Annotated in this window: 54 protein-coding genes and 1 other annotated feature (2 of these 55 cut by a window edge); of the genes, 25 read left to right on the top strand and 29 right to left on the bottom strand. The window is 55.5% G+C overall.

Annotated elements, in window-relative coordinates:
* Both acrB and acrA read right to left on the bottom strand, forming a co-directional pair.
* Positions 1-564: the beginning of a multidrug efflux RND transporter permease subunit AcrB gene (gene acrB / locus AOY23_RS16945; protein ID WP_054180430.1), read on the bottom strand. 2,586 nt of this gene lie to the left of the window's left edge; only the first 564 of its 3,150 coding nucleotides appear in the window; its start codon is at positions 562-564; its stop codon lies beyond the left edge, outside the window.
* 22 nt (positions 565-586) lie between these two features.
* Positions 587-1,780 (bottom strand): multidrug efflux RND transporter periplasmic adaptor subunit AcrA, encoded by a 1,194-nt coding sequence (acrA, locus tag AOY23_RS16950; RefSeq protein WP_054180429.1) that lies wholly within the window; start codon positions 1,778-1,780, stop codon positions 587-589.
* A gap of 142 nt (positions 1,781-1,922) precedes the next feature.
* Between acrA and acrR the strand changes: the two genes are divergently transcribed.
* Together acrR and mscK are read left to right on the top strand one after the other, a co-directional pair.
* On the top strand, positions 1,923-2,567 hold the full coding sequence (gene acrR / locus AOY23_RS16955) for a multidrug efflux transporter transcriptional repressor AcrR (RefSeq protein ID WP_054180428.1): 645 nt from the start codon (positions 1,923-1,925) through the stop codon (positions 2,565-2,567).
* Positions 2,568-2,693: 126 nt separating this feature from the next.
* On the top strand, positions 2,694-6,047 hold the full coding sequence (gene mscK, locus AOY23_RS16960; protein WP_054180427.1) for a mechanosensitive channel MscK: 3,354 nt from the start codon (positions 2,694-2,696) through the stop codon (positions 6,045-6,047).
* 35 nt (positions 6,048-6,082) lie between these two features.
* Here the strand turns inward: mscK and AOY23_RS16965 are convergent, their stop codons facing one another.
* The 3 genes from AOY23_RS16965 to priC are packed head-to-tail and all read right to left on the bottom strand — an operon-like array spanning position 6,083 to position 7,828.
* Entirely contained in the window at positions 6,083-7,054 is a 972-nt protein-coding gene (locus tag AOY23_RS16965) for an Rpn family recombination-promoting nuclease/putative transposase (protein ID WP_054180426.1), read from the bottom strand.
* Positions 7,055-7,100: 46 nt separating this feature from the next.
* Positions 7,101-7,289: a pleiotropic regulatory protein RsmS gene (gene rsmS / locus AOY23_RS16970; protein ID WP_054180425.1), complete on the bottom strand. Its 189-nt coding sequence runs from the start codon at positions 7,287-7,289 to the stop codon at positions 7,101-7,103.
* An 11-nt stretch (positions 7,290-7,300) separates the two neighbouring features.
* Positions 7,301-7,828 (bottom strand): primosomal replication protein N'', encoded by a 528-nt coding sequence (gene priC, locus AOY23_RS16975; protein ID WP_054180424.1) that lies wholly within the window; start codon positions 7,826-7,828, stop codon positions 7,301-7,303.
* 67 nt (positions 7,829-7,895) lie between these two features.
* Here priC and AOY23_RS16980 point away from each other — a divergent pair, with 67 nt between their 5' ends.
* The 9 genes from AOY23_RS16980 to AOY23_RS17020 all read left to right on the top strand — a co-directional run bounded on the left by AOY23_RS16980 (position 7,896) and on the right by AOY23_RS17020 (position 17,299).
* A complete protein-coding gene (locus AOY23_RS16980) occupies positions 7,896-8,273 on the top strand; it encodes a DUF454 family protein (RefSeq protein ID WP_054180423.1) in 378 nt (125 codons plus the stop codon).
* Between the two features lie 150 nt (positions 8,274-8,423).
* Positions 8,424-8,975 carry an adenine phosphoribosyltransferase gene (gene apt / locus AOY23_RS16985; protein WP_054180422.1) on the top strand — a complete coding sequence of 184 codons (552 nt, stop codon included), beginning with the start codon at positions 8,424-8,426 and terminating at the stop codon, positions 8,973-8,975.
* Between the two features lie 93 nt (positions 8,976-9,068).
* Entirely contained in the window at positions 9,069-11,003 is a 1,935-nt protein-coding gene (dnaX, locus tag AOY23_RS16990) for a DNA polymerase III subunit gamma/tau (protein ID WP_054180421.1), read from the top strand.
* Positions 10,333-10,397, top strand: a sequence feature (DnaX frameshifting element). It overlaps the preceding gene by 65 nt.
* 46 nt (positions 11,004-11,049) lie before the next feature.
* Complete coding sequence (locus tag AOY23_RS16995) at positions 11,050-11,379, top strand: YbaB/EbfC family nucleoid-associated protein (protein ID WP_038155020.1); 330 nt, start codon at positions 11,050-11,052, stop codon at positions 11,377-11,379.
* A complete protein-coding gene (gene recR, locus AOY23_RS17000; protein ID WP_038155018.1) occupies positions 11,379-11,984 on the top strand; it encodes a recombination mediator RecR in 606 nt (201 codons plus the stop codon). The genes AOY23_RS16995 and recR overlap by 1 nt, the downstream gene beginning before the upstream one ends.
* Before the next feature lie 111 nt (positions 11,985-12,095).
* Positions 12,096-13,970 carry a molecular chaperone HtpG gene (gene htpG, locus AOY23_RS17005; protein ID WP_054180420.1) on the top strand — a complete coding sequence of 625 codons (1,875 nt, stop codon included), beginning with the start codon at positions 12,096-12,098 and terminating at the stop codon, positions 13,968-13,970.
* Positions 13,971-14,148: 178 nt separating this feature from the next.
* Positions 14,149-14,793 (top strand): adenylate kinase, encoded by a 645-nt coding sequence (gene adk / locus AOY23_RS17010; RefSeq protein ID WP_054180419.1) that lies wholly within the window; start codon positions 14,149-14,151, stop codon positions 14,791-14,793.
* A gap of 131 nt (positions 14,794-14,924) precedes the next feature.
* Positions 14,925-15,887, top strand: coding sequence for a ferrochelatase (hemH, locus tag AOY23_RS17015; RefSeq protein WP_054180418.1), 963 nt, complete (start codon positions 14,925-14,927; stop codon positions 15,885-15,887).
* 107 nt (positions 15,888-15,994) lie between these two features.
* Positions 15,995-17,299 (top strand): inosine/guanosine kinase, encoded by a 1,305-nt coding sequence (locus AOY23_RS17020; RefSeq protein ID WP_054180417.1) that lies wholly within the window; start codon positions 15,995-15,997, stop codon positions 17,297-17,299.
* Here the strand turns inward: AOY23_RS17020 and ybaL are convergent.
* Complete coding sequence (gene ybaL / locus AOY23_RS17025) at positions 17,296-18,972, bottom strand: YbaL family putative K(+) efflux transporter (RefSeq protein ID WP_054180416.1); 1,677 nt, start codon at positions 18,970-18,972, stop codon at positions 17,296-17,298. The genes AOY23_RS17020 and ybaL overlap by 4 nt on opposite strands.
* A 234-nt stretch (positions 18,973-19,206) precedes the next feature.
* A complete protein-coding gene (locus AOY23_RS17030) occupies positions 19,207-20,409 on the bottom strand; it encodes an MFS transporter (RefSeq protein WP_054180415.1) in 1,203 nt (400 codons plus the stop codon).
* Positions 20,410-20,574: 165 nt separating this feature from the next.
* On the opposite strand from AOY23_RS17030, the gene ushA reads away from it, so the two are divergent.
* A complete protein-coding gene (ushA, locus tag AOY23_RS17035; protein WP_054180414.1) occupies positions 20,575-22,227 on the top strand; it encodes a bifunctional UDP-sugar hydrolase/5'-nucleotidase UshA in 1,653 nt (550 codons plus the stop codon).
* An 83-nt stretch (positions 22,228-22,310) separates the two neighbouring features.
* Here ushA and ybaK read toward each other — a convergent pair whose 3' ends face one another.
* The 3 genes from ybaK to copA form a co-directional block, all read right to left on the bottom strand.
* Positions 22,311-22,790 (bottom strand): Cys-tRNA(Pro)/Cys-tRNA(Cys) deacylase YbaK, encoded by a 480-nt coding sequence (ybaK, locus tag AOY23_RS17040; protein WP_054180413.1) that lies wholly within the window; start codon positions 22,788-22,790, stop codon positions 22,311-22,313.
* A 199-nt stretch (positions 22,791-22,989) separates the two neighbouring features.
* Positions 22,990-23,784, bottom strand: coding sequence for a TraB/GumN family protein (locus AOY23_RS17045; RefSeq protein ID WP_054180412.1), 795 nt, complete (start codon positions 23,782-23,784; stop codon positions 22,990-22,992).
* Between the two features lie 89 nt (positions 23,785-23,873).
* On the bottom strand, positions 23,874-26,375 hold the full coding sequence (gene copA / locus AOY23_RS17050) for a copper-exporting P-type ATPase CopA (RefSeq protein WP_054180411.1): 2,502 nt from the start codon (positions 26,373-26,375) through the stop codon (positions 23,874-23,876).
* Positions 26,376-26,490: 115 nt separating this feature from the next.
* Here copA and cueR point away from each other — a divergent pair, with 115 nt between their 5' ends.
* Positions 26,491-26,901 carry a Cu(I)-responsive transcriptional regulator gene (cueR, locus tag AOY23_RS17055; RefSeq protein ID WP_054180410.1) on the top strand — a complete coding sequence of 137 codons (411 nt, stop codon included), beginning with the start codon at positions 26,491-26,493 and terminating at the stop codon, positions 26,899-26,901.
* Here the strand turns inward: cueR and AOY23_RS17060 are convergent, their stop codons facing one another.
* Both AOY23_RS17060 and AOY23_RS17065 read right to left on the bottom strand, forming a co-directional pair.
* The gene (locus AOY23_RS17060; protein WP_054180409.1) at positions 26,902-27,363 is read right to left on the bottom strand and encodes an NfeD family protein; all 462 of its coding nucleotides are present in this window, start codon (positions 27,361-27,363) and stop codon (positions 26,902-26,904) included.
* A complete protein-coding gene (locus AOY23_RS17065; protein WP_038155000.1) occupies positions 27,360-28,277 on the bottom strand; it encodes an SPFH domain-containing protein in 918 nt (305 codons plus the stop codon). Before AOY23_RS17065 ends, AOY23_RS17060 begins: the two co-directional genes overlap by 4 nt.
* A gap of 150 nt (positions 28,278-28,427) precedes the next feature.
* Here AOY23_RS17065 and fetA point away from each other — a divergent pair, with 150 nt between their 5' ends.
* Together fetA and fetB are read left to right on the top strand one after the other, a co-directional pair.
* Positions 28,428-29,108: an iron efflux ABC transporter ATP-binding subunit FetA gene (fetA, locus tag AOY23_RS17070; RefSeq protein WP_054180408.1), complete on the top strand. Its 681-nt coding sequence runs from the start codon at positions 28,428-28,430 to the stop codon at positions 29,106-29,108.
* Complete coding sequence (gene fetB / locus AOY23_RS17075; protein WP_054180407.1) at positions 29,095-29,874, top strand: iron efflux ABC transporter permease subunit FetB; 780 nt, start codon at positions 29,095-29,097, stop codon at positions 29,872-29,874. The genes fetA and fetB overlap by 14 nt, the downstream gene beginning before the upstream one ends.
* Before the next feature lie 15 nt (positions 29,875-29,889).
* Here fetB and AOY23_RS17080 read toward each other — a convergent pair whose 3' ends face one another.
* Genes AOY23_RS17080 through tesA form a run of 3 tightly spaced genes read right to left on the bottom strand, consistent with a single transcriptional unit; the run spans position 29,890 to position 32,227 of the window.
* Positions 29,890-30,744, bottom strand: a complete 855-nt coding sequence (locus AOY23_RS17080; protein ID WP_054180406.1) for a co-chaperone YbbN — start codon at positions 30,742-30,744, stop codon at positions 29,890-29,892.
* Between the two features lie 57 nt (positions 30,745-30,801).
* A complete protein-coding gene (locus AOY23_RS17085) occupies positions 30,802-31,572 on the bottom strand; it encodes an SDR family oxidoreductase (RefSeq protein ID WP_054180405.1) in 771 nt (256 codons plus the stop codon).
* A 28-nt stretch (positions 31,573-31,600) separates the two neighbouring features.
* Positions 31,601-32,227, bottom strand: coding sequence for a multifunctional acyl-CoA thioesterase I/protease I/lysophospholipase L1 (tesA, locus tag AOY23_RS17090; RefSeq protein ID WP_152958600.1), 627 nt, complete (start codon positions 32,225-32,227; stop codon positions 31,601-31,603).
* On the opposite strand from tesA, the gene ybbA reads away from it, so the two are divergent.
* On the top strand, positions 32,195-32,881 hold the full coding sequence (ybbA, locus tag AOY23_RS17095) for a putative ABC transporter ATP-binding protein YbbA (protein WP_054180404.1): 687 nt from the start codon (positions 32,195-32,197) through the stop codon (positions 32,879-32,881). The genes tesA and ybbA overlap by 33 nt on opposite strands.
* The gene (gene ybbP, locus AOY23_RS17100) at positions 32,878-35,292 is read left to right on the top strand and encodes a putative ABC transporter permease subunit YbbP (protein WP_054180403.1); all 2,415 of its coding nucleotides are present in this window, start codon (positions 32,878-32,880) and stop codon (positions 35,290-35,292) included. The genes ybbA and ybbP overlap by 4 nt, the downstream gene beginning before the upstream one ends.
* 39 nt (positions 35,293-35,331) lie before the next feature.
* Here ybbP and mnmH read toward each other — a convergent pair whose 3' ends face one another.
* The 7 genes from mnmH to ppiB all read right to left on the bottom strand — a co-directional run bounded on the left by mnmH (position 35,332) and on the right by ppiB (position 41,307).
* The gene (mnmH, locus tag AOY23_RS17105) at positions 35,332-36,414 is read right to left on the bottom strand and encodes a tRNA 2-selenouridine(34) synthase MnmH (RefSeq protein ID WP_054180402.1); all 1,083 of its coding nucleotides are present in this window, start codon (positions 36,412-36,414) and stop codon (positions 35,332-35,334) included.
* Between the two features lie 107 nt (positions 36,415-36,521).
* Positions 36,522-37,589 carry a 5-(carboxyamino)imidazole ribonucleotide synthase gene (gene purK / locus AOY23_RS17110; RefSeq protein ID WP_054180401.1) on the bottom strand — a complete coding sequence of 356 codons (1,068 nt, stop codon included), beginning with the start codon at positions 37,587-37,589 and terminating at the stop codon, positions 36,522-36,524.
* Entirely contained in the window at positions 37,586-38,095 is a 510-nt protein-coding gene (gene purE, locus AOY23_RS17115; RefSeq protein WP_054180400.1) for a 5-(carboxyamino)imidazole ribonucleotide mutase, read from the bottom strand. The genes purK and purE overlap by 4 nt, the downstream gene beginning before the upstream one ends.
* Positions 38,096-38,212: 117 nt before the next feature.
* Complete coding sequence (locus AOY23_RS17120; RefSeq protein WP_054180399.1) at positions 38,213-39,154, bottom strand: DUF1848 domain-containing protein; 942 nt, start codon at positions 39,152-39,154, stop codon at positions 38,213-38,215.
* On the bottom strand, positions 39,151-40,026 hold the full coding sequence (locus AOY23_RS17125; RefSeq protein ID WP_054180398.1) for a hypothetical protein: 876 nt from the start codon (positions 40,024-40,026) through the stop codon (positions 39,151-39,153). Before AOY23_RS17125 ends, AOY23_RS17120 begins: the two co-directional genes overlap by 4 nt.
* Before the next feature lie 60 nt (positions 40,027-40,086).
* Positions 40,087-40,809: a UDP-2,3-diacylglucosamine diphosphatase gene (lpxH, locus tag AOY23_RS17130; protein ID WP_054180397.1), complete on the bottom strand. Its 723-nt coding sequence runs from the start codon at positions 40,807-40,809 to the stop codon at positions 40,087-40,089.
* A 3-nt stretch (positions 40,810-40,812) separates the two neighbouring features.
* The gene (gene ppiB, locus AOY23_RS17135; protein ID WP_049847239.1) at positions 40,813-41,307 is read right to left on the bottom strand and encodes a peptidylprolyl isomerase B; all 495 of its coding nucleotides are present in this window, start codon (positions 41,305-41,307) and stop codon (positions 40,813-40,815) included.
* Positions 41,308-41,479: 172 nt separating this feature from the next.
* Here ppiB and cysS point away from each other — a divergent pair, with 172 nt between their 5' ends.
* Entirely contained in the window at positions 41,480-42,865 is a 1,386-nt protein-coding gene (gene cysS, locus AOY23_RS17140) for a cysteine--tRNA ligase (protein WP_054180396.1), read from the top strand.
* Positions 42,866-42,905: 40 nt separating this feature from the next.
* Here cysS and AOY23_RS17145 read toward each other — a convergent pair whose 3' ends face one another.
* The 5 genes from AOY23_RS17145 to folD form a co-directional block, all read right to left on the bottom strand.
* On the bottom strand, positions 42,906-43,427 hold the full coding sequence (locus tag AOY23_RS17145; protein ID WP_054180395.1) for a metal-dependent hydrolase: 522 nt from the start codon (positions 43,425-43,427) through the stop codon (positions 42,906-42,908).
* A 74-nt stretch (positions 43,428-43,501) separates the two neighbouring features.
* Complete coding sequence (malI, locus tag AOY23_RS17150; protein ID WP_054180394.1) at positions 43,502-44,518, bottom strand: Mal regulon transcriptional regulator MalI; 1,017 nt, start codon at positions 44,516-44,518, stop codon at positions 43,502-43,504.
* An 87-nt stretch (positions 44,519-44,605) separates the two neighbouring features.
* Positions 44,606-46,105, bottom strand: a complete 1,500-nt coding sequence (locus tag AOY23_RS17155) for a PTS transporter subunit EIIC (RefSeq protein WP_054180393.1) — start codon at positions 46,103-46,105, stop codon at positions 44,606-44,608.
* 228 nt (positions 46,106-46,333) lie between these two features.
* Positions 46,334-46,546 (bottom strand): ribosome-associated protein YbcJ, encoded by a 213-nt coding sequence (gene ybcJ, locus AOY23_RS17160; RefSeq protein WP_054180392.1) that lies wholly within the window; start codon positions 46,544-46,546, stop codon positions 46,334-46,336.
* Between the two features lies 1 nt (position 46,547).
* Entirely contained in the window at positions 46,548-47,414 is an 867-nt protein-coding gene (folD, locus tag AOY23_RS17165; protein ID WP_054180391.1) for a bifunctional methylenetetrahydrofolate dehydrogenase/methenyltetrahydrofolate cyclohydrolase FolD, read from the bottom strand.
* Positions 47,415-47,845: 431 nt separating this feature from the next.
* On the opposite strand from folD, the gene fimA reads away from it, so the two are divergent.
* The 5 genes from fimA (at position 47,846) to sfmF (ending at position 53,310) form a co-directional block, all read left to right on the top strand.
* Positions 47,846-48,397, top strand: a complete 552-nt coding sequence (fimA, locus tag AOY23_RS17170; protein ID WP_054180390.1) for a type 1 fimbrial major subunit FimA — start codon at positions 47,846-47,848, stop codon at positions 48,395-48,397.
* A 133-nt stretch (positions 48,398-48,530) separates the two neighbouring features.
* Positions 48,531-49,199 carry a type 1 fimbria chaperone FimC gene (fimC, locus tag AOY23_RS17175; protein WP_407830033.1) on the top strand — a complete coding sequence of 223 codons (669 nt, stop codon included), beginning with the start codon at positions 48,531-48,533 and terminating at the stop codon, positions 49,197-49,199.
* A gap of 23 nt (positions 49,200-49,222) precedes the next feature.
* The gene (locus AOY23_RS17180) at positions 49,223-51,790 is read left to right on the top strand and encodes a fimbrial biogenesis usher protein (RefSeq protein WP_054180566.1); all 2,568 of its coding nucleotides are present in this window, start codon (positions 49,223-49,225) and stop codon (positions 51,788-51,790) included.
* A gap of 4 nt (positions 51,791-51,794) precedes the next feature.
* Positions 51,795-52,799: a type 1 fimbria D-mannose specific adhesin FimH gene (gene fimH, locus AOY23_RS17185; RefSeq protein WP_054180565.1), complete on the top strand. Its 1,005-nt coding sequence runs from the start codon at positions 51,795-51,797 to the stop codon at positions 52,797-52,799.
* Positions 52,792-53,310, top strand: a complete 519-nt coding sequence (gene sfmF, locus AOY23_RS17190) for a fimbria assembly protein (RefSeq protein WP_054180388.1) — start codon at positions 52,792-52,794, stop codon at positions 53,308-53,310. The genes fimH and sfmF overlap by 8 nt, the downstream gene beginning before the upstream one ends.
* A gap of 50 nt (positions 53,311-53,360) precedes the next feature.
* On the opposite strand, the gene fimZ is transcribed toward sfmF, so the two are convergent.
* Together fimZ and AOY23_RS17200 are read right to left on the bottom strand one after the other, a co-directional pair.
* Complete coding sequence (fimZ, locus tag AOY23_RS17195; protein ID WP_054180387.1) at positions 53,361-53,987, bottom strand: fimbria biosynthesis transcriptional regulator FimZ; 627 nt, start codon at positions 53,985-53,987, stop codon at positions 53,361-53,363.
* Positions 53,988-54,758: 771 nt separating this feature from the next.
* Positions 54,759-55,481: a helix-turn-helix transcriptional regulator gene (locus AOY23_RS17200; RefSeq protein ID WP_152958602.1), complete on the bottom strand. Its 723-nt coding sequence runs from the start codon at positions 55,479-55,481 to the stop codon at positions 54,759-54,761.
* 366 nt (positions 55,482-55,847) lie between these two features.
* Here AOY23_RS17200 and glaH point away from each other — a divergent pair, with 366 nt between their 5' ends.
* Together glaH and lhgO are read left to right on the top strand one after the other, a co-directional pair.
* Positions 55,848-56,810 (top strand): glutarate dioxygenase GlaH, encoded by a 963-nt coding sequence (gene glaH / locus AOY23_RS17205; protein WP_054180385.1) that lies wholly within the window; start codon positions 55,848-55,850, stop codon positions 56,808-56,810.
* Positions 56,811-56,837: 27 nt separating this feature from the next.
* Positions 56,838-57,671, top strand: partial view of an L-2-hydroxyglutarate oxidase gene (lhgO, locus tag AOY23_RS17210; RefSeq protein WP_054180384.1) — the 5' portion only. It continues 432 nt past the right edge of the window; only the first 834 of its 1,266 coding nucleotides appear in the window; it begins with the start codon at positions 56,838-56,840; its stop codon lies beyond the right edge, outside the window.

Here is a 57,671-nt window from a genome sequence, read left to right on the forward strand (position 1 = left end):
CATCCAGATACGCATCGCGTACTGGGCACCAAACAGCTGAACGTCACCGACACCACTGGTACGGCTGACCGGATCTTTAATGGTCGCACCGACGTAGTCCGCGATGTCTTCCTGGGTCATGGAGCCATCGGTACTGATCATACCGAGAACCATCAGGAAGCTACTGGATGATTTCTCTACGCTGACACCCTGTTGTTGAACTTCCTGCGGCAGCAACGGCATCGCCAACTGCAGTTTGTTCTGCACCTGAACCTGCGCGATGTCCGCGTCCGTCCCGGAATCAAAGGTGATCGTAATCTGTACCGTACCAGAGGAATCACTGGCCGAGGACATGTACAACAGGTTATCGATACCGTTCATGTTCTGTTCGATAACCTGCGTAACGGTATCCTGGACCGTTTTCGCATCTGCGCCAGGGTAGGTTGCCGTGATCTGAATCGCCGGTGGCGCAATAGTTGGATATTGCGCGACTGGCAGCTTCAAAATAGCAAGCGCCCCTGCCAACATGATGATGATCGCGATAACCCATGCAAAAATGGGGCGATCGATAAAAAACTTAGCCATGTCTTAACGGCTCCTGTTTAAGTTAAGACTTAGGTTGTTCAGGCTGGTTGCCCGCTGCGGCTTGTTGGTTATTTTCCGCCGCGGCTTCCTGTGCTTTTACCTGAACACCAGGACGCACTTTTTGCAGTCCTGTAACAATGACGCGATCGCCAGATTTCAGACCCTCGGTCACCAGCCACTTGTCGCCAATGGCCTGCGTTGCCGTAATCTGACGCACTTCGACTTTGTCACCTTCGCCAACCACCATGGCTGTCGCATCACCACGCGGTGTGCGGGTCACGCCCTGTTGCGGAACCAGCAATGCGTCCGGGTTGGTGCCTTCCTGTAAGCGGGCACGCACAAACATGCCTGGCAGCAGGTAGCCATCCGGGTTCGGGAACACAGCGCGCAGCGTGATAGAACCGGTCGTCTGATCAACGGTCACGTCAGAGAATTCCAGCGTACCGGACTGCGGCAGCGTTTTGCCTTCGCTGGTGACCAGCTCGACTTTCGCCTTACCGTTCTCCTGCTGCAGCTTGCCGCTCGCCAGCTCTTCTTTCAGACGCAGGAAATCGTTGCTTGATTGCGTCACGTCCACATAGATAGGATCGAGTTGCTGCACGGTCGCCAGCGCCGTTGACTGCCCGTTCTGCACCAGCGCGCCTTCCGTCACAGCGGATTTACCAATACGGCCGCTGATCGGTGAGGTGACTTTGGTGTAGGCGAGGTTAATACGTGCGGTTTCTACTGCGGCTTTGGCGGCGACCACAGCGGCGTTTGCCTGCTGAGAATCAGCGAGCGCGCTGTCGTAATCCTGTTGACTGATGTACTTCGTACCCAACAGTTTCTGATAACGCTTGACCGTCAGCGACGCGATGTTGGCGGCAGCCTGCGCTTTTGCCAGATCGCCTTTCGCACTTTCATAAGTGGCCTGATAGGTTGCTGGATCAATCTGATACAGAGAGACACCGGCTTCGATATCACTACCTTCTACAAAGTTACGTTTCAGGATGATACCGCTGACCTGGGGACGAACTTCCGCAATACGATATGCATTGGTACGGCCAGGGAGTTCAGTGGTGATCTGTAGAGGTTCCGATTTAAGCGTTACGACGCCAACGGCTGGCATCTGTTGCGCTCCTTGTTGATCCGATTTTTCGTCACATCCTGTTAGCGCTAAGCTGCCTGAGAGCATCAGAACGATCGCCAGAGGCGTCAACCCTCTGTTTTTGTTCATATGTAAACCTCTAGTATCCGATTTCAAATTGATCAATGGATCAAAAGTCCGCAAACCCATTGCTGCGTTTATATTATCGTCGTGCTATGGTACAAACATTCACAAATGTATGTAAATCTAACCTCTGTAAATTCACTGACATATGGCACGAAAAACCAAACAGCAAGCGCTCGAGACACGACAACACATTCTGGATGTCGCGCTGCGTTTGTTTTCGCAGCAGGGGGTATCATCCACCTCACTGGGGGAGATTGCAAAAGCTGCTGGCGTCACGCGTGGCGCTATTTATTGGCATTTCAAAAACAAATCTGACGTATTCAGTGAGATCTGGGAGCTTTCCGAGTCCAGTATCAGCGATCTCGAAACTGAGTATCGGGCAAAATTCCCAGGGAATCCACTCTCAGTTTTAAGGGAAATACTAGTCTATATTCTTGAAGCTACAGTGATCGATGAGCGCCGACGCCTGATGATGGAAATTATCTTCCACAAATGCGAGTTCGTGGGCGAGATGGCGGCGGTGCAGGAGGCACAGCGCAGCCTGTGTCTCCAGAGTTACGATCGCATCGAACAGGCGCTGGAAGAGTGCATTAACGCTCAACTCCTGCCCGCTAATTTACTGACCCGCCGCTCGGCTATCCTGATGCGCAGCTACATTTCCGGCATCATGGAAAACTGGCTTTTTTCCCCTCAGTTGTTTGATCTCAAAAAAGAAGCGCGGGATTACGTCGCCATTCTGCTGGAAATGTTTCAGTTTTGCCCGACGTTGCGCGCGTCGCCAGCCGGATAACGTTGTGTCTTCACACCAGGAATTTTCTTATCGTCTTTGGCTATTCGGCTGATGGCATAAGTGCTATTCTTCGCCGGGCAATTATCCCCGGTCACCCCGGTTTCCGTAATCATTCTTGATAACACTATGCTGCACTCAATTCGCTGGCGGAATAATTTCACCGCACTGGTTGTCGTATTCATCTGTTTTTTTAGCGTCGTCTCCATGAGTCAGGCCCGCGCCGGGGCGAATGACCTGCCCGACCGCGCCGATGTTCAGAGCCAACTGAACACGCTGAATAAACAAAAAGAACTCTCTGCGCAGGATAAGCTTATCCAGCAGGATCTTACTGAAACATTACAGACGCTCGATAAAATCGATCGCGTCAAAGATGAAACCGCACAACTCAAGCAGCAGGTGGCGCAGGCACCGGCCAAAATGCGCCAGGCGACAGACAGCCTCAATGCGCTGAGCGATGTGGATAACGACGACGAAACCCGTAAAACGCTGAGCACGCTGTCGTTGCGACAACTGGAAGCGCGGGTGTCGCAAATCCTCGATGAATTACAGACTTCGCAAAACGATCTCGCCACCTATAACAGCCAGCTGGTATCGCTGCAGACCCAACCTGAGCGGGTACAGAACGCCATGTACACGGCGTCACAGCAACTGCAGCAGATCCGCAATCGCCTGAACGGCACGATCGTTGGCGAAGGGGCGCTGCGCCCCAGCGAGCAGGGGCTGTTACTGACGCAGCAGGCGTTGCTGAATGCGCAAATCGACCAGCAGCGTAAAAGCCTCGAAGGTAATACGATTTTGCAGGATACGTTGCAGAAACAGCGTGACTATGTGACCGCCAACAGCAACCGTCTCGAGCATCAGCTCCAGTTGCTACAGGAAGCGGTAAACAGCAAGCGGCTGACGCTCACCGAGAAAACCGCACAGGAAGCGGTCACGCCGGATGAAACGGCGCGTATTCAGGCCAATCCGCTGGTGAAACAGGAACTGGATATCAACCATCAACTGAGTCAGCGGCTGATCAACGCCACCGAAAACGGCAACCAGCTGGTTCAGCAAAATATTAAAGTCAAAAACTGGCTGGATCGCGCGCTGCAGTCCGAACGCAATATTAAAGAACAGATTGCGGTGTTGAAGGGCAGTCTGCTGCTGTCGCGCATTCTTTATCAGCAGCAACAGACGTTGCCGTCCGCTGATGAACTGGAAGACATGACCAACCGTATCGCCGATTTGCGTCTGGAACAGTTCGAGGTGAACCAGCAGCGCGATGCCCTTTTCCAGAGCGACGCGTATGTCGCAAAACTGGAAGAAGGGCACAGCAGTGAGGTGAATGGCGAGGTTCATGACGCGCTGCTGGAAGTGGTCGATATGCGTCGCGAGCTGCTCGATCAGCTCAATAAACAGCTGGGCAATCAGCTGATGATGGCCATTAACCTGCAAGTTAACCAACAGCAACTGGTGAGCGTCTCGAAAAGTTTGAAAGAGATCCTCACCCAGCAGATCTTTTGGGTCAACAGCAACAAACCGATGGACTGGGACTGGGTTAAATCCTTCCCGAAAGCGCTGAAAGATCAGTTCAAAGCGATGAAAATCACCGTGAACTGGGAAAAAGCGTGGCCTGCGGTGTTTATCGCGTTTCTTGCCGGATTACCGTTACTGCTCATCGCGGCGCTGATCCGCTGGCGGCTGAAATGGCTGCGGGATTATCAGCAAAAACTGGCGTCTCAGGTCGGGCAACTGCGTAACGACAGCCAGTTGCATACGCCAAAAGCGATTCTTATCGACCTGATCCGCGCCTTACCCGTGGTGATGATTATTCTCGCCGTCGGGCTTATTTTGCTGACCATGCAGCTCAACATTAGTGATCTGCTGTGGGCATTCAGTAAAAAGCTGGCAATGTTCTGGCTGGTATTCGGCCTGTGCTGGAAAGTGCTGGAAAAAAATGGCGTGGCGGTCACGCATTTCAATATGCCCGCCGAGCTGACCAGCCACTGGCGTCGCCAGATTGTCCGCGTCAGCCTGGCGCTGCTGCCGCTGCATTTCTGGTCGGTGGTGTCTGAGCTGTCGCCACTGCATTTGATGGACGATGTGTTGGGGCAGTTTGTCATTCTGCTCAATCTGTTGCTCATCACTGTTCTGATCTGGCCGATGTGCCGTGACAGCTGGCGGGATAAAGAGTCCCACAGTTTGCGTCTGGTGACCGTTACGGTACTGGCGATTGTCCCGATAGCGCTGATGGTTCTGACCGCCACCGGCTATTTTTACACCACATTGCGACTGGCCGGGCGCTGGATCGAAACCGTTTATCTGGTCATCCTCTGGAATCTGTTGTACCAGACCGTATTGCGCGGGTTGAGCGTTGCCGCACGCCGCATCGCTTATCGCCGGGCGCTGGCGCGTCGCCAGCATATGGTGAAAGAGGGTGCCGAGGGTGCGGAGCCGCAGGAAGAACCGACCATCGCCCTGGAGCAGGTCAACCAGCAAACGCTGCGCATCACCATGCTGGTGATGGTGGCGCTGTTTGCTGTAATGTTCTGGGCTATTTGGTCCGATCTCATCACCGTGTTTGCTTATCTGGATAGCATCACGTTGTGGCACTACACCGGTTCCGAAGCGGGCGCCAGCGTCATGAAGAGCGTCACGCTGGGCAGTCTGCTGTTTGCAGTGATCGCGTCAATGGTCGCCTGGGCGTTGATCCGCAACCTGCCAGGTCTGCTTGAAGTGCTGGTGCTTTCCCGGCTGAACATGCGCCAGGGGGCATCCTATGCCATTACCACCATCCTCAATTACGTGATTATCGCCGCGGGCGCGATGACTGTGTTTGGCTCGCTTGGCGTCTCGTGGGATAAATTACAGTGGCTGGCGGCGGCGTTATCGGTCGGTCTCGGTTTTGGTTTACAGGAGATTTTCGGTAACTTTGTCTCCGGTCTGATCATCCTGTTTGAACGCCCGGTGCGTATTGGCGATACCGTCACCATCGGTACGTTCTCAGGGACGGTCAGCAAAATCCGTATTCGCGCCACCACCATCACCGATTTCGACCGTAAAGAGGTGATCATTCCGAATAAGGCTTTCGTGACCGAGCGACTGATCAACTGGTCGCTGTCCGACACCATCACCCGCGTGGTGATCCGTCTCGGGGTGGCTTACGGATCTGATCTCGATAAGGTGAAAGAGGTGTTGCTGCAGGCGGCAAATGAACATCCTACAGTGATGCAGGATCCGGCACCGGCCGTGTTCTTTACCACCTTTGGCGCCAGCACGCTGGATCACGAGCTTCGTCTGTACGTTCGTGAACTGCGCGATCGCAGTTACACCGTTGATGAACTCAACCGGGCTATCGATCGCCTGTGCCGTGAAAATGGCATCGACATTGCCTTTAACCAGCTGGAAGTTCATCTGCGTAATGAAAAGGGTGATGAAGTCAGGGAAGTGAAGCGAGAGATCAAAGGGGATGACGCCGCAGGGGCGGTCAGCGAATAACAACGCGGGGCGGGTTATGCTCGCCCCGTTGACTTTTAGTGCGTCAGCGTCGCCAGTGTTTCAGGTGTTAATCCGGTGACTGCCATTACGGTAGTGGTGTCGATACCGCAGGCCAGCATTTTCCGGGCGATGTTGCGTGTTTCCTCCTCGCGGCCTTTTTGCATACCTTCTTTTATCCCTTCTTTGATTCCTTCTTTGATTCCTTCTTCCATGCCCTGTCGGATACCTTCTTTCTGTCCTTTTTGTCGGCCTTTCTCTTCCAGCCATTGCGCGATAGTCATCAGTAAGTCCTTATGTTGCGGTGCGCGTTGCGCCAGTCTGCGAAGTAACGCTTCCGGTTTTGCGGTATTTCCCGCCTGAAGCATATAACTCACCAGCGTCCCGATCTGTTTTTCTGTAAGGTGACCTGCCATCAACAAACTGGCGAACTGTTCCTGCCATTCTGCCAGATCGCGCTGCCGGATATGCTTTTGCAGAAGCTCAAGCATCGCCATCCGGCGGTGAGTCACAATGTGATTATCCGGGATAACCGTCAGGTCGACCAGCGGAAAATCGGAACTGTATAAGGTGTGCGCCAGGTGCGGATCACTGAACAACTGTTGCCAGCTCATACTGTGAGGCCAGGGGCTGACGGCGCCGTGATAAAAAAGCATGGGGATCACCAGCGGAAGCGCGTCATACCCCGCATCGATATGCCGTTGCATGGCGGCAATAGCGTACCGCATCAGGCGAAACGCCATCAGTTTGTCGGGTGTGCTCTGGTGTTCAATAAGGGCGTAAAGATAGCCGGGACCGTGCTGCGTTTGTACCGAATAGAGAATATCCGAATAGCTGGCACGCAGATCTTCTTCAATAAAGCTGCCGGATACCAGCCGTAAGGTGCTCATATCACACAGGGCCAGATATTTTTCCGGCAAGTGGATTTGCAAAAAATCCTGCGCCACCTCTTTCTGTGCCAGCATCTGTTTGAACACCGCATCGTGCGGCGTTGCTGAAAGTTTTTCCATGTCACTCCATCATCGTTGTCACAAAGGACCACGATGACAGCATTATTCACCCGGCGTCAGAGGGATGATTCGTTTCTTGCGAGGCGGCTTCAGCACTTTTTTGTTTGCTTTCATAATCGCGCTTCACGATGTCGAGCGCGCGCAACACCGTCTGCGGCGGGATCGCATGTTGCTCCAGCAGCATAATCAGATCGACCGCCAGCTTGACCTCATCGGGGGCATTTTCGAGTGACATAGTGTCTCCTGTTAACGGGTCATTCGCGCCAGAACGGCGTCAATATCCTGCAATGCTTTACGGCAGCGCTGGAGTCTGCCTGCACAGGCTTCCACCTCACGGGACAACCGCTGCTGTTCCTCAAAACCGGTAGCCTGCGCCAGCAACTGCTCGCGTTCACGCCACAGTGCCAGCAGGCGGCGCTCGTATTCCTGATGCTGCAACCGCTTACGCTGCCAGCGCGTCAACGCGGGAGAACCGGTATCCCATGAACGTAGCGACCAGGCGTCGGTTTCGCGCGAGATGGCTTCCATTTGTGCGGCCAGATGCTCAGCAAGCCAGGTGATTTGCGGCAGTTGCTGATGTTCAACGGCCTGCTTCAGGGCGCTGAGGTTGTGCCGCGCTTCCGTCAGACAGGCCTCCAGGCGTGTGCTGCGTGTCTGAAACAACTGCCGGTCGAAGCGCGGGCCGAGCGTCGCGAACTTCGCCAGCGGGGCGGTACGGGCTTCCAGCATAGCCAGCTGTTTTTCCAGCGTTTGTAAAAGCGAGTCAGTTTTCACGTTGCGCTTCCAGTAATGGCGAGTGTTTATGCTACATTAGCGATCAGGGTTGATAACGATTCGCATTATGCAACGTACTATTTTAATCATCATTGGCTGGCTGGCGGTAGTCTTAGGGACGCTCGGGGTGTTTTTACCCGTTTTACCGACCACCCCTTTTATTCTGCTCGCCGCCTGGTGTTTCTCTCGCTCATCGCCACGCTTTCACCACTGGCTGCTTTATCGCTCGTGGTTCGGCGGCTATTTGCGTTTCTGGCAGAAACATAAGGCGATGCCAGCAGGAGCGAAGCCGCGTGCCATTGTAGTGATTTTAATCACATTCGGCCTCTCGCTGTGGGTGGTAAAAATGATGTGGGTACGAATCTTGCTTCTCATTATCCTTTTCTGTCTGCTCATTTTTATGTGGCGACTGCCGGTGGTTGATGCAAAGCAACAAAAACCGTAAAGCACAATAATGGCTGTTGCAATTATTGCCTTCTGCCAGTAAATTCGAGCGTTTTCGAGTACAGGTGCGCCCGGTCAAAGGTTAGACAATCGTCTTCCTGGCCCGGAACGCTGCGCGCCTTAAGTAACAGTATTTATCAGGCACAAACCTATGACCGCGACTGCACAGCAGCTTGAATATCTGAAAAACAGCATCAAAAGTATCCAGGACTATCCGAAGCCTGGCATTCTGTTCCGTGATGTCACCAGTTTGCTTGAAGACCCGAAAGCGTACGCGCTGAGTATTAAATTGCTTACCGAACGCTACAAGAACGCGGGCATCACCAAAGTGGTGGGCACCGAAGCGCGTGGTTTTCTTTTTGGTGCGCCGGTCGCGCTGGCGCTGGGCGTAGGGTTTGTCCCGGTGCGTAAACCGCGTAAACTGCCGCGTGAAACGATCGCCGAAAGCTACGAGCTGGAGTACGGCACCGATCAGCTGGAAATTCACCAGGATGCCATCCAGCCGGGTGATAAAGTGCTGGTGGTGGATGATCTGCTGGCGACCGGCGGCACCATCGAAGCGACCGTAAAACTGATCCGCCGTCTGGGTGGTGAAGTCACTGATGCGGCGTTTATCATTAACCTGTTCGATCTGGGCGGCGAACAGCGCCTGGAGAATCAGGGCATTCATAGCTACAGCCTGGTTCCATTCCCGGGACATTGATCCCGACTCGAAGACACAGTCTCGCGGTCACTGCGAGGCTGTGTTAGCATTACTCCCCTGACAATCCACCTTCCAGCGTTGCAGAGCCTGCCCATGAGTTATCAGGTGTTAGCCCGAAAATGGCGCCCACAAACCTTTGCTGACGTCGTTGGCCAGGAACATGTGCTGACAGCCCTGGCGAATGGCTTATCGTTAGGACGCATTCATCACGCTTATCTTTTCTCCGGCACCCGTGGCGTCGGGAAAACTTCTATCGCCCGACTGCTGGCGAAAGGCCTCAACTGCGAAACGGGCATTACCGCGACCCCATGCGGCGTGTGCGATAACTGCCGTGAAATCGAGCAGGGCCGTTTTGTCGATCTGATTGAGATCGATGCCGCGTCGCGCACCAAGGTGGAAGATACTCGTGATCTGCTGGATAACGTCCAGTACGCCCCGGCGCGTGGCCGCTTTAAGGTCTATCTGATCGATGAAGTGCACATGCTGTCGCGCCACAGCTTTAACGCGCTGTTGAAAACGCTGGAAGAGCCGCCGTCGCATGTAAAATTCCTGCTGGCGACCACCGATCCGCAAAAGCTGCCGGTGACCATTCTTTCCCGCTGCCTGCAATTCCATCTCAAAGCGCTGGATGTCGAACAAATTCGCCATCAGCTTGAACATATTCTCGGTGAAGAGAAAATCAGTTTCGAACCGCGCGCGCTGCAACTGTTATCCCGCGCTGCTGACGGTAGCCTGCGCGATGCGCTCAGCCTCACCGATCAGGCGATTGCCAGCGGGGAAGGGCAACTGACGACCGACGCCGTGAGCACCATGCTCGGCACGCTGGACGACGATCAGGCGTTGTCGCTGATCGAAGCGCTGGTTGCCGCAGATGGTGAACGCGTGATGACGCTCGTCAATGAGGCAGCCCAGCGTGGTGTTGAGTGGGAAGCGCTGCTGGTGGAGATGCAAAGCCTGTTGCACCGCATCGCCATGGTGCAACTGTCGCCGTCGGCGCTGGGCGCTGACATGGCCATGGTGGAACAGAGAATGCGCGACTTGGCGCGTACCGTACCGCCAGCGGATATCCAGCTCTATTACCAGACGATGCTCATCGGCCGCAAAGAGCTGCCGTATGCACCGGACAGGCGTATGGGCATCGAAATGACACTGCTGCGCGCGCTGGCGTTCCATCCGCGCCAGCCATTACCGGAGCCGGAAGTGCAGACGCCTTCCTTTGCGCCCGTCGCGCCGACGGCGGTGATGACCCCGACGCAGGTGCCGCCGCAGCAACAACCCGCTGCGCCCGCGCACCAGAACGAAGCCTTGCCCGAATCCACCAGCCAGGTACTGGCCGCGCGCAGTCAACTTCAGCGCACTCAGGGAGCGCCCAAACCAAAAAAGAGTGAACCGGCAGCCGCCCCCCGCGCGCAGCCGGTGAATAACGCTGCGCTGGAAAGACTGGCATCGATGAGCGAACGCGCGCAGTCGCGTCCGTCGCCTTCCGCGCTGGAAGCGCAACAAGCGGTTAAAAAAGAGGCGTATCGCTGGAAAGCGACCACCATCATCGATGAGGTGAAGGAAGCGGTCGCCACGCCTAAGGCGCTGAAGAAAGCGCTGGAACATGAAAAAACGCCAGAGCTGGCGGCAAAACTGGCGGAAGAGTCCATTGCCCGCGACAGCTGGGCGGCGGAAGTCAGCCAGCTCAAATTGCCTAAACTGGTAGAGCAGGTCGCGCTCAACGCGTGGAAAGAACAAAACGGTACAGCGATTTGCCTGCATTTACGCCCGTCGCAGCGCCATCTGAATAATGCGGGTGCGCTACAGACGCTGACGGAGGCGTTGCGTGCTTTCACTGGCGAAGCGGTTGAACTGACCATCGTTGAAGATGATAATCCGGCAGTGCGAACGCCGCTGGAGTGGCGACAGGCCATTTATGAAGAGAAGCTCGCGCAGGCGCGCGAGTCGATGATCGCGGATAACAATATTCAGACCCTGCGCCGCTTCTTTGATGCGGAGCTGGATGAAGAGAGTATTCGTCCCATTTGACTGTAAGCCTGGCTTGCGGTCGCAACCCTCAATGAGAGAGAAGCCTATGTTTGGAAAAGGCGGTCTGGGCAACCTGATGAAACAGGCCCAGCAGATGCAAGACAAAATGCAGAAGATGCAGGAAGAGATCGCTCAACTGGAAGTGACCGGTGAATCGGGTGCTGGCCTGGTGAAAGTGACCATCAACGGCGCGCACAACTGCCGTCGCGTGGAGATCGACCCGAGCCTGCTCGAAGACGACAAAGAAATGCTGGAAGATCTGGTCGCCGCTGCCTTTAACGATGCTGCGCGCCGTATCGAAGAAACGCAAAAAGAGAAAATGGCCTCTGTCTCTTCCGGTATGCAGTTGCCGCCGGGCTTTAAGATGCCGTTCTGATGCAAACCAGCCCGCTGTTAACCCAGCTAATGGAAGCGCTGCGTTGCTTGCCGGGCGTTGGCCCCAAGTCCGCGCAGCGTATGGCGTTTACGCTATTGCAGCGTGACCGCAGCGGCGGCATGCGCCTGGCGCAGGCGCTGACCCGTGCGATGTCCGAAATCGGCCATTGCGCGGATTGCCGGACCTTTACCGAGCAGGAGGTCTGCAACATCTGTGCGAACCCGCGTCGCCAGGAAAACGGTCAGATTTGCGTGGTGGAGAGTCCGGCAGACATCTACGCCATTGAGCAAACCGGGCAGTTTTCGGGGCGCTATTTCGTGCTGATGGGGCATCTTTCCCCGCTTGACGGCATTGGCCCGGACGACATCGGTCTCGACCGCCTCGAACAGCGTCTGCAGGAAGAAACTCTCAGTGAGGTGATCCTGGCGACTAACCCGACGGTTGAAGGTGAAGCCACCGCGAACTACATTGCCGAGCTCTGCGCGCAGTATGGCGTCGACGCCAGCCGTATCGCCCACGGCGTGCCGGTGGGTGGCGAACTGGAAATGGTGGATGGCACCACGCTGTCTCACTCCCTCGCCGGTCGTCACAAGATTAAATTCTGAACAAACGGAGGCTGAACCACTGGCCTCCGCTTGAAATTTCCGCCTCGTATCCCCATCTCATCCTCAACGTTTTATTTCTACTGTTACCTGTTTTTGTTGAGGTATTCCCAAATGAAAGGACAAGAGACCCGTGGCTTTCAGTCTGAAGTGAAGCAGCTTCTGCACCTGATGATCCATTCTCTGTATTCTAATAAAGAAATTTTCCTGCGTGAGCTCATCTCCAACGCCTCCGATGCCGCAGACAAACTGCGCTTCCGCGCGCTCTCCAACCCGGAACTGTATGAAGGTGACGGCGAGTTGCGTGTCCGCGTGTCGTTCGATCAGGAAAAACGCACGCTGACCATCGCTGATAACGGTATCGGCATGAACCGTGACGAGGTGATTGACCACCTGGGGACCATCGCCAAATCCGGGACGAAATCCTTCCTCGAATCAATGGGTTCCGATCAGGCGAAAGACAGCCAGTTGATTGGCCAGTTCGGTGTGGGTTTCTACTCGGCCTTTATCGTCGCCGACAAAGTGACCGTACGTACCCGTGCGGCAGGCGACAGCGCGGACCATGGCGTGTTCTGGGAATCCGAAGGGGAAGGCGAATACACCGTTGCCGATATCAATAAAGCGGATCGCGGTACCGAAATTACCCTGCATCTGCGCGAAGGCGAAGATGATTTCCTGAATGACTGGCGCGTCCGCTCCATCATCAGCAAATATTCCGACCACATCGCACTGCCGGTTGAGATTGAAAAACAGGAAGAAAAAGACGGTGAAACCGTTGTCTCCTGGGAGAAAATCAACAAGGCGCAGGCGCTGTGGACGCGCAACAAGTCGGAAATCAAAGACGACGAATACAACGAATTCTACAAGCACATCGCTCATGACTTTACTGATCCGCTGACCTGGAGCCACAACCGTGTGGAAGGGAAGCAGGAGTACACCAGCCTGCTGTATATCCCGTCTCAGGCGCCGTGGGACATGTGGAATCGCGATCACAAGCACGGTCTGAAGCTGTACGTGCAGCGCGTGTTCATCATGGATGACGCCGAGCAGTTCATGCCTAACTACCTGCGTTTTGTGCGTGGTCTGATTGATTCCAGTGATCTGCCGCTCAACGTCTCGCGTGAAATCCTGCAGGACAGCACCGTGACCCGCAATCTGCGCAATGCCCTGAGCAAACGTGCGCTGCAGATGCTGGAAAAACTGGCGAAAGACGACGCTGAAAAATACCAGACATTCTGGAAACAGTTTGGTCTGGTGATGAAAGAAGGCCCGGCAGAAGACAGCGCGAATGCGCAGACCATCGCGAAGCTGCTGCGTTTTGCCTCCACGCACACCGACTCTTCCGAACAGACCGTGTCGCTGGACGACTACGTTTCGCGCATGAAAGAAGGGCAGGAGAAGATCTACTACATCACCGCTGACAGCTATGCGGCAGCGAAGAGCAGCCCGCATCTGGAGTTACTGCGTAAGAAAGGCATTGAAGTCCTGCTGCTCTCTGACCGCATCGATGAGTGGATGATGAGCTATCTGACCGAGTTCGACGGCAAAGCCTTCCAGTCGGTAGCAAAAGCGGATGAATCGCTGGATAAACTGGCTGACGAGCTGGACGACAACAGCAAAGAGGCGGAAAAAGCGCTGGAGCCGTTTGTCGATCGCGTGAAAACGCTGCTCGGTGAGCGAGTGAAAGAGGTGCGTCTGACCCATCGTCTGACCGACACTCCGGCCATTGTCACCACAGATGCGGACGAAATGAGCACCCAGATGGCAAAACTGTTTGCCGCGGCGGGCCAGAGCGTGCCGGATGTGAAATACATCTTTGAACTGAACCCGGATCACGCGCTGGTGAAACGTGCGGCTGATACTCAGGACGACGCACAGTTCAGCGAATGGGTTGAGCTGCTGCTCGATCAGGCGCTGTTCGCCGAGCGCGGCACGCTGGAAGATCCGAACCAGTTTATTCGCCGTATGAATCAGTTGCTGGTGTCGTAATTTCCACACCTTGTGATATCCACCCTCTCCCGACGGGAGAGGGTCTTTACGTCCTCTCCTCCTAAATATTTCTTATTAACCGTTTCAGCAACCCCGCCTTCCTTGAGACATCCGCGTTCTGGTGGTATCGTTTAGCGCTTTTTGAAAAATTAAATCGACATTTGAGGGGATTTTCGCAATGCGTATTATTCTGCTTGGCGCTCCGGGCGCGGGTAAAGGAACTCAGGCTCAGTTCATCATGGAGAAATACGGTATTCCGCAGATTTCCACCGGTGATATGCTGCGCGCCGCGGTAAAATCTGGCTCCGAGCTGGGTAAAAAAGCGAAAGATATCATGGATGCCGGCAAGCTGGTTACCGATGAACTGGTGATCGCGCTGGTCAAAGAACGCATTGCACAGGAAGACTGCCGTAACGGTTTCCTGCTGGACGGTTTCCCGCGCACCATCCCTCAGGCTGACGCGATGAAAGAAGCCGGTATCACGGTGGATTACGTGCTGGAGTTCGACGTACCGGACGATCTGATCGTTGAACGCATCGTGGGTCGCCGTGTTCACGCTGCGTCCGGTCGTGTTTATCACATCAAATTCAATCCGCCGAAAGTGGAAGGCAAAGACGATGTGACCGGCGAAGCGCTGACTACCCGTAAAGATGATCAGGAAGAGACCGTACGCAAACGTCTGGTGGAATACCATCAGCTGACTGCGCCGCTGATCGGCTACTACCAGAAAGAAGCGCAGGCGGGCAACACCCGATACGCCAAAGTTGACGGCACCCAGGCCGTAACAGCTGTTCGCGCTGAACTGGAAAAAATCCTCGGCTAATCTGCCCGATTGCCGGACGGCGATACGCATGTCGTCGCCCTCCGGCAAAACAACACCTTTCACACCAATTGGTTCTTCTTACGCCCTTTTCAGCTACAATTATCAGCCAGTTCAACGATTAAGAGGCGGTAATGCGTCAGACGAAAACCGGCATTCTGATAGCCAACCTCGGCACGCCCGATGCACCAACCCCGCAGGCGGTGAAACGCTATTTGCGACAATTTTTGAGCGACACACGGGTCGTCGACACTTCTCGTCTGCTGTGGTGGCCGCTGCTGCGCGGCGTTATTTTGCCGCTGCGTGCGCCCCGGGTCGCGAAGCTTTACCAGTCTATCTGGATGGAAGGCGGCTCCCCGCTGATGGTCTACAGTCGCGAGCAACAGCAGGCGCTGGCCGCACGTTTACCGGACACGCCGGTGGTGCTGGGCATGAGCTACGGGTCGCCATCGCTGGAAAGCGCGGTTGAGGAGCTGCTGGCGCAGGGCGTAGAGCATATCGTCGTGCTGCCGCTCTATCCGCAATATTCCTGCTCCACCGTGGCCGCCGTCTGGAACGAACTGGCGCGGATCTTCGCGACAAAACGCCGTATTCCCGGCATCTCGTTTATCCGCGATTACGCTGACGACCATGATTACATTACCGCGCTGGCTAACAGCGCCCGCGCGTCGTTTGCTGTTCATGGCGAACCTGATCTCCTGCTGCTCTCTTATCATGGCATTCCGCAGCGCTATGCAGACGAAGGCGACGATTACCCGCAGCGTTGTCGTGATACCACGCGTGAGCTGGTTTCTGCGCTGGGGATTTCGCACGATAACGTCATGATGACCTTCCAGTCTCGTTTCGGCCGCGAGCCGTGGCTGACGCCTTATACCGACGAAACCCTGAAAATGCTGGCTGAAAAAGGCGTGAAGCATGTACAGGTGATGTGCCCGGGGTTCGCGGCGGACTGCCTGGAAACGCTGGAAGAGATCGCGGTACAGAACCGGGAACTGTTCCTTGAGGCTGGTGGCGAAAAATATGAATATATTCCGGCGCTAAATGCCATGCCGGAACATATTGAGATGATGGTTAACCTGACGCAGCCTTACCGGTGAATCAGCAGGCCAGTCGCTGAACAAAAGAGTGGGCGCCTTCGCAAATCGCTGCCGAAAGCAGAATGTGGTACTCTTTACCGCTCTTTTGACCATCCGTAAGCACAACCATGAAATTTCCCGGTAAACGTAAATCCAAACACTATTTCCCCGTCAATGCCCGCGATCCGCTACTGAAACAAATCCAGCCGGAAAGCGAAACCAGCACGTCCTGGGTGGTCGGCATCGACCAGACGCTGGTGGATATTGAAGCGAAAGTGGATGACACGTTTATCGAACGGTATGGCCTCAGCGCGGGTCATTCGCTGGTCATTGACGATGACGTTGCCGACGCGCTGTACAACGAACTGGTTCGCGAAAATCTGATTACTCATCAGTTTGCCGGTGGCACGATTGGCAACACCATGCACAACTACTCGGTGCTGGCGGACGACCGTTCCGTCCTGTTGGGGGTGATGTGCAGCAACATCGACATTGGCGGTTATGCCTACCGTTATCTGTGCAACACCTCCAGCCGCACCGATCTCAACCATTTGCAGGGCGTGGACGGGCCGATTGGCCGCTGCTTCACGCTGATAAGCGACACCGGCGAACGGACGTTTGCCATCAGTCCCGGGCATATGAACCAGTTGCGCCCGGAGAGCATTCCTGAAGCGGTGATTGCCGGGGCGTCCGCGCTGGTGCTGACCTCCTACCTGGTGCGTTGTAAACCGGGCGAGCCAATGCCCGATGCCACCATGAAAGCCATCCGTTACGCCAAAAAGCACAACGTGCCGGTGGTGCTGACGCTCGGTACAAAATACGTGATTGCCGACAACCCGGCCTGGTGGCAGACATTCCTCAAAGAAAACGTCTCGATTCTGGCGATGAACGAGGAAGAAGGGGAAGCGCTGACCGGTATCGCTGATCCACTACTGGCATCGGATAAGGCGCTGGAGTGGGTGGATCTCGTGCTGTGTACCGCTGGCCCGATTGGTTTGTATATGGCGGGGTATACCGAGGAAGCCGCGAAGCGCAAAACGCAGCATCCGCTGCTGCCGGGAGCGATTGCTGAATTTAACCAGTATGAATTCAGCCGGGCAATGCGTTTCCAGGACTGCCAGCACCCGCTGCGCATCTACTCGCACATCGCGCCGTACATGGGCGGGCCAGAGAAAATCATGAACACCAACGGTGCAGGCGATGGCGCGCTGGCGGCCTTACTGCATGACATCACCGCCAACAACTACCACCGCAACAACGTGCCGAACTCCAGTAAGCACCAGTTTACCTGGCTGACGTACTCGTCGCTGGCGCAGGTGTGTAAATATGCCAACCGCGTGAGTTATCAGGTGCTGAATCAGCATTCACCACGGCTGACGCGCGGGCTTCCGGAACGTGAGGACAGCCTCGAAGAGGCTTACTGGGATCGTTAACCGGTCACCACTTCCCCTGCGGGCGGCGTTTCAATCAGCGCCAGCATCGTGTTGGCGATTTCGCGTTCGCCCATCACCACCTTGCTGGCGCCGCGCTCGGTAATGTAATCCACTTCATCATCGTAATGCGCCCGGGCGATGATCTCGATATTCGGGCATTTCTCGCGCGCTGAGGCGACAATCTCACCGGCTTCGTAGCCGTTAGGAATGGTCAGCAGCAGCCAGCGGGCGCAGTCAAGATGCGCCAGATTCATGATCTCTTCGTTGGCGGCATTACCCAGCACGGCTCTGATGCCGCGTTCGCGCAATTCGTCCACACGGGTGCGCGAGGTTTCAATCACCACCAGCGGGATCCCCTGAGCCATCAGTTTTTCGCCCAGCAGGCTGCCGACGCGGCCAAACCCGACCAGCAATGCGTGGTTGCAGATATCCACCGGGATCTGCTTCTCTTCCTCGATAGCTTCTTCCAGCGTCTGTTCTTCCAGCGTCTCGGTATTCGCGAGGTATTTTTCGAGCAGCGCGAACAGCACCGGGTTGAGCATGATGGAGAGAATAGCGCCCGCCAGCACCAGATTTTGCCCTGCCTGCGGCAGCAGGTTCAGCGCCATGCCCAGTCCGGCGAGGATAAACGCAAATTCACCAATCTGCGCGAGGCTTGCCGCGATGGTCAGCGCCGTGCGCGGCGAGTGGCCGAACAGGCGCACAAGAATAAAGGCCGCCGCCGATTTACCGAAAATGATAATGGCCAGCGTGCCGAGCACCGCCAGTGGCTGATTGATAAGCACCAGCGGGTCAAACAGCATGCCGACGGAGACAAAGAACAGCACGGCAAACGCATCACGCAGCGGCAGCGTGTCGTGGGCGGCGCGGTGACTGAGTTCTGATTCGTTGAGCACCATCCCGGCGAAGAAGGCGCCGAGGGCGAAGGAGACGTCAAACAACTCGACCGCACCGAAAGCGATGCCCAGCGCCAGTGCCAGCACCGAGAGCGTGAAGAGTTCGCGGGAGCCGGTAGCCGCGCTGCGGGACATGATCCACGGCACCAGACGACGGCCAACCAGCATCATGATGGCGATAAAGGCGACGACTTTACCGATGGTCAGCCCCATATCGAGTGCCAGTGTGGCGAAACCGACGTTGCCTTTCTCTACCATGCCAGCCACCGCCGGTAACAGCACCAGTGTCAGCACCATCACCAGATCTTCAACAATCAGCCAGCCGATGGCGATTTGCCCGCGCTGGCTGTCAATTAACTGCCGTTCTTCCAGCGCCCGCAGCAGCACCACGGTACTGGCGGTGGAAAGACACAACCCGAAGACGATGCCGGTCATGACTGACCAGCCCAGGACGGCGGAGAGGGCCATACCCAGCAGCGTGGCGACCGCTATCTGCGCTATCGCACCGGGAATGGCGATCGACTTTACCGCCATTAAATCCTTCAGAGAGAAGTGCAGGCCCACGCCAAACATCAGCAGGATCACGCCCAGTTCAGCCAGTTCCGGGGCCAGTTTGGTATCCGCAACAAAACCCGGCGTAAAAGGGCCAGCCAGTACGCCCGCTAACAGATATCCCACCAGAGGAGAAATACGCAGCCTGTTGGCAATCATGCCAAGGATAAAAGCGAGCACAAGGCCGCCAACAATGGTGGTGATAAGCGGGGTGGCGTGATGCATTCCGTCTCCTTTCGTCAGTGCGTGATCCATTTTTGGCATAAAAACCAAAAAACCTGGTAATAGTTTATGACAATTTTAATCATTACGTTTATGAATAATTGTTGAATTTTGAAGAAAATCGGCGTCAGGCGCAGAAAAAGCACGGATTGGAAAAGGAGGAGGAGCTTCAGGGAGAAGTGACTGATGAACAAAGGAAATCAGGGTAGCCAAAGTTTGAGTTTGGCTACCTGAAAATCAGTGTTTCTGGCGGTTGTCAGGTAAGAATATGGTCAACATGCCAAGAAGTGGCAGGAAAGCACAGATTTTATAAACCAGCTCGATACTGGTGTGGTCGGCAACCAGCCCTAACACCGCCGCGCCAAGGCCGCCCATGCCAAACGCGAAACCGAAGAACAACCCGGAAACCATACCGATTCTCCCCGGAAGCAGCTCCTGCGCGTAGACCAGAATGGCAGAAAAGGCGGAGGCGAGGATAAACCCAATGATCACCGTCAGAATACCCGTCCACTCAAGACTTGCGTAGGGTAAAACGAGGGTAAATGGTGCAACGCCGAGGATAGAGCCCCAAATCACATATTTACGCCCGATTTTATCGCCCACAGGCCCGCCAATCACCGTACCCGCCGCCACGGCAAACAGGAATGCAAACAGGTGAAACTGCGCATTTTGTACGGATAAACCGAACTTATGCATCAAATAAAAGGTGTAGTAGCTGCTGATACTCGCCATATAGAAGTATTTAGAGAAAATCAGCATCAACAGGACGCAAACCGCCAGAATCACCTTATTGCGCGGCAGCGGATTCATCACCGGTGCCTTGGGTTTGCCTTTATTAATCCGGTGCTGTGCGGCATACCAGCGGCTGATTTGTGCCAGTACGACGATTGCCAGCAGTGCTGCCAGCACGAACCAGGCGACATTGCCTTTGCCATACGGCGCGATAATCACCGCAGCCAGCAACGGCCCCATCGAGCTGCCAAAGTTGCCGCCCACCTGAAACAGCGATTGCGCCAGACCGTGGCGGCCACCGGAGGCCATGCGCGCCACGCGTGAGGATTCAGGGTGGAACACCGACGACCCGGTTCCGACAAGCGCCGCGGCGAGCACGACGGTACCAAAGCTGCCAGCCAGCGCCAGCAGCACCAGACCGCTTAGCGTAAAACACATGCCTATCGGCAGCGACCACGGCATCGGGTGTTTATCGGTCAGATAACCCACCACCGGCTGCAGCAGCGATGACGTAAGCTGGAAGGTGAGGGTGATCATGCCGATCTGCACAAACGTCAGCGAGAACTCTGACTGCAGCAGCGGGTAAATTGCCAGGATCAACGACTGGATCATGTCGTTCAGCAGGTGAGAGAGACTGATCGCTCCCAGAATTCCAAATGAAGTCCGCGCTTTATTCGGCAGCGCAGAGGAGGTTTCACTGATTGCCATAGATTTCACTTAATTCAGAGTGTGCGATGTTTAGGGGATGTAATAATTATCAGACTAAGATAACTGTGTCAGGCGTTTGAAGGAAGTCTCAATTCTGAAAACAGTGTTGTTTAATGCCGTCAGCCACGGTAATTTTTGCTAAGTCATCGAGTCAGGGAGAGAAACATGAAATTGAATAAACGGGGTGTGGCGCTGGCATTCGTCGCGGCATGGTCTCTGGCAGGGTTACCCGCGCAGGCGTACGAACAGGATAAAACCTACAATATCACCATCTTGCATACCAACGATCACCACGGTCATTTCTGGCGTAACGATGACGGCGAATACGGGCTGGCGGCGCAGAAAACGCTGGTGGATGGCATTCGCAAAGAGGTGGCGGCGGCGGGCGGCAGCGTACTGGTGCTCTCGGGCGGCGACATCAACACCGGCGTGCCGGAATCTGATTTGCAGGATGCGGAACCGGATTTTCGCGGCATGAATCTGATTGGTTACGACGCGATGGCCGTTGGTAACCATGAGTTTGATAATCCGCTGACGGTGCTGCGCCAGCAGGAGAAGTGGTCGAAATTTCCATTCCTGTCCGCCAATATTTATCAGAAAAGTACCGGCGAGCGGCTGTTTAAACCCTGGGCATTGTTTAAGCGTCAGGGGCTGAATATCGCGGTAATCGGCCTGACCACCGATGACACGGCAAAAATCGGCAATCCCGAGTTTTTCACGGATATTGAATTTCGCAAGCCTGCCGAAGAAGCAAAGCTGGTGATTCAGGAGCTTCAGCAGACGGTGAAGCCGGACATCATGATCGCGACCACCCACATGGGCCATTACGATAACGGTAACCACGGCTCGAACGCGCCGGGCGACGTTGAACTGGCGCGCAGTCTGACAGCCGGTTCACTGGCGATGATTGTGGGCGGGCACTCGCAGGATCCGGTATGCATGGCCTCGGAAAACAAAAAACAGGTGGATTACGTACCGGGAACCCCTTGTGCGCCGGACAAACAAAACGGCATCTGGATTGTTCAGGCCCACGAATGGGGTAAATACGTCGGTCGCGCGGATTTTGAATTTCGCAACGGGGAGATGAAGCTGGTGCATTATCAGCTCATCCCGGTCAACCTGAAGAAGAAAATCACTTACGACAACGGTGAGAGCGAGCGTGTGTTGTATACGCCGCAGATCCCGGAGAACCCGCAGATGTTATCGCTGTTGTCGCCGTTTCAGAATAAAGGCAAAGCGCAGTTAGGTGTCAAGATTGGTAGCGTCAACGGTCATCTTGAAGGTGATCGCAGTAAGGTGCGCTTCGTGCAGACGAATCTGGGGCACCTGATCCTGGCCGCGCAAATGGCACGTACCAACGCGGATTTTGCCGTCATGAGTGGCGGCGGTATCCGCGATTCCATTGAGGCGGGGGATATCACCTATAAAGACGTGCTGAAAGTGCAGCCGTTTGGCAACCTGCTGGTCTATGCCGATATGAGCGGGCAGGAGGTGACGGACTACCTGACGGCGGTTGCGCAGATGAAGCCGGATTCAGGCGCTTACCCGCAGTTTGCCAGTGTCAGTTTTGTGGCGAAAGCGGGCAAACTCACTGATCTGAAAATCAACGGCGAACCGGTTGATCCCAATAAAAAATACCGGATGGCGACGCTGAGCTTTAACGCCACAGGTGGTGATGGCTACCCGAAAATTGACGGAAAACCGGGCTATGTTAACACCGGCTTTATTGATGCTGAGGTGCTGAAACAATACATCCAGCAGAATTCTCCGCTGGATGTGAATGCTTACGAGCCAAAAGGCGAGGTGAGCTGGCAATAACCATGAACAGTGCCGGGTGGCGGCTACGCCTTACCCGGCCTACGTTTGTAGGCCCGGTAAGCGCAGCGCCACCGGGCAAGGCTTTACTCGCGACGGGCGATGTCGGCAAATTGTGCGCTCAGCATTTTTGCCAGATCGCTCGCCGCCAGTTCAATGTCCAGGCCGCGCTTTCCGCCGGAAACATAAATGGTCTCAAACGTCTGCGACGGCGCATCGATCAGCGTCGGCAGGCGTTTTTTCTGCCCCAGCGGGCTGATGCCACCCACCAGATAACCCGTGGTGCGCTGCGCCACCAGCGGATCGGCCATATCCACTTTTTTCGCGCCAAGGGCTTTCGCCACTTTCTTTAAATCGAGCTGCGTGGCAACCGGCGTGACCGCCACCGCCAGATGCTTCATATCGCCATTTACTGCAACCAGTAGCGTCTTATAAACCCTGTCTGGATCCAGACCAAGCTTGCGTACCACTTCGTCGCCAAAGTTCGTTTCGTTCGGATCATGGTCGTATGTGTGTATCTGGAAAGGAATCTTGTTTTTTTCGAGTAACTTAACCGCGGGAGTCATAACAGTCCTTCTTTAACAATAACGTTACCGGTAAAGATTACGCCTGACGGTTGTCTAAAAAATAGCATTATCTTGCTCAATAGTGTTGGCAGTGATGATGAGTTTGAGCGACAATCGAAAGATCCGGGGTGCAAATCCCGGGATAATAATAATGATGAAATTCCTCTTTGACGGGCCAATAGAAATATTGGCCACTTTTTTATTTCAACAGCGTCGGCAGGTTCCCCTCTCCATACAAATGCAGCGCGCCAACGGCCACCACATAACGCCCGGCGGGAAGCGCCAGCAGCGCATCGCGCCACGCGAGATTGCGCTGATGCATCAGGATATCGTAAAGCGATTCACTAAAGGTGTTCGGTAATTCGACTGCTCCCTGCGTGGGCGCCTGCTCCAGCCACCAGCCGATCATCACCTGCAACAGCCGCGCATTGGTGTGCCAGTGGGTCAGCGTATCTTCAAGCAGCATCAGGCCGTTATCCGGCAACTGATTCAGTAACGCCATCTGGGCATTTGCCCCTTCGAGCTCGATGATCGGCATATCATGCGCTCTGGCGTCCCGCAGCAGTTGATAGTCAATGCCGTAATCCGGGCGTAACCCCAGTTTTTGCGCCTGGGTCGCTTGCAACACCATGGCGATTTGCCATAACGGCTGATTATCAAACAGCGCAACGGAAAGCCCCATCTCTTCGGCCAGCGTGGTTAACTGCTCGCGTTGCGTGGTGCTGAGGCGTTCTTCAAGCGGCGGGCAGGTGGGGAGATCACTGAACGGGGTTTCCTGCCCTGAAATGTCCGCTTCGACGATCAGCGCATCCGCCTGGCGCATTTTCTTCAGCAGCCGGGGAGGGAGCGGCGACATGTCACGCGTGCCCATATGAATGCTGCCGACGAGGTGGAAATGGCGATCGCCGGAAAGTGAAAGGTCGATGGCGGGCCATGAATACGCCGTTCCCTTCAGATGGTTCCACAGCGTTTTTAGTTGAGTTAACAGGCCCATACGCACTCCGTGGTTGAGGCGACCATGCTAACGCGTTGCAAAGGCGGGTGCAAACGGAACCCTCCCCCGGAACGGGAGAGGGTGTCAGGTTAGTTTTTCGGTTTAAAGCGCAGCAACCGGTTGGCGTTACTCACCACGGTAATGGAAGAGAGCGCCATCGCGGCCCCGGCCACCACCGGGTTCAGCAGTGTGCCGGTGAGCGGCCATAAGATCCCGGCGGCGATTGGAATGCCGAGTGAGTTGTAGATAAACGCGCCAAGCAGGTTCTGTTTCATATTGCGCAGTGTGGCTTTGGAAATCGCCAGCGCATCGGCAACGCCTGCCAGGCTGTGACGCATCAGGGTGATCGCCGCGGTCTCGATGGCGACATCACTCCCGCCGCCCATGGCAATCCCGACATCCGCCTGCGCCAGCGCCGGGGCGTCGTTGATGCCGTCGCCGACCATCGCCACCTGGCGCCCCTGGCTTTGCAGTTTCCTGATTGCGTCTGCTTTGCCGTCCGGCAGCACGCCAGCGATCACTTCATCAATGCCCGCTTCTTGGGCAATCGCCTTCGCTGTGGTCGGGTTGTCGCCGGTGAGCATCACCAGACGGTAGCCCTGGCGATGCAGGCGCTCAAGGGCGGCCACGCTGTCTTCCCGCAGTGGATCGCGGATGGCGAACAGCGCGGCGGCTTTACCATCAACCGCCAGCAGCACCGGCGTGGCGCCACGGGAGGCCTGTGCGGCCAGTTCGTCGTCCAGTGATTTCGTATCCACCTGTTGCTCGTTGAGCAACGCCTGGTTGCCGAGCAGCAGCGCGTGACCTTCGGCTTCGCCGCTGACGCCCAGTCCCCGCAGGGTACGGAAGCCGTTGACCTGCGGCAGCGTGGCGTCGCCCGCTTTTTCGAGGATTGCTCTCGCCAGCGGATGGCTCGATCCCTGTTCCAGCGCCGCCGCCAGGCGTAACGCCTCGCTTTCATCGAACTCTGCGACGGTTTTCACCGCAACGATCTGCGGTTTACCTTCGGTCAGGGTGCCGGTTTTATCAAAGACCAGCGTGTCGAGCGTACTGGCGCGCTGCAGCGCATCGGCATCACGCACCAGCACACCAAATTCCGCTGCGCGGCCCACACCTGAGATGATCGACATCGGCGTTGCCAGCCCCAGCGCACACGGACAGGCAATAATTAACACAGTGGTGGCGATCACCAGCGTGTAGACAATCTGCGGCGCAGGGCCGAAGAAATACCAGATGGCGGCGCTGAACAGCGCAATGGCGACCACAGCCGGGACGAACACCGCAGAAATTCTGTCAGCCATCTGACCAATTTCCGGTTTACTGCTTTGCGCCTGGCGCACCATCCGGATAATGCGGGACAACGTGGTGTGACTGCCCACTGCGCTGGCGCGGAACAGTACGCTGCCGTCCTGAACGACCGTTCCGGCATGGATACTTTCACCATCGCCCTTCTGCTGCGGGATCGGTTCGCCGGTCAGCATCGCTTCGTCGAACCAGGCTTCGCCCTGAGTGATGTCACCATCAACCGGCACGCGATCACCGGTGGTCAGGCGCAGCGTCATGCCCGGCTGGACGTCAGCCAGCGGCACCGTTTTTTCGCCGTCTTCTGTCACCACACGCGCCGAAGGCGGGGTGAGATCGAGCAGTTTTTCCAGCGCTTTTGACGAACGCTGACGGGCGCGGGCTTCCAGCATATGACCCAGGTTAATCAGACCGATGATCATCGCGCTGGCTTCATAGTAAAGATGCCGTGCTTCCATCGGGAACCACTGCGGCCACAGGTTGACGCTCATCGAATAGAGCCATGCAACCCCGGTGCCGAGTGCGACCAGCGTGTCCATGGTCGCGGTGCGGTTTTTCAGGCTCTTCCAGGCGCTGGAGTAGAAATGCCCCCCGGCGAATATCATCACCGCAAGGGTGATAAGCCCAATCATCAGCCACAGCGAGCGGTTGGCGTCGGTGACCATCATATTGTCGCCGATCATTCCCCAGCCCATCACCGGGATACCGACCAGCAGCGCCACAATGGCCTGCCAGCGGAAGCGTTTCATGGTGGCAAGGGCGGTTTCCTGCTGGCGTTCGCGGCGCTCAAGATCATCTTCGATCGCCTCGGCACCATAGCCAGCTTTTTCCACCGCCTGCACTAAATCGGCTGCGGACGCGCTGCCCATCACCAGCGCAGAGCGTTCCGCAAGGTTTACCCGTGCCTGTGTTACCCCCGGAACCGCCTGAAGCGCATTCTGAACACGGGAGACACAACTGGCGCAGCTCATGCCGTTGATCAGCAACTGTTGGCTGTCATCTAACGCTTGTGCTGCCGGAAGCTCGGGAGTCGCCGCTGTCAGTGCTTCCGACGGGTTTTTTGATTCCGCCAGCGGATCAGCCTTTGGGTGGCTTAACACCGCCCCATATCCGGCTTGTTTAACGGTGTCGATCAACTGGTCAGCACTGGCGCTGCCAACGACTTCTGCATGGTCGAGGGAAACCTCGGCCTTTTCAACGTCGGGACGCTGTTCGAGACTCTCTTTCACGCGTTTAACACAGTGACCACAGCTGAGACCATCCAGCGTCAGGTTTATCGTTTGAGACATAATGCATCTCCTTTTAGGGTATAATCATCAGATCAAAGACTGCCTGATCCACCTTTTTTCATATCACTGTGAATAAGGGTAAACCTTCCATCAAGGGGAAGGTCAAGGGGGAAATGTGAATATTAGCGATGTGGCGAAAAAAACCGGTTTGACCAGCAAAGCGATCCGCTTTTACGAAGAGAAAGGGATCGTGACGCCGCCGCTGCGTAGCGAAAACGGGTATCGCAGTTACTCGCAAAAACACCTTGATGAACTGACCCTGCTGCGCCAGGCGCGTCAGGTGGGGTTTAATCTTGAAGAGTGTGGCGAGTTAGTGAACCTGTTTAACGATCCGGGCCGTCACAGCGCGGATGTGAAATCGCGTACGCTCCAGCGCGTGGCGAACATTGAACGGCATATTGAAGAGCTACAGGCGATGCGCGCACAACTGCTGGCGCTGGCGGAAGCCTGCCCGGGCGATGACAGCGCCGACTGTCCGATTATTGATAATCTCTCCGGCTGCTGTCATCACAAAGCAAAAGCCTGATTAGCGGGGCGGCAGGGGGCGGATGCGCAGGGTGATACCTTCAATGGCTACCACTTCTACTTTCGTCCCGGCGGTCAGATCCTCTTCTGCCGACACCGGCCAGGAGCTGTCACCAACCCGCATATGACCGCGACCATTGACCAGCGTATTTTCCAGCACAAAACGGCTGCCGATTAACTGCTGACCGCGCTGGTTGAGATTGTTGTCGCCCGGGCGCTGGCGTTTAACGCGATTCGACATCCAGCGCCACCACAGCCAGGCGGCGAGTAGCGTCAGCAGGGCGAACAGCACGCCCTGCCATTCCCAACTGAGGGGCAGCAGCCAGGTCACCAGTCCGGTAATCACCGCCGCCACGCCGCTCCACAGCAAATAGCCATTCCCGCCGAGCATTTCTGTCGCCAGCAACAATCCCCCGAGGCTCAGCCAGAAGATGTGTGGATGGGCCAGAATCATTTCCATCATGATTTTTTCCGTGACCCCGTACTTTCGCTGATCAGTTCGCTGATCCCGGCGATAGAGCCCATCAGACTGCTGGCCTCCAGCGGCATCAACACCACTTTGCTGTTATTCGCCGACCCGATTTGCTGCAGCGCGTCGGTGTATTTCTGCGCCACGAAGTAGTTCACGGCCTGAATGTCCCCGGCGGCGATGGCCTCAGACACCATTTTGGTGGCCCGGGCTTCGGCTTCCGCTGAACGTTCACGCGCTTCTGCCTGCAGGAACGCGGACTGACGGTCACCTTCGGCTTTCAGGATTTGCGACTGCTTTTCACCCTCAGCTTTGAGGATTTCCGCCTGACGCACACCTTCCGCCTCAAGGATGTAAGCACGTTTGGTACGTTCCGCTTTCATCTGCGCGTTCATGGAGGCGATAAGCTCAGCCGGTGGGCGAACGTCACGGATTTCAATACGCGTGACTTTAATGCCCCACGGATTGGTCGCTTCGTCAACGATGTGCAGCAGACGGGTGTTAATGCTGTCGCGCTGGGAGAGCATTTCATCAAGCTCCATTGAACCCAGCACGGTACGGATGTTGGTCATGGTCAGGTTGATGATCGCCAGCTCAAGGTTGCTGACTTCATACGCCGCTTTCGGCGCATCAATCACCTGAATAAAGCAGACCGCGTCAATAGTGACGTTGGCGTTATCTTTGGAGATGACTTCCTGCGAGGGGATGTCCAGCACCTGCTCCATGACGTTGATCTTCCGACCCACACGGTCCATGAACGGGACGACAAGATTTAAGCCAGGCAGCAAGGTTTTGGTGTAACGGCCGAAGCGTTCGACAGTCCACTGGAAACCCTGCGGGACGATTTTGATACCCGCACCGACGATCACCAGTGCAACGAAAATTAAAACGGGGATAACAATAAGCATTAAAAACCTCCTGTCGTACAGTCCATGTGGTGACGAGATTTATTTGTCACTCGTTGCCACTAAGTATATCCGTTTATTAAGGTGAGTTCGCCAGGAATATAGCAACCCGGTACACTAAGAAAAGAAACAGGAAGAAAGTCCGGAATCGACATGAAGGAAATGATGACGCTTTTACAATTAGACGACGTCGGGTATCGCCCCGACAACACCACCATCCTCAGTCATATTCATCTCACGCTGAATGCGGGCGAATTTAAGCTGATTACCGGCCCTTCAGGCTGCGGGAAAAGCACACTGCTGAAGATTATCGCCTCGCTGCTGAGCCCGACAGACGGCACCCTTCTGTTTGAAGGCAAAGACATTGCCACGCTGTCGCCGGAAGCTTACCGGCAGCAGGTGTCTTACTGCGCGCAAACGCCAACGCTGTTCGGCGCCACGGTTTACGACAACCTGATTTTTCCGTGGCAAATCCGCAATCAGACACCCGATCCGAAAACGTTCCTTGCCGATCTGACCCGCTTTGGTTTAGCGCCAGAGACGCTGGAGAAATCCATTTCCGAACTGTCGGGCGGCGAAAAACAGCGGGTGTCGCTGATCCGTAATCTCCAGTTTCTGCCAAAAGTGCTGTTGCTGGATGAGATCACCAGCGCGCTGGATGAGCGCAACAAACAGAACGTCAATGAGATCGTTCATCGCTACGTGCGGGATCAACAACTCGCGGTGCTGTGGGTGACACATGATAAAGACGAAATCGCCCATGCGGATGATGTGATCACCCTGCAGGCGCACGCCAGGGCAGAGGAGCAGGAGGCAAACCGTGAGCGGGCATAATATTACGAACGAATCGCTGGCATTATCGATGATTCTGGTATTTATAGCGATTCTGGTGAGTTATCGCGAAAAACTGGCGCTGGAAAAAGATATCATCTGGAGTATTTTCCGGGCAGTGGTGCAGTTAATTATCGTCGGCTATGTCCTGAAATATATATTTAACGTCAATCATGCGGTGCTGACGTTATTAATGGTGTTATTTATTTGCTTTAACGCGGCATATAACGCACAGAAACGCAGTAAATACATCGATAAAGCCTTTATTTCCTCGTTTATCGCGATTACCACCGGCGCCGGATTAACGCTGGCGGTGCTGGTGTTTTCCGGTTCGATTGAGTTTGTCCCGATGCAGGTGATCCCCATTTCCGGGATGATTGCCGGTAACGCGATGGTGGCGGTAGGGCTGTGCTACAACAATCTCGGCCAGCGCTTCAGCAGCGAGCAGCAACAGATTCAGGAGAAGCTGAGTCTCGGCGCGACACCGAAAATGGCTTCCGCTCAGCTCATTCGCGACAGCATCCGCGCGTCGTTGATTCCGACCGTGGACTCCGCGAAAACCGTCGGGCTGGTGAGCCTGCCGGGGATGATGTCGGGGTTGATTTTTGCCGGGATCGATCCGGTCAAAGCGATTAAATATCAGATTATGGTGACGTTTATGCTGCTGTCGACCGCCAGCCTGTCGACGATCATCGCCTGCTATCTGACATATCGTAAGTTTTATAACGACCGTCACCAGCTGGTGGTGACGGTGTTGAAGAAACGCTGAAGGGGAAGGCGAGGCTTAGTACAGCAGCGAGTAAAGCTGGCGGCGGTATTTCGACGCCAGCGCATCACCGGTACCGAGCGCGGCAAGGATCTCCTGCAACATTTTGCGCGCCTGTCCGTCTGCTGCGCCTAAATCTTTGCGCAGATGACTGAACAGCAGTTCCAGCGCCTCTTCGTTGCGGCCCACCTGATGCAACTGAAGCGCCAGTTTCGAGGCCAGCGCCGCGTCATCCGGGTTCTGCGCTACGTCCTGCTGCAACTGCTGGATTTCTGGTGTATCCGCCGCCTGTTTCAGCAGTTCAATTTGCGCCACCAGCCCCTGATAACGGGTGTCCTGATCCTGCAACGGCACAGTTTTCAGCACCGCTTCGGCGTCTTCAGAACGGTTTAACGCAATCTGCGTTTCCGCCAGCAGCAGGCCAATCTGGCTATCCTGACCGGAAAGCTGCCAGGCGTCTTTCAGCAACGGCAGCGCGTCGGTGTAATTGCCTTCCTGCATCAGCGCCATCGCTTCCTGCGCTTTTAATTCTTCTTCACGCGGCAGCACTTTGTCGAGCAGAGCGCGGATAGCCTCTTCCGGCTGCGGGCCCTGGAAGCCGTCAACCGGCTGACCATTCTGGAACAGATAGACCGTCGGGATGGCGCGCAGACCAAACTGTGAGGCCACCATCTGCTCCGCATCGCAATCGACCTTCGCCAGAATAAACTGCCCGTTGTACTGCGCCGCGAGGCTCTCCAGTACCGGGGTCAGTTGCTCGCAGTGCTGACTGCGGGCGGACCAGAAATAAAACAGCACCGGCGTCGTCATCGACTGTTCCAGCGTCTGGTGCAGGTTAGCTTCAGTGATATCGATAATATTCTGTACAGACATGGGGCATTCTCTTTAGTCAGTTTCCAATGACATGGGGGCGCTGGCGCGGCCTTCAACTCAGCCGTGTAAAATTTTATCCATCGCGCGGTCGGGCAACAGGCGCTTGAGCAGACTGACGACCCGGGTCACCAGCGTCACGGGATAGCGGATTTTCGGTTTATCGCTGACAAAAGCATGGCGCACTTTTTCAACGACCGCCTCCGGGCCAAGCGTAAAACGAGCGGCGATCCCCGGGTTTTCCACCGGTTTATCGGCCTGCGTCTGACTGACGTTTTCGAAAAAACGCGTGCGGATCGGGCCCGGCTCAATCAGACTCACTTTAATACCTGAATGGCGCAGTTCCATGCGCAGCGCGTCGGACCAGGCTTCGAGCGCATATTTACTGGCGGCATAAACACCACGGCCCGGCGTGGAGATAAGCCCCATCACCGACGACGTCATCACAATACGACCTTCACCGTACGGTACCATCGCTGGCAGCAGGCGCATGGTCAGCTGGTGTGCGCCAAAAACGTTGGCAGAAAACTGCTGTTCCATCTGTGAACGGCTGATGGTGGAGAGCAGGCCATAGACGCCATAACCGGCGTTATTAAAAATGCCATACAGGCGATTATTGGTGAGCGCGAGCACTTCATCCGCCGCGCGATCCACACTTTCGGGGGAGTCGAGATCCAACTGAACACCAGTCAGTCCCTTTCCCTGCATACGTGCCACATCCTCAGGTTTACGGCAGGCGGCCAGCACCCGAAACCCCTGGCGCTTAAGCTCAAGCGCGCTTTCGAGACCAATACCGCTGGAACATCCTGTAATTAAGACCGTTTTTTGCATATCTTTACCTGGAGACGGCCCCTGAGACTCAGGAGTCGTGGTTAACTAAGGGAGCCAGACGTGTCGCCATCCAGTCCGCAATGAACGGCTGGGCGTCACGATTGGGGTGAATGCCATCATCCTGCATCCATTGTGGTTTCAGATAGACCTCTTCCATAAAGAACGGCAGGAGGGGGATACTGAATTCACCGGCAAGCTTTGGATAAATTGCGCTAAACGCCTCATTATACCGACGCCCGTAGTTGGCGGGCAGGCGAATTTGCATCAGCACAGGCCGGGCATTTGCCGCTTTGATATCCTGTAAAATGGTGCGCAGCGTTTGTTCTGTCTGTTGTGGCTGAAAGCCGCGCAGACCGTCGTTGCCGCCGAGTTCCACCAGCACCCAGTCTGGCTGATGCTGTTTCAGCAACGCGGGCAGGCGCGCCAGCCCCTGCTGCGAGGTATCGCCGCTAATGCTGGCATTGATCACACGCGTCTGCGGCTGCCATTTTTCATTGAGCAGCGCAGGCCAGGCAGCAGTCGCCGCCATACGATACCCGGCGCTCAGGCTGTCACCCAGAACTAATACCGTGTCCGCCGCCGCGGCGCGGAAGGCAAACAGAACCAGCAACAGGAAAGGCAAATGCCAGCGGAAAATATACTTGAAGTCCATCATCTTAAGAAGTCCGTCGGTCAGGGGGATCATCAGCTTTCCATCCTTACCGGAGTTGACCTGGTTGTCAAACGGGGGCAAACCCTGGCGCTGATTGGCGAATCGGGTTCGGGTAAATCCACGCTGCTGGCGATCCTCGCCGGGCTGGATGACGGTAGCAGCGGTGACGTTCAACTGCTCGGACAATCGCTCACCAACATGGATGAAGAAGCGCGGGCGAAATTGCGTGCTCAGCATGTTGGCTTTGTTTTTCAGTCATTTATGTTAATCCCTACGCTCAATGCGCTGGAGAATGTCGAACTGCCGGCGCTACTGCGCGGTGAGAACAGCAGCCAGAGCCGCAAGCAGGCCAGCGCGTTGCTGGAACAGCTGGGGCTGGGGAAACGTCTCACGCACCTTCCGGCGCAACTGTCCGGCGGCGAGCAGCAGCGCGTGGCGCTGGCCCGTGCGTTTAACGGTCGCCCGGCGCTGTTGTTTGCTGACGAACCTACCGGCAATCTCGATCGCCAGACGGGCGATAAAATCGCCGACCTGTTGTTCAGCCTCAATCAGGAACATGGCACCACGCTGGTGCTGGTGACCCACGATCCGGCGCTGGCGGCGCGCTGTGACCGACGTTTACGGCTGGTGGACGGGCAGTTGCAGGAGGAAGCATGATTGCACGCTGGTTCTGGCGCGAGTGGCGCTCGCCCTCGCTGCTGATCGTCTGGATGGCGCTAAGCCTGGCCGTCGCCTGTGTGCTGGCGCTCGGCAATATCAGCGATCGAATGGAAAAAGGGCTCAATCAGCAAAGCCGCGATTTTATGGCGGGCGATCGCCAGTTGCGCAGCTCCCGCGAAGTGCCTGACGCATGGATAGCCCGAGCGCGTGAGGAAGGGTTAAAAGTCGGCGAGCAACTGAATTTCACCACCATGACCTTTGCCGGAGATACGCCGCAACTTGCCAACGTCAAAGCGGTGGACGATCTCTATCCGCTGTATGGCAAGCTGGAAACCGACCCGCCCGGGCTCAAACCGACCGCCGGAACGGTGCTGCTGGCGCCGCGCCTGATGGCGTTGCTGGATCTTAAACCCGGCGACAACATTGACGTGGGCGATGCCACGCTACGGATCGCCGGGGCGGTGATCCAGGAGCCGGACGGTGGATTCAATCCTTTCCAGATGGCACCGCGGTTGATGATGAACATGGCCGATGTGGCGAAAACCGGCGCGGTGCAGCCGGGAAGCCGCATCAGCTGGCGCTATAAATTTGCCGGTACGCCGGACCAGCTCGAAAGCTATGAGAAATGGCTGTTACCGCAGCTCAAACCGGAGCATCGCTGGTACGGGCTGGAACAGGACGACGGCGCGCTGGGAAAATCTCTTGAGCGTTCGCAACAGTTTTTGCTGCTTTCCGCGTTACTGACACTGCTGCTGGCGGTGGCGGCCGTCGCTGTGGCGATGGGGCACTATTGCCGTAGCCGTTACGATCTGGTGGCGATCCTGAAAACGCTGGGCGCCGGGCGGGTGCAACTGCGCAAGCTGATTATCGGCCAGTGGCTGTTGTTGCTGGTGATTTCCGTCGTGACCGGCGGCGTCATCGGGCTGTTGTTTGAACAAATCTTAATGATCCTGCTGAAACCGGTGCTGCCCGCCACGCTGCCGCCCGCCAGTTTCTGGCCGTGGCTGTGGGCGGTGGGGGCAATGGTGGTGATTTCGCTGCTGGTCGGGCTGCGTCCCTATCGGTTGCTGCTGGCAACACAGCCGCTGCGCGTCCTGCGCGGTGATGTCGTCGCGCAGGTCTGGCCGCTGCACTATTACATCCCGGTGATTACTGTGGTGGTTATTCTGCTGCTGGCGTGGCTGATGGGCGGCAGCATGCTGCTGTGGTCGGTACTGGCTGGTGCGGTGGTGCTGGCGCTGCTGTGTGGCGTGGTGGGCTGGATCCTGCTCAACGTCCTCAAACGGCTGACGCTGAAAGCGCTCCCGTTGCGTCTTGCCGTTAACCGTCTGCTGCGCCAGCCGTGGGCCACGCTCAGCCAGCTGGCGGCCTTCTCGCTGTCGTTCATGCTACTGGCGCTGTTGCTGGTGCTGCGCGGTGATCTGCTGGATCGCTGGCAACAGCAGTTGCCGCCGGAAAGCCCGAACTACTTCCTGATTAACATCGCGCCGGAGCAGGTGGAGCCGGTGAAATCGTTCCTGGCCGGGCATCAGGTGACGCCGGAAGCGTTTTACCCCATCGTCCGCGCGCGACTGACGCAGATTAACGGCGAGCCGACGGAAGGCAACAGCGATGAATCCCTGAACCGCGAGCTGAATCTGACCTGGCAAAGCCAGCGCCCGGAGCACAATCCGATCATTGACGGCAACTGGCCGCCGAAAGCCGGAGAGGTCTCTATCGAAGAGGGGCTGGCCGAACGGCTGAACATTAAAACTGGCGATAGCGTCACGTTTACCGGCGATACCCAGGAATTCACCGCAAAAGTCTCCAGTATTCGCAAAGTCGACTGGGAGAGCCTGCGTCCTAATTTCTTCTTTATTTTTCCGCCAGGCGCGCTGGATGGACAGCCACAGAGCTGGCTGACCAGCTTCCGCTGGGATAACGGCAATACGCTGCTGACTCAGTTGAATCGCCAGTTCCCGACGGTCAGTCTGCTGGATATCGGCGCGATCCTTCAGCAGGTCGGGCAGGTGCTGGGGCAGGTGAGCCGGGCGCTGGAGGTGATGGTGGTGCTGGTCACTGCCTGTGGCATTCTGCTGTTGCTGGCGCAGGTGCAGGTTGGTATGCGCCAGCGTCATCAGGAACTGGTGGTCTACCGTACGCTTGGCGCAGGCAAACGGCTGCTGCGGCTGACGCTGTGGTCGGAATTCGCCCTGTTGGGTGTGGTCTCCGGGCTGGTGGCCGCTATCGGTGCGGAAACCGCGCTGGCGGTCTTGCAGACAAAAGTGTTTGATTTCCCGTGGGAGCCTGACTGGCGGCTGTGGGTTACGTTACCCGTCTGCGGGGCGATTTTGCTGTCGCTGTGCGGCGGCTGGCTCGGTACGCGCCTGCTGAAAGGCAAAGCGCTGTTCCGTCAGTTCAGCGGTTGAGTGTGATAAAAACAGGCGGGGTTTCCCGCCTGTTTCAACCTATTTTCTCAGCCACGCTTTCACGCTCTGCCAGTTGCCGCGAAAAACGATATTGCCGGCTTTGCGCTCCAGCTGATAGCGGTACATCGGATCGTAATACTCATTCAACAGTGGCACCAGCCAGCTGAAATGCGCCTCGGTTGAGCCTGTCCGCTGTTGTTGCAGCAACGCGGTGTCGAGATAGTCGGTCAACTGCGCAAAGCGCTGTAACCCCAGACGACGGCGGATAGCGAACAGCCCGTGATGCAGATAGTCGCTGTACGCCTGCCAGCCCGCGTCTTCCCCCATCGCAGCGATAAAATCGTGATGCATGCGGGTGAAATACTCTTCCTGCAGACGTTCGAGACGAATATCAAACGGATCTTCCACCACCGCAATCGGCGACTGCGCCATGCGCTCCCGCAGACACTCCGGCAGATGGTTAGCGCCGATCATATGGCTTTCATCTTCCAGCACCCAGCGCAGGTTATCGTTCTGCTGCGCGTTTTTCAGCAGCGCTACGGCCAGGTGATTTTCGAACGTGGCCTGCGGCAGTTGCGCCTGTAACGTGCGGCCAAACGATGACCCGCGGTGGTGCGCCAGCCCTTCGAGATCAATGCCCTGCGCCATCTCGCGCACCAGTTGCGTTTTGCCGTTGCCGGTACAGCCGCCGACCAGCACCAGCGGGTGTTGCACCAGTGATTCTGTCGCCTGAATGGCGGCCTGGCGCAGCGCTTTATAGCCACCGGCTACCAGAGGAAAATCGACGCCATTTTCTTTCAGCCATTGCTGAACGATGTGTGAACGCTGTCCGCCGCGGGCGCAGCTCAGGTATCCGTGCGGATGACGGGTGCAGGCCTCGCGCCAGGCGGTGAGACGTCGGGCGCGTTTTTCGCCGCTGACTAACTGATGACCGAGCGCCAGCGCGGCTTCCGAACCCTGGCGTTTATAGCAGGTGCCAACAGCGGCACGTTCGTCGTCATCCATCAGCGGAATATTTACGGCGGCGGGCATGGCGCCCTGGCTGAATTCAACCGGGGCGCGAACGTCAATAATGGGGATATCCGCGCTGAGGATCGCGCAGTAATCCGTCCCATCGTTCATGGGCAAATCCTTCTGTGAAAGCTGAGCCGATCAGGGCATCGGGGAAGTTTACGCGCCATGAGGTGTGCCGGGGAAGAGGGAAAAGCGGAATTCCCCGGCGAAAGCGGTTATTTCAGATGATTTTGCACCCACGCGATGCCACTGGCATATTCGGCGGGCAGAATCGGTGTCAGCGCTTCGAGCGTGGCGTACAGCCTGTCGGTGTCGCTGTCGTTCAGATTGAGATGCCCGACTTTGCGGCCCGGACGCACGTCTTTGTCGTACCAGTGCAGATGCACCAGCGGCAGCTTCAGCCAGTCGTAGTTCAGGTCGGTGCCGATCAGGTTGATCATCACCGACGGGCTGTTGACCACCGGCGGCGGCAGCGGTAAATCAGTCACGCCGCGCAGATGCAGCTCAAACTGGCTGATTGACGCGCCGTTCTGCGTCCAGTGCCCACTGTTGTGAACGCGTGGCGCCAGTTCGTTAATCAACAAGCCTGATGGCGTGACAAAACACTCCATCGCCATCACGCCGACGTAATTCAGTTCGTTCATGATTGCGGTGAGCATCTTCTCAGCCTGCGCCTGCTGCTGAGCATCGGCCTGCGGAAACGCCACGCTGACGCGTAAAATGCCGTCCTGATGCAAATTGTGCGTTAGCGGGTAGAACACGGTGCTGCCATCATGGGCGCGGGCACCGACCAGCGACACTTCGCCGGAGAATTTAATGCCCTGCTCAACGATGCATTCGCCGTAACATTCCTGCGGCAGCTCGTCGGTTTCACCCGCGCGCAGACGCCACTGACCGCGACCGTCATAACCCCCGGTACGGCGCTTAACGATTGCCAGCTCGCCAAGACGCGCAAACACGCCCGGCCATTCGCTGGCGTCTGCCAGCAGTTGCCACGGCGCGGTGGGCAATCCGAGCTTATCGAACAGTGATTTCTGAGTCAGGCGATCGGCGATAATCGGGAACACGTCGCGGTTGACGAACGCCGGGTGACGCGCCAGTTCGCGGGTCAGCGCCGTTTCCGGCCAGCGTTCGATTTCAGCGGTGATCACGCTCTGATGAAACGGCACGGCTTCGGGATCGGCCTCCAGGCCGACCGGCCAGACGGCAATGCCCAGCGGTTCACCCGCCTGGCGCAGCATCCGGCCAAGCTGACCGTTGCCGAGCACGCAAACCTGCTTCATGCCGCACCCCGCGGATCCGGGTTATTCAGTACGTCATCGGTTTGTGCTTTGCGCCAGTCACTCAGACGCTGGTGCAGGGCCGCGTCGTGCTGGGCGAGAATTTGTGCAGCCAGCAGAGCCGCGTTTGCCGCACCCGCTTTACCGATCGCCAGCGTGCCAACCGGAATGCCGCGCGGCATCTGGACGATGGAGTAGAGGCTGTCGACCCCGCTCAGCGCGGCGCTTTGCACCGGCACGCCGAGTACCGGCACCAGGGTTTTCGCGGCAATCATGCCCGGCAGATGCGCCGCGCCGCCCGCGCCCGCAATAATCACCTGATAGCCGTTCGCTTCCGCGCTTTCGGCAAAGCTGAACAGTTTGTCAGGGGTACGGTGAGCGGAAACCACTTCGGCGTGGTACGGAACATTCAGGGCGTCGAGAATTTCGCTGGCGAACTGCATGGTTGCCCAGTCGCTTTTGGACCCCATAACGATGGCGATACGTGCCGGATTAGTGCGGGAAGACATGCGTCTTAAAACTCCTGTGGGTGTCATACACACTGCTGCAGAGGGCACAGAGAATAGCACGGAAAACCGGCAAGGAAAACGGTTGCGCAGCCATGAAATCACGATACCCGAAGAGGGTCAGAATAAATTCTGCTGGAAGATCACCGGTTGTAACAGGTGTGGATCCACCCCGGTGGCGTCACCGAGTAAAAAGGGGCTGTGGGGATCGTGCTTTTTGAAATTGCTGTTCGCCAGGTTGTGATTGAAGGTGGCATAGCAATATTTGCAGCCATGCAAACAGGTATTGTATGCCCCGATATCAATGCTTTTGATACAACCGCAGGCTTCACGCTGACCGGGATCTTTACTGCTTGCCAGTGACAGACCAAACAGCGTGTTGATCAGCGCGTCGTCGATGCATTTGCCATGCAGAATGCCCTGCATCGCCAGGTCAACGTCCTCGGCACAGGAATAAATCTCCAGACCATGCTGCCGGGCGATGTCCGCCATCTTTTGCGAGAGCGACAAGCAGAGTTCATGGTTGTGGGTAATATCGCTGTACACCAGTGAATCGACGGTTTTCAGGTTTTTTTCGGTTTTCTGATAGAAATCCGCAAAGCTAATCACGACGCGGCGGGTGTGGCCTTCCAGTTCACCCGCCAGTTTGCTGAACAGGCGAAGATGCTCATCAAAAGGCAGCATGTTAGAGAACAGGATAGGATCGTAACGCCAGATCACTTTGTCAGCGCCCACTTTCGCTGACAACTGTTTAAACACATCGATCGCCTTATGCGGGTTCAGCGTTTTTGCTTCCAGTACGCGCGGGTAACCCGTAATGGTGAACTGGAAATAAAAGCGATGCCCGAGTTCGCTCAACTCATCAAGATAGGGGAGCAATTTTGTGGGGTTGCGCGTCCAGAACACGATGGCATCAACATCTTCTGGCAACAGCGAGACGCGCGATATCTGATGATAGTTAAACGGATTGCGGGTCAGCAAAAACCCCGCACGAATACGGTTCATCAACCATTCGCTATAAAACGCAGGAATGTCAGTGCGGCGACTGGCGCTGATGATCATCGCGTGTATTCCAGAATTTGGTAGTTCATATAGCTGTTCGTCAGCACCGGATTATGGACGACCCGGCATTTACAATCCAGCTCTGCACCTTCTTCGCAAAGATGTTTTCCTTCTTCTGGATAGTCGAAACCATAATTTATTGCTTTTAATCCTAAAAATTGTTTTCCGCCCCGGTAAAACGTCTCATCACTGGGATCTTCAGTTGTGAAGCCCTGCTTTAACATCGCGTCATGAACGAGTGAAAAAAGTTCAACATGATGATGGTTGAGGTTGTGATTGACGGTAATAAAAGAATTGAGGAAGTAGACGGTATCTTTTGGTGTACTGGCTATTTTGCTGGCGAACGCCTGCATATCAATATTTTCAGCAATATCACCCAGTGATTTCGGGAAGATAAAAACATCCGTATCATTAAGTTCAGTTTGCGTGATGTCGGCAATGGACATCGTTTTTAAGCACAGGTTATTGTCGCTTTCAGGAAGTAAATCTCTTGTTTTCCATTTGCTGATGTCATAACCAGAATAATCGAATTCAATATCTTGCAGATTATGCATAAGCGCAAAGTAATCCGGATAGAGGCCGCAGCCAAAAGAAGAGACATTTATTTCGTCTACGCCTTTCTCTTCCAGCCTTTCGGCTAACTCACTGGCAAGCACACAATATTCAAAGTAATAAGCGGGAAGGTATTTTAGCGCATAAATTTTTTGATAAATTTCATCATCATAATTGCCATTTACCGGTGATGCTTCAGAGTAACCACACAAATCACCATCCTGCATGATGCTGTCATAAAAATTATTGACAACCTCATGGATAAAATCACGTTCTATGTTCATAACGATCCCGCAATATTTATTATTTCGTTCCAGCATAGCGGTACCGGAACCCGGGATGATGATCTACATCAGTAGAACATAGCGGGAAAAGCAAATTTAAAACGGGAAGGCGATAAGTTCAACGTTCTCAGCTGTCACTTTGATCATCGACCCTTCGCTGTGCCAGGCACCCAGCACGGCGCGAAACGCCTCGTCGCCATTGGCCTGTAAGGCATGGATCGCCGGGCGATGGGTGTGCCCGTGGATCAGCCATTGCACGCGGTGTTTTTCCATCACGCTGACCACCGCCTGAGGGTTAACGTCCATCACTTCTAAGGATTTACTGCTGTTAGCGGCTTTACTGCCTGCGCGCATGCGGGCGGCGATTTTCTGGCGGATAAACAGCGGCAGGGCGAGAAACAGCGTCTGGATCCACGGCGTGTGCACTTTTTTGCGAAACGCCTGATAGCCGGTATCGTCAGTACAGAGCGTATCGCCATGCATGATCAGCACCCGGCGACCGTTGATGTCCAGTACCTTTTCTTCCGGCAGCAGGAGCATTCCGCTTTCGCGCGCGAAGCGTTTGCCGACGAGGAAATCACGGTTGCCGTGGATGAAATAGCAGGGAACGCCAGCATCCACCAGCGCGTGAATGGCGGCGGCAATTTCACGATGCAGCGGGTTCGGATCGTCATCACCGATCCACGCTTCAAACAGATCGCCCAGAATACAGAGCGCGTCCGCCTGACGGGCTTCACCGTTTAAAAATCGCAGAAAACCGGCGGTGATCGCCGGTTCTTCTGTGTGCAGATGTAAGTCTGCAATAAAGAGTGTCGCCACGAATTACTCGCTGACGGTCACGCTTTCGATGATGACGTCCTCTTTCGGCACGTCCTGATGCATCCCGCTGCGGCCAGTGGAGACGCCTTTGATCTTGTCGACGACGTCCATCCCTTCAACGACTTCGGCGAAGACGCAGTAGCCCCAACCCTGCAGGCTTTCGCCGGAGAAGTTGAGGAAGTCGTTATCCGCGACGTTGATGAAGAACTGCGCAGTAGCGGAGTGCGGTGCTTGAGTACGGGCCATTGCCAGCGTACCACGGCTGTTTTTCAGACCGTTATTGGCTTCGTTTTTGATCGCCGCTTTGGTCTCTTTCTGATGCATGCCAGGCTCGAAACCGCCGCCCTGGATCATAAACCCATTGATTACACGGTGGAAAATGGTGTTGTTGTAGAAACCTTCGCGGCAATAGTCCAGGAAGTTCTTAACTGTTTCAGGCGCTTTTTCATCAAAAGTTTTGATAACGATATCGCCATGATTAGTGTGGAAAGTAACCATTTTTGCATCCTGTTCCGGTAGAGTAGTGCGTAGACCCAACAGTGGGTCAGATGTAGGGGGCTGTTATAGCATAACCTTGGGGCGGGATCATCTTGCAATGTGTGCTGCTTCCGGATTGAATTACGGGTAGAATACGCGCTTTTCGTTCACACACGGATATATGGAATCTTCGATGCTAAAAATCTTCAACACCATGACTCGTCAGAAAGAGGAATTCAAACCCATTCGTGCCGGGGAAGTCGGCATGTACGTGTGTGGCATTACTGTTTACGATCTCTGTCATATTGGTCATGGTCGTACGTTCGTGGCGTTTGATGTCGTGACACGCTATTTGCGCTTCCTCGGCTACAAACTGAAATACGTGCGTAATATCACCGATATCGACGACAAAATTATTAAGCGCGCGAATGAAAATGGCGAAAATTTTGTCGCGCTGGTTGATCGTATGATCGCCGAAATGCACAAAGATTTTGATGCACTTAATATTCTGCGACCGGACAGCGAACCGCGCGCCACGCACCATATTCATGAGATCATTGAGATCACCGAACGTCTGATTGAACGCGGTCATGCTTATGTCGCAGATAACGGCGACGTGATGTTCTCCGTACCGACTGATCCAACCTACGGCCAGTTGTCGCGTCAGGATCTGGATCAACTGCAGGCAGGCGCACGTGTTGACGTGGTTGACGTCAAGCGCAACCCGATGGATTTCGTGCTGTGGAAAATGTCCAAAGCGGGCGAGCCGAGCTGGCCGTCACCGTGGGGCGAAGGGCGTCCGGGCTGGCACATCGAATGTTCGGCCATGAACTGCAAACAGCTGGGCACCCATTTTGATATTCATGGCGGCGGTTCGGATCTGATGTTCCCGCATCACGAAAACGAAATTGCGCAGTCCACCTGTGCGCACGATGGCGAATACGTCAACACCTGGATGCACTCCGGGATGGTGATGGTGGATCGCGAAAAAATGTCCAAATCGCTGGGCAACTTCTTTACCGTTCGCGACGTGCTGAAGTATTACGATCCAGAAACCATCCGCTATTTCCTGATGTCCGGTCACTACCGCAGCCAGCTGAACTACAGCGAAGAGAACCTTAAACAGGCGCGTTCGGCGCTGGAGCGTCTGTACACGGCGCTGCGCGGCACGGATAAGTCCGCCGCACCAGCAGGCGGCGAGGCGTTTGAAGCGCGTTTTATTGAAGCGATGGATGACGATTTCAACACCCCGGAAGCCTATTCCGTGCTGTTCGATATGGCGCGCGACGTTAACCGTCTGAAAACGGAAGATGCCGTAGCGGCAGATGCGATGGCGTCACATATGCGTAAACTCGCCGGTGTGCTGGGTCTGCTGGAGCAGGATCCGGAAACTTTCCTGCAGAGCGGTGCGCAGGCGGATGACGATGAAGTTGCGGAGATTGAAGCGCTGATCAAACAGCGTCTGGAAGCCCGTCAGGCGAAAGACTGGGCCGCGGCTGATGCGGCGCGCGACCGTCTGAACGAAATGGGCATCATCCTCGAAGACGGCCCGCAGGGCACCACCTGGCGCCGTAAGTAAGTCAGTCATGCCCGGTGGCGTTTACGCTTACCGGGCTTTTTTACCGTCGCCTCCACCACAATAATCCCATCACCACCACGCCCGGCAACCACACCCACAACAGCTCAGACATGATCACCTGATGACCGTATGGCGTGGTGTAGCGCGACAGCGCGAACGGTGCGACTTTGATCACCTGCCACGGCGCAAAAAAGCGTTCATCCGACCACGGCCACAGCCAGCCAACGCCTCTGCCGCCGGTGGTCACTGAATCCAGCAGGCTGTGCGACAGCAGCGATACCGTCAGAAACAGCCAGCAACGCATCAGGCTGGCGCGAAACCATCGTCGCCCGATGAGCACGCACAGCAGCGGCACCACGAAAGCAAACAACAGCGAATGGGTGAACCCGCGATGGCCGAAAATATTGCCGTAGGCGATGCCGAATTTGAATGCCAGCACGTCGGCATCCGGCAGCATCGACAGCGCTATACCTGTCAACAACAGGCGAGGGGGAATAACGCGGGTGCCGAGCCCCAGTCCGAGGCAAAGCGGAACCGCAGCATGGGTAATGATGGTTGGCATAGGGGATCATCCGTGGGGGAAAAGCATAATATAGCAGTAACCTCAGCGGGATAAGCAGAGGGCAAATTCTGAAATCAGGCGGATTCGCGGGCGATAAGCTGCCCTGACAGCGTGATGCGCTGAACCTGCAATTCCGGCTCTTTGAGCTTACGAATCATCAGCGTTGCCGCCTGGCGACCGGTCTCTTCGCTGGCGGACGACACATAGGTGAACGACGGCGACGTCAGATTCACATGCAGCATGTCTTCAAACCCAATCAGCGCCACCTGTTGGGTGAGGAAAACGTCTTTACCCACCGTGCGCCCCACCTGATGAATACCGCTGATGGAGCCGATGATCGCGTCCGGCGAGTGGCAGAGCAGGGCGGTGATAGTGTTGTTTTTTTCCAGCAGTTGCCGGGTGGCAATGCTGGCAGCGTGGGTGTCGTCACTGCAGGCCGGTGTGGATTCATCGCGCCAGACCATGCCGTACTGCGACAGCGCGCTGTGAAAACCCAGCAGACGCTGCTGGCGAATCATGTCATTTTCGCGCCCGCCAATGTAGGCGATGCTGCGGTGCCCGCGCTCAATCAGGTAGCGGGTGGCCAGACTGGCGGCCTGGCGGTTGTCGCGCATCACCAGATGGCAGTTCTCTTCCAGTAGTGATTGCGATACCACCACCAGCGGCAGCGGGCACTGGCGCATTTTCTCCGGCAGATGCAGTGTGGTGGCGTCAGACGAAAGGTAAATCACTCCGGCCACGCCCTGCTGTTTGAACGACAACAGGCAGCGTTCCAGATGATCATCATCGTTCAGCGGCTGGCCGAGAAACACCATATAGCCCTGTTTTTCCAGCTCCTGCACGATGCTGGCCATCACTTTAATCGAAAAGCTGTCGCTGAAGTCACGCAGGATCAGGCCGATGAGATTTGACGTATTTGCGCGTAGATTGGCAGCGGCGACGTTATGGACGTAGCCGAGTTCGGTGATGGCGGTGTGGACTCTCTCGATGGTGGCGTCGGAGATTTTCCCTTTCTGGCGCAGTACCAGTGAAACGGTTGAGACCGAAACTCCCGCCAGTTTCGCGACATCAATAATACTGACTTTCTTCAAATCCACTCCCTGAAAAAGTAAGCTGGTCAGCCAGATACCTGCCCGTCTCCTGCCACAGCAGGAGACGTTCAGCGTATCATTTTCCTGTTATTTGCCAATCATCGTCGACATAGTTTGTGCAATAAATTGCGCTCTGGCGCCAAAAATCACCTGAATGCCGTTATCGCCCACAAACACCACGCCGCGCGCGCCGACACCGTTGAGTCCGTCTTTGTCCACTTTCTCGCTATTCGCCACTTCCAGACGCAGACGGGTGATGCAGGAACCAACGGAGTCGATGTTGTGCGCACCGCCCAGCAGAGCGATGATCTCGTTCGCCAGTTCGGTATCGGTTTTGTCTTTCGCGTCTGATGTCACCTCAGTACGACCCGGCGTTTTCACATCAAAACGACGGATAACATAGCGGAAGGTGAAGTAATAAATCAGCGCCATCGGAATACCGACAATTACCGCGTTGAGGAAGTTGGTCTGATAACCGTTCAGCGACGGCACGATGCCAAACGACAGATAGTCGATAAAGCCTGCGGAGAACGACTTGGCGATATGCGCATGCAGCAGGAACATGGTCATATACGCCAGACCGGCCATGATGGCGTTAAAGACGTAGAGAATTGGCGCCACGAAGATAAAGGTAAACTCAACCGGCTCGGTGATCCCGGTCAGGAAGCAGGTCAGCGCGGCTGAGAACAAAATACCGGAGGCAATCTTTTTGTTTTTGGTGTGCGCTTCGTGATACATCGCCAGACAAGCTGCCGGCAGCGCGAACAGCATCAGTGGGAATTCACCCTGCATGAACTTACCGGCGTTCTGGTACGTATCGCTGCTGAACGATTTGACGCCTTCTTCCAGCATTTTGAACCAGATGGTCTGGTCGCCGTGGATCACCTGACCGGCCTGCGTGGTGTAATCACCAAACGAATACCAGAACGACGGATACCAGATGTGGTGCAGACCCAGCGGGATCAGCGCGCGTTCCACGAGACCAAAGATGAACGTCGACGCGGCCTGATTGTCACCATTCACCACCAGTGACAGCGCGTCGATACCAGCCTGGATGTGTTGCCAGACATAGGGCAACAGCAAACCGAGCACGAACGAGAGACACGCGGCGGCGATGGCGACAAAGCGCTTGCCGGAGAAGAAACCGAGGAATTCCGGAAGTTGCATTGCGTGGAAGCGGTTATAGCACCACGCGGCGAGGATCCCGCAAATTAAGCCCCCGAAAACACCCATCTGTAAGGTGGGAATACCAACCACCATCGCGTATTTCCCGCCCTGCGACGCCATTTCCGGCGTAATACCGAGGACGGTGCTGATGGTGATGTTGGTGACAAAAACCGATACCGCCGCCGAGAGCGCGGCAATCCCGGATTCTGACGCCAGACCGACTGCTGAACCGATCGCAAACAGCATTGGCAGGTTGTCGAAGATAACCCCACCCGCGTTCATCATTAGCGGAAGGTGGAACTTATCCCCGAACGCCAACAGCAAACCGGCAGCGGGCAGTAAAGAAATTGGCAGCATTAATGCGCGGCCAATCATCGACAACTTAGACAGCGATTTAACAAAACCTGATATCAGACTCATGCTGATTTCCCCCGAGTGGAGACCCTGATGTGCGCGTTTACGCGTTATTGTAGTGAGTAGAACGTTATAGTAGAACGTTCTACTTATCGTGGAATAATCTGATATCCGCCGCAACTAAATTTTCACATTCAGGGCAGACGAGTTTGTGATTCTTTGAAGTTGATCGAGAATTAACCGTTATGGCTGTGGGGGAAAACCCTCTCCAGGCGAAGAGGGTTGGAAGGCGAATCAGGCGACGACAGTAATGCTCTGTCCGTCAAAGCTTACCGTCTGACCGGCGAGGATCTTGCAGCGCTTGCGGGTTTCCACCACGCCATCCACCGTCACCTGCCCGTCAGCGATGAAAATTTTAGCCTGGGCGCCGCTTTCGCTCCAGCCTTCCAGTTTCAGCAGATCACACAGTTCAACGTGCGGGTGTTTACCTAACGAAAATGTGGCCATCTTACGCCTCCTCCACATCATGGTATTCTTCGCACGCCTGCAGCGTGTTCTGGATAAGCGTTGCCACGGTCATCGGACCGACACCGCCCGGCACCGGGGTGATATACGACGCGCGTGCGGCGGCATCATCAAAAATCACATCGCCCACCACTTTGCCGTTTTCCAGACGGTTAATGCCGACGTCCACGACAATCGCGCCCTCTTTGATCCAGTCGCCAGGAATAAAGCCCGGTTTACCGACGGCGACGATCAGCAGATCGGCATGTTCAACGTGGTGACGCAGGTTTTTGGTAAAGCGATGGGTCACGGTCGTGGTGCAGCCTGCCAGCAACAGCTCCATGCTCATCGGGCGACCGACAATATTGGACGCGCCGATAATGACCGCGTTCAGGCCGTAAGTGTCGATGTTATAACGCTCCAGCAGCGTCACAATGCCGCGTGGCGTGCACGGGCGCAGGCGTGGCGCGCGCTGACACAGGCGACCGACGTTGTATGGATGAAAACCGTCGACGTCTTTATCCGGCGCAATGCGTTCCAGCACCTTCACATTATCAATGCCCGCAGGCAGCGGAAGCTGAACCAGAATGCCGTCAATGTGGCTGTCAGCATTCAGCGTATCAATAAGTTCCAGCAGTTCGGCTTCGGTGGTGGTTTCCGGCAGATCGTAAGAGCGGGAGATGAAACCCACTTCCTCGCAGGCTTTGCGTTTGCTGCCAACATAAATTTGCGATGCAGGGTTGCTACCGACCAGCACAACAGCCAGTCCCGGGGCGCGTTTTCCGGCGGCGATACGCGCCGTCACTTTTTCCGCAACCTCAGAGCGCACCTGCTGCGCAATCGTTTTACCGTCAATAATCTTTGCTGCCATCAGAGAGAGGATTCCATCTGTCATCAAGAAAAGGGGGATTGCGCATATTTTGTCAGAAGCGGGGCGTGATGTCAGTCACCGTTTACGTTTTTATCGTGGGCAAGCCTGCTGTCACGCCGTCAGTGGCAATCCCGTAATATCGATGAGGCTTTTCTTATTCCTGTTTAAGACGTGGCTTAGCGCAATGAAAGTCTTTATACGTATTTTGAATGAGTAAGTTGGGTTAATTTATCTGCGGCATCAGGGACATTATTTATTCCAGAGAATAACCGCTAATTCCTTTAATTCGCGGGGCAATGTACTGCCAATTAATCACTCTCAGCGGGAAGGCGGGGGTCATCAGGCGGATATTATTATCTGTCATGGTAAATCACACGGAGCGTACAGGAAGCACGCGACGGATGTGCGTTTTTTCAATTCAAGGAAAACCCATGAAATTAAAAACTCTTGCTGCGGCGCTGGTGGCAATGTCAGGTCTTGCAACCACCACGGCAAATGCGGCGGCAACGTCTGTTAACGGCGGCACTGTACATTTTGAAGGCGAACTGGTGAACGCGGCCTGTGCGGTAAGCACAACTTCTTCCAACCAGACGGTGGAACTGGGTCAGTACCGCACCGCGACCTTCACTGAGACCGGCGATACCTCAGCGAAGATCCCGTTCAGCATTGTGCTGAACGACTGCGATCCGACGGTTGCTGCGACGGCGGCCGTTGCCTTTAATGGCCCGGTTGATGCTGACGATAACACCCTACTGGCGGTGAGCTCAGGCGATAACAGCACCACGGCGGAGGGGGTGGGTATTGAGATTCTGGACAACACATCCAGCGTATTGACCCCGAACGGCGCGGTGTTCTCTGCGGCACAGAATCTGATTCAGGGTACCAACACCCTGCACTTCAGCGCGCGTTACAAATCGACGACTGACACCACCACACCGGGTCAGGCAAACGCTGACGCGACTTTTGTGATGAAGTACGAATAAGGCCATAACGCCATCAGGATAATCCCGGCCTCAGGGAGGAGGCGCGTACAACAGATTTATCCCTGACGCGATGACATTCGCCCGCAACAATAAATACAGGTATACAGTTATGGACAAGTTTTTCAACCCGGGGATGGTTGTCGCCGTTTTATTATTCATTATTTGGTTACCCGCAAAGGCGGCAGGCGGAATTGCACTGGGGGCAACGCGGGTTATTTATCCGGCAGAGGCTAAGCAAACCTCATTATCTATTACCAACAGTAATGCGCAGGAGCGTTACTTAATTAATGCGTGGATTGAAAACAATAACGGACAAAAAGAAAAAACGTTTATCGTCACGCCGCCACTGTTTGTCAGCGAAGCCAGCAGTGAAAACACGCTGCGTATTATTTATGCCGGACAGCCATTGCCTGCCGATCGTGAGTCGCTGTTCTGGATGAACGTCAAAGCCATTCCTTCAGTCAATAAAGAGAACGCCAGCGGTAAGAACGTGCTGCAACTGGCGGTGCTGTCGCGCATCAAGCTGTTCGTGCGCCCGGCGAATCTGCCGGTGCAGCCTTCTGAGGCGTTGTCGCAACTGACGTTTGCCCGCGTCGGGAATCAACTGAAAGTCACTAACGCCTCACCGTATTACATCACGCTGGTCAATCTGAATATCGCCGGTAAAAAACTGGAAAACCTGATGGTGGCGCCGAAAAACAGCGGTCAGGCGGCAATACCCGCCGGGGCGCAGGGGGCGCTGAGCTGGCAGAGCGTCAATGATTACGGCGCCATCACCCCCGCACGTCGCGTGCAGTTATAACCGTCATGCGGGTGTTCATCATGATGTCTGCAACCCACCCGCGTCTGAACGTGCTGGCGCTGGCACTGCTTGGTGCCTGCTGGTCATCGCATGGCCGGGCTGAGGATTATTTCAACCCGGCGTTTCTGTCGGACGATGCCGCGCGCGTTGCCGATTTGTCGCGCTTCGAAAAAGGCAACCAGCAGCCTGCGGGTGTTTACCGGGTTGATATCTGGCGTAACGACGAATTTATTGGCACTCAGGATCTGCCATTTGTGGCGGCGGAAAAAACGGCTCCGGCAGCGGGCGGTCTTGCGCCATGTGTGGAACTGGCGCTGATCACGCGGCTCGGTGTGAATCGCCAGGCCTTTCCCGAACTGGCGCAGGGATCGAGTGATACCTGTATCCCGTTGACTACGCGCATTCCCGGTACAGAAATTCATTTTGATTTTGCGGCGCTCAAACTCACATTCAGCATTCCGCAAATCGCCATGCAAAACAGCGCCCGGGGTTACATCGCACCGGAGGAGTGGGACGAAGGGATCCCCGCCGCGCTGGTCAACTACAGCTTCAGCGGCAACCGCGGCACCCAGGATGACAGCTATTTTCTCAGCCTGATGAGCGGCCTGAATTTTGGCCCGTGGCGGCTGCGCAATAACGGCACCTGGAATTACAGCCGCAACAATGGCCAGCATGACAGTCACTGGCAGAACGTCTCGACCTCGGTTCAACGCGCGATGATTCCATGGAAAAGCGAACTGGTGCTCGGCGACAGCAACACCGGCAATGAACTCTTCGACAGCGTGGGGTTTCGCGGCGCACGGTTGTACTCGTCTGACAGTATGTACCCGGACAGCATGCAGGGCTTCGCGCCGACAGTGCGTGGTATCGCCCGGACGCCCGCCAGAGTGGTGATCCGCCAGAACGGCTATGTGGTGTATCAGAGCTATGTGCAAAGCGGCGCGTTCGCCATCAGCGATCTCAACCCGACCTCTTCCAGCGGCGACCTTGACGTCACCGTGGAAGAGAAAGACGGCAGCCAGCAACGCTACACCATACCGTATTCCAGCGTGCCGCTGTTGCAACGTGCAGGCCGCGTCAAATTTGATGTGGTGGCCGGGGATTATCGTTCCGGTAACACGCAGCAGGGAACGCCGTTTTTCTCCCAGGGAACACTGATTGCCGGTCTCGATAACGGCGTGACGCTCTACGGCGGCTCGCAACTGGCGGAACACTATACCGCCGTGGCAATGGGCGCCGGTAAAAACCTCGGCGACTGGGGGGCGATTTCGCTGGATGTCACACATGCGCGCAGCACGCTGGTGGACGGCAGCAACCACGAAGGGCAGTCGCTGCGCTTTCTGTATGCAAAATCACTGAACCGGTTTGGCACCAACTTCCAGTTGCTCGGCTATCGCTACTCCACCAACGGCTTTTATACCCTCGATGACACCACCTGGAAAACGATGAGTGGCTATCAGTACGACGACAAAGACAAAGACGATGACGGCGCTCCCGACATCATCAGCTACCACAATCTGACGTTTAACAAGAAAGGGCGTTTTCAGGTCAATATCTCGCAATTGCTGGGGGATTATGGCTCGCTGTATCTCTCCGGGAGCCAGCAAAGCTACTGGGGAACCAGCGAAACGAACACCTGGTATCAGTTTGGCTATTCCGGCGGCTGGCAGGGGATCAGCTACTCGCTGGCGTGGTCGTGGAACCGCGCGGTGGGGATTTCCGGCACCGATCGCATCGTCACTTTTAACCTGTCGATTCCGTTCAGTTTGTTCACCGGGCACGGCTATCGTCGTGATACCGCGTTTGATCGCGCTTATGCCACTGTTGCCGCCAGCCGTAACCGCGACGGGCAAAACAGCTGGCAGAGCGGCGTCAACGGCACGCTGCTTGAGGGGCGCAACCTGAGCTACAGCGTGACGCAGGGGCATTCCGGCACCAATGGCTATACCGGCAGCGCCAGCGCTAACTGGCAGGCGACGTACGGTACGTTGGGTATGGGTTACAACTACGACCGCGATCAACACGATCTCAACTGGCAACTGTCGGGTGGCGTGTTAGGCCATGCCGATGGCATCACTTTCAGCCAGCCGTTAGGAGACACTAACGTGCTGATCAAAGCGCCTGGCGCATCCGGCGTCAGCATCGAAAACCAGACCGGGGTGAAAACCGACTGGCGCGGCTATGCCGTTATGCCGTACGCCACCGTCTATCGCTACAACCGTGTGGCGCTTGATACCAACTCCATGAGCAACAACACCGACATCGAAAACAACGTCAGCAATGTGGTGCCAACTGAGGGTGCCGTGGTGCGCGCCGCGTTTGATACCCGCATCGGCGTGCGGGCGCTGATCACCGCCCGTCGTGGCAATCAGCCGGTGCCTTTCGGCGCGATTGTACGTGAAACCCGGCATGGGATGACCAGCATGGTGGGTGACGACGGGCAGATTTACTTAAGTGGTTTGCCGCTGCGCGGTGAACTGTTGATCCAATGGGGAGAGGGTGCGAATGCACAATGCCGCGCCAGCTACAGTCTGCCTGAAAAGAGCCTGCAACAGGCGATCACGCTCACGGAGGTTCGCTGTGATCGGTAATGTGATGAAAAAACGAGACTGGCTGGCGGCGCTACTGCTGTTAGTGCCTGCCAGCCACGCGCTGGCGACGGTGTGCTACAACGAAAACGGAGTGCCAACGGATATCTTTTACGATCTGACTGACACGTTTAACAGCGCGAACAATCAGCCAGGGCAAATCGTGACCCTGAGCAATAAATCCGGCTGGGTGGGCGTGAAAGCAGTCTGCCCGAAAGGCACGTCGGGAAACACCACCATGCGCAGTTACGTCACCGATCTCCCGGTACAGAGCGTGGAGGGCGGGTATCAGTATCTCAGGCTGAACGAGTACCTCGACGGCGCGATGCAGATCACCGACAGCTCCGCCGGGGTGTTCCATCCGCCGCAGAACTATATCCAGATGGGATCGCATCCGAACGTCTCCAGGAATCAGCCTTTTCCGGTGGAGGATTCAAAGCTGGTGTTTCGCCTTAAAGTCACGCGGCGGTTTATCAACATGGTGGTGATCCCGCGACAGACCATGTTTCGCGTGTATGTCACCACGACGCGAGGCGATCCACTGACCACGGTGGTTTATACCATCAGCTACAGCGGCACCATTGAAGTGCCGCAGAGTTGCGCCATCAATGCGGGCAACGTGGTGGAATTCGATTTCGGTGATATCGGCGCGTCGCTCTTTAGTCAGGCCGGAGCCGGGAACCGCCCGCAGGGCGTCTCTGTGCAGCAGAAAACGGTCGGGATCAAATGTACCAACGTGGAGGCGCAGGCGTACCTGAGCATGCGCATTGAAGCCGAACAGGCGCAGGGCAACGCGATGGTCTCTGATAACCCGGACCTGGGATTTATCATTGCCGACGGTTCCGGCAACCCGCTGACACCCAATAACCTCACCAGTAAAATTCCTTTCCGGCTGGATGACAGCGCCCGGGCGCAGGTATCGATTCGCGCCTGGCCGGTGAGCGTGACGGGGAACAAACCCAGCGAAGGACCGTTTACCGCGAGGGGGTATCTGCGTGTTGACTATGATTAACGGCCGCGTTTTTGCCAGCCTGATGCTGATCGTCACGCTGACCGCGCAAGCGCAGACGCCGCTTGGCGAAATCAACATTGAACTGCGGGGCAACGTGGTGGATTTCACCTGCGTCGTGGAGGCGGGGGACAGCAACAAAACCGTGCAACTGGGGCGCTGGCCGACGAAACAACTGCAACAGGCGGGAAACACCACCCGTGAAGTACCGTTTACCCTGACGCTGAACGGTTGCCCGCCGGGCGCCGCGTCCATCACCTTTTCCGGCACGCCTGACACCCAGGACAGCACGTTGTTGAGGCTGAATGGCAACAGCCAGGCCAGCAACGTGGCGGTGGAAATTCGTGATAAAGACCGGACTCGCCTGCCGCTGGAACAGGCCAGTCAGGATGTGGTGGTGGATGCGCAGGGAAATGCGACGCTACAGTTTTTCGCGAATTACATCGCGACGGCCAATGATCCTCAGCCCGGCGTCGCGGACGCAGATGCGACGTTTATGATTAATTATAATTGAGGTGAAAGGGAACTCCCGAATGATATTTTTTATCCGGGAGTTCATGTTGCTTATAATAATTCGTGGGCTTTCGCGTAATCAATCAGTTCAACAATGGTATGCACGCCCAGTTTGCTGAAAATATTTGACTTGTGGGCGCTGATGGTTTTGTTGCTCAATAATAATTGATCGGCGATTTCCTTATTGGTCAGGCCATTTGCCAGATAACGCAGCACCATCACTTCGCGATTCGATAATGGCAGTTCCGGCAGATCACCACGCTGCGAATGGCTGAACATCGTCAGTGACGATGACGGAAAAAAAGAATATCCCGCCAGCAGCATTTCCACCGCTTTATAGATGTCGTTTTGATCCTTTCGTTTGCTGACAAAGCCATTCGCGCCCGCGCGTATCGCCCGCCCGGCATAGAAGGATTCTGACTTTGAAGATAAGAAGAGTACCTTGGTTCGGTGGTTTATCTCCTTGATTCTTTTGAGCAAAGAAAAACCATCCGTGCCGGGTAACTCGATGTCAAGAATAACCATATCGGTGGGGTTATGGCGAAGATAATCGAGTAATTCCCGATTATCATCCGTTTTCAGAACCACTTCGATATCTTTATTTTTATGCAGTAAGACTTCGATTGACATTCTGACGATGGGCTGTTCGTCCATAATAATTACGGAATGCGGTCTCATTTTTCTATTCCTCAGATTGTTAGAACAGTCGTGCCGAATCCTTTCCGGATCCACCGCTAGCTGGAAGGATAAAATCAAAAAATCCTGATACCGAAGTATGTTTCCATGGAAAGTACAAAAGCGTTCCTGTATGCGTGGTTGTTACTTATTCGCATGCGATTAGTTTATTCTGCGAAAGAATAAATAAGCACGATGTCATATTATTATTTCTTACTCTGACGCCACTGATTATACCGTGTAACTTTTCCTGGAAAAGCCTGTGAAATTGACAAAAAGCGTTACCCGTTAGGATATTCTGACGACAGGTAACAATATTTTCTGTTTTGGCGTAACCGGCTAGGATTTTTCTTAATGATAAAATTAACGATTATGCTAACGAGGAAAAACAACATTAATGACTGGTTGTTGTTCTGTTGTTAAATAGATTTCTGAAAGTTTATCGTACAGGCAGGATGGCTGCCTGCGGCTGAATTCATCATTTATCGCGGTTGGTTGCGGTTCGTGGCCGATCTCGCGTGCGGCGCTGGTCGCAGCAGGATCTGCTGTCAGGGTTGTGGGTTATCTGCCAGTTACGTGCCATTGTTGATATTTTCATCGAAGAATTGTTCTCCGCTTGACGCAGAGAAAAATAGCAGCAGCGATATTAACCAGTGTATTGCCTTTATCTGGTGATAAGTTCTGAAGGGTGGGGCTTTTTAGGAATAGTTATAATTGTTTTACAAATGTTATCAATTAACCATTATTTAACAATAAATTAAGTAATTTCCTAAATCAGTTCCGGACTGAATTTCCACTTAATCGCTGTAGCAGGCGGATAAGCTGCTGTCGTTTCTGTAATTTCAGCAGGGCAAGAATGCGCGCGAGTCGATAGATAATGCGGTGATAAGGGCGATTCTGCTGTATGGCGATATTTCGCAGCGTCATACCGTCAGCCATCAGGCGAATAATCTGCCATTCCTGGCGGTTAAACCGCTCCCTGGGGTTATTGAACACCACGCGCGGAAACGCCAGCGCCTGTTGCACGCCGCTTACCGTAACGCGACGGTCGATGATCCGGCACAGGCAACTTGCCGCAATAAAATGCACGATGTCCAGATCATCCACCACTGTCAGCAGATCAAATGCCAGATCAGGGTGTTGTCGGCTGATAAGGTGCAGTTGATACAGGGTGTCGAGCACAGGGGCGGTGCTGCCGTTGAGATCGATAATCAGGCGTGAGGACCCCCACTTTTGCCGGGCTTCTGACGCCTCTTCCAGACGAGGAAAAAGGGTACTGCAGGCCAGTGGCGGCGGGCTGTAGCGGATACCGGTCGCGAGGTAGTTATCCTGCGTGACCAGAAGCAACCTGTCGCTCAGGGACGCCGCATGGTTGGTGGCCGGGTTCGCCAGCAGGTCGATCCGCTCGACCAGCGCATAATGCGGTAATGGCAGGCGGCGCCCACCCACCGGAGTCGCATTGCGACGACGTCTTTCCCTGCGTAATACCACGCGCATAAATTCCCTCTCACGCCGTAAGCTCATTGAGAATATCAGAAGGGCTTATGCAAAACAGATACGCTTTCCTGGCGGTAACAGACTGAAATCATTACAGGCTTATATGCCGGAACTGTTGAGCTTCTATTGTTACGACACGAGAGTTGTCTAAAAACCAGGCAATGCTTAAAACCTACTGAGATATTTCGCAGTTGCGGGGGTGCGTGTATGGTGTTGCGTTGTTAAATATATGTTGCTTTTGATCACAAAAAATAAACAAACAGACTGTTTTATGCGCAATCCCGAAAAATGTAGATATTTTTAAGTTATGGCTACGAAAAAGACACGCCATCTCTGTCTGCTACTCTACCGAGAGGATTGATTCTGATGAATGCACTCACTGCCCTGAAACAGAGCCCGTCCGACCTGTCCCGCTCCGGCAGCGGTTTTACCGTCACCCCTTCGCGCCAGTCGCCCCGTTTGCTTGAACTCACCTTTACCCCCGGGGTGACACAACAATTTTTGCATGACGTGGCGCAGTGGCCGGTGCAGGCGCTGGAGTACAAATCCTTCCTGCGTTTCCGGGTAGCGCAAATCCTCGATGATCTGTGCGGTAACCAGCTGCGTCCGCTGCTGTTTAACGCGCTGCTGTCGCGTAGCGAAGGGGCATTGCTGGTGGCGGCGCCGGGTCTGGACAACGTGGCGCAGGCAGATGAGATGGTCAAACTGGCGACCGCGGTCGCGCATCTGGTAGGGCGCTCCAATTTCGATGCGATGAGCGGCCAGTATTATGCCCGCTTCGTGGTAAAAAATGTCGATAATTCTGACAGTTATCTGCGCCAGCCGCACCGCGTGATGGAACTGCATAACGACGGGACCTACGTCGAAGAGCCGACCGATTACGTGCTGATGATGAAAATTGACGAGCAGAACATGCAGGGCGGTAATTCGCTGCTGCTGCACCTTGACGACTGGGAACATCTGGAGCGTTTCTTCGCGCATCCACTGGCACGCCGTCCGATGCGCTGGGCCGCGCCACCCAGCAAGAACGTCAGTAAGGATATCTGGCATCCGGTGTTTGACGTCGACACGCAGGGGCGACCGGTGATGCGTTACATCGACCAGTTTGTGCAGCCTAAAGATCTGGAAGAGGGGACCTGGCTGAGTGCACTTTCGGATGCGCTGGAGACCAGCAAGCAGATCCTCTCCGTGCCAGTACCGGTCGGCCGGTTCCTGCTGATCAACAATCTCTTCTGGCTGCACGGGCGCGATCGTTTCACGCCACACCCGGATCTGCGCCGCGAGCTGATGCGTCAGCGGGGTTATTTCTGCGATCCCACCACGCCATAATCCCTCACTGGCGAAGGAATTCACTGGATGTATGATTTTGTGATTATCGGCGGCGGCATCATCGGGATGTCGACCGCCATGCAACTGGCGGATGTCTACCCTGATGCCCGGATTGCGTTACTGGAAAAAGAGTCTGCCGCCGCGCAGCATCAGACCGGGCATAACAGCGGGGTGATCCACGCCGGGGTGTATTACACCCCCGGCACCCTCAAAGCGCAGTTTTGCCTTGCCGGAAACCGGGCGACAAAAGCGTTTTGCGAGCAAAACGGCATTCGCGTCGAAACCTGCGGAAAAATGCTGGTCGCCACCTCGCCGCTGGAAATGGAACGTATGCGGGCGCTGTGGGATCGCACCGCCGAAAATCAACTGGAGCGCTACTGGTTGAGCGCGGAAGAACTGCGTGAGCGCGAACCGAATATCCGTGGGCTGGGCGGCATTTTTGTTCCTTCCAGCGGGATCGTCAGTTATCGCGAAGTGACGGAAGCGATGGCGCAACGGTTTCGCGACAGCGGCGGCGAGATTATTTATGGCGCCGAGGTCTGCGCGCTGAAAGAACATGCGGCCGGTGTGGTGGTGAGAACGAAGCAGGGGCAGGAGTTTGAAGCCTCGACGCTCATCACCTGCGCCGGGCTGATGGCTGACAGGCTGGTCAGCATGCTGGGGCTTGATCCCGGTTTTATCATCTGCCCGTTCCGTGGGGAATATTTCCGTCTCGCCCCGCAGCACAATCAGATCGTCAACCACCTTATTTATCCGATTCCCGATCCGGCGATGCCATTCCTCGGCGTACACCTGACGCGGATGATCGACGGCAGCGTGACCGTCGGCCCTAACGCCGTGCTGGCCTTCAAGCGGGAAGGG

The sequence above is a fragment of the Trabulsiella odontotermitis genome (genome assembly GCF_001297775.1).
In the GTDB taxonomy this organism is placed as follows: domain Bacteria; phylum Pseudomonadota; class Gammaproteobacteria; order Enterobacterales; family Enterobacteriaceae; genus Trabulsiella; species Trabulsiella odontotermitis.

Coding starts and splice junctions, on each gene's coding strand:
- ppiB (WP_049847239.1), bottom strand. CDS start 41,307: ATGGTTACTTTCCACACTAATCATGGCGATATCGTTATCAAAACTTTT.
- AOY23_RS17045 (WP_054180412.1), bottom strand. CDS start 23,784: ATGGGCCTGTTAACTCAACTAAAAACGCTGTGGAACCATCTGAAGGGA.
- tesA (WP_152958600.1), bottom strand. CDS start 32,227: ATGATGGACTTCAAGTATATTTTCCGCTGGCATTTGCCTTTCCTGTTG.
- ybbA (WP_054180404.1), top strand. CDS start 32,195: ATGCCAGCGGAAAATATACTTGAAGTCCATCATCTTAAGAAGTCCGTC.
- ushA (WP_054180414.1), top strand. CDS start 20,575: ATGAAATTGAATAAACGGGGTGTGGCGCTGGCATTCGTCGCGGCATGG.
- AOY23_RS17080 (WP_054180406.1), bottom strand. CDS start 30,744: ATGTCTGTACAGAATATTATCGATATCACTGAAGCTAACCTGCACCAG.
- fimH (WP_054180565.1), top strand. CDS start 51,795: ATGAAAAAACGAGACTGGCTGGCGGCGCTACTGCTGTTAGTGCCTGCC.
- htpG (WP_054180420.1), top strand. CDS start 12,096: ATGAAAGGACAAGAGACCCGTGGCTTTCAGTCTGAAGTGAAGCAGCTT.
- AOY23_RS16965 (WP_054180426.1), bottom strand. CDS start 7,054: ATGGAAAAACTTTCAGCAACGCCGCACGATGCGGTGTTCAAACAGATG.
- ybaL (WP_054180416.1), bottom strand. CDS start 18,972: ATGCATCACGCCACCCCGCTTATCACCACCATTGTTGGCGGCCTTGTG.
- AOY23_RS17155 (WP_054180393.1), bottom strand. CDS start 46,105: ATGAGTCTGATATCAGGTTTTGTTAAATCGCTGTCTAAGTTGTCGATG.
- AOY23_RS17145 (WP_054180395.1), bottom strand. CDS start 43,427: ATGCCAACCATCATTACCCATGCTGCGGTTCCGCTTTGCCTCGGACTG.
- AOY23_RS17085 (WP_054180405.1), bottom strand. CDS start 31,572: ATGCAAAAAACGGTCTTAATTACAGGATGTTCCAGCGGTATTGGTCTC.
- ybbP (WP_054180403.1), top strand. CDS start 32,878: ATGATTGCACGCTGGTTCTGGCGCGAGTGGCGCTCGCCCTCGCTGCTG.
- adk (WP_054180419.1), top strand. CDS start 14,149: ATGCGTATTATTCTGCTTGGCGCTCCGGGCGCGGGTAAAGGAACTCAG.
- folD (WP_054180391.1), bottom strand. CDS start 47,414: ATGGCAGCAAAGATTATTGACGGTAAAACGATTGCGCAGCAGGTGCGC.
- AOY23_RS17120 (WP_054180399.1), bottom strand. CDS start 39,154: ATGATCATCAGCGCCAGTCGCCGCACTGACATTCCTGCGTTTTATAGC.
- fimZ (WP_054180387.1), bottom strand. CDS start 53,987: ATGAGACCGCATTCCGTAATTATTATGGACGAACAGCCCATCGTCAGA.
- rsmS (WP_054180425.1), bottom strand. CDS start 7,289: ATGTCACTCGAAAATGCCCCCGATGAGGTCAAGCTGGCGGTCGATCTG.
- acrA (WP_054180429.1), bottom strand. CDS start 1,780: ATGAACAAAAACAGAGGGTTGACGCCTCTGGCGATCGTTCTGATGCTC.
- ybaK (WP_054180413.1), bottom strand. CDS start 22,790: ATGACTCCCGCGGTTAAGTTACTCGAAAAAAACAAGATTCCTTTCCAG.
- ybcJ (WP_054180392.1), bottom strand. CDS start 46,546: ATGGCCACATTTTCGTTAGGTAAACACCCGCACGTTGAACTGTGTGAT.
- AOY23_RS17065 (WP_038155000.1), bottom strand. CDS start 28,277: ATGCTTATTGTTATCCCCGTTTTAATTTTCGTTGCACTGGTGATCGTC.
- AOY23_RS16980 (WP_054180423.1), top strand. CDS start 7,896: ATGCAACGTACTATTTTAATCATCATTGGCTGGCTGGCGGTAGTCTTA.
- purE (WP_054180400.1), bottom strand. CDS start 38,095: ATGTCTTCCCGCACTAATCCGGCACGTATCGCCATCGTTATGGGGTCC.
- recR (WP_038155018.1), top strand. CDS start 11,379: ATGCAAACCAGCCCGCTGTTAACCCAGCTAATGGAAGCGCTGCGTTGC.
- AOY23_RS16995 (WP_038155020.1), top strand. CDS start 11,050: ATGTTTGGAAAAGGCGGTCTGGGCAACCTGATGAAACAGGCCCAGCAG.
- AOY23_RS17180 (WP_054180566.1), top strand. CDS start 49,223: ATGTCTGCAACCCACCCGCGTCTGAACGTGCTGGCGCTGGCACTGCTT.
- mnmH (WP_054180402.1), bottom strand. CDS start 36,414: ATGAACGATGGGACGGATTACTGCGCGATCCTCAGCGCGGATATCCCC.
- AOY23_RS17020 (WP_054180417.1), top strand. CDS start 15,995: ATGAAATTTCCCGGTAAACGTAAATCCAAACACTATTTCCCCGTCAAT.
- fimA (WP_054180390.1), top strand. CDS start 47,846: ATGAAATTAAAAACTCTTGCTGCGGCGCTGGTGGCAATGTCAGGTCTT.
- cysS (WP_054180396.1), top strand. CDS start 41,480: ATGCTAAAAATCTTCAACACCATGACTCGTCAGAAAGAGGAATTCAAA.
- hemH (WP_054180418.1), top strand. CDS start 14,925: ATGCGTCAGACGAAAACCGGCATTCTGATAGCCAACCTCGGCACGCCC.
- AOY23_RS17060 (WP_054180409.1), bottom strand. CDS start 27,363: ATGATGGAAATGATTCTGGCCCATCCACACATCTTCTGGCTGAGCCTC.
- glaH (WP_054180385.1), top strand. CDS start 55,848: ATGAATGCACTCACTGCCCTGAAACAGAGCCCGTCCGACCTGTCCCGC.
- apt (WP_054180422.1), top strand. CDS start 8,424: ATGACCGCGACTGCACAGCAGCTTGAATATCTGAAAAACAGCATCAAA.
- fetA (WP_054180408.1), top strand. CDS start 28,428: ATGAAGGAAATGATGACGCTTTTACAATTAGACGACGTCGGGTATCGC.
- sfmF (WP_054180388.1), top strand. CDS start 52,792: ATGATTAACGGCCGCGTTTTTGCCAGCCTGATGCTGATCGTCACGCTG.
- AOY23_RS17125 (WP_054180398.1), bottom strand. CDS start 40,026: ATGCTGGAACGAAATAATAAATATTGCGGGATCGTTATGAACATAGAA.
- AOY23_RS17200 (WP_152958602.1), bottom strand. CDS start 55,481: ATGCGCGTGGTATTACGCAGGGAAAGACGTCGTCGCAATGCGACTCCG.
- purK (WP_054180401.1), bottom strand. CDS start 37,589: ATGAAGCAGGTTTGCGTGCTCGGCAACGGTCAGCTTGGCCGGATGCTG.
- copA (WP_054180411.1), bottom strand. CDS start 26,375: ATGTCTCAAACGATAAACCTGACGCTGGATGGTCTCAGCTGTGGTCAC.
- AOY23_RS17030 (WP_054180415.1), bottom strand. CDS start 20,409: ATGGCAATCAGTGAAACCTCCTCTGCGCTGCCGAATAAAGCGCGGACT.
- acrR (WP_054180428.1), top strand. CDS start 1,923: ATGGCACGAAAAACCAAACAGCAAGCGCTCGAGACACGACAACACATT.
- mscK (WP_054180427.1), top strand. CDS start 2,694: ATGCTGCACTCAATTCGCTGGCGGAATAATTTCACCGCACTGGTTGTC.
- dnaX (WP_054180421.1), top strand. CDS start 9,069: ATGAGTTATCAGGTGTTAGCCCGAAAATGGCGCCCACAAACCTTTGCT.
- fimC (WP_407830033.1), top strand. CDS start 48,531: ATGGTTGTCGCCGTTTTATTATTCATTATTTGGTTACCCGCAAAGGCG.